A 57671-nucleotide genomic window follows, 5' to 3' on the forward strand; every position below is an offset into this window, starting at 1 on the left:
ATCATTCTTGATGGCGGCGAGCTTGTACACGCCTCCGAATGACGGACAGTCTTTGGACGTGATGAGGTTCGTCCCTACCCCCCAGGAATTGATGGCGGCACCCTGCATCTTCAGATCGTGGAGCAGATACTCGTCAAGGTCATTGGACGCAGTGATGGTAGCATCGGTAAACCCGGCTGCATCGAGCATCTTGCGGGCTTCCTTGGATAAGTAGGCAAGGTCGCCGCTGTCGAGGCGGATACCATACTTTTTAAAATGGACGCCCTTCTCCTTCATCTCTTGAAACACACGTATCGCGTTCGGTACGCCGGACTTGAGCGTATCATACGTATCCACGAGCAGGGTACAGTTATCCGGATACATCTCGGCATAGGTCCTGAACGCGGAATACTCGTCCTTAAAACTCATAATCCAGCTGTGTGCATGTGTCCCCATGACTGGCACGTCAAACAGCTGCCCTGCCAGTACGTTAGATGTTCCCACGCAGCCTCCTATCATGGCGGCTCTTGCTCCATACAGCCCTGCATCCGGTCCCTGGGCGCGGCGCAGGCCAAATTCCATAATACCGTCCCCGTTAGCAGCGAACACGATACGGGATGTCTTGGTCGCGATAAGAGACTGATGATTGATAATGTTCAGTATCGCCGTCTCCACAAGCTGCGCTTCCATAATAGGGGCGATGACCTTCAGAAGAGGCTCCTTCGGAAAGATGACAGTCCCTTCGGGAATCGCATAGATATCGCCGCTGAAATGAAATCCACTCAGGTAGTGGAGGAAATCTTCGCTGAAGATGCCCAGGCTCCTGAGATAGTCCACATCATCATATGTGAAGTTCAGATTCTTGATATAGTCAATCACCTGGTCAAGTCCGGCACATATAGAATAGCCGTTGTTACAAGGATTCTGGCGGAAAAACACGTCAAAAATCACAGTTTCGTTCTGTCCCTGTTCGTAATAACCCTGCATCATGGTCAACTCATATAGATCCGTCAGCAAGGTCAAATCTCTTCTGCTCATTTTCCTGTTAAAACTCCTTTTTTCTCGGGGCAGTCCGAACTGCCCTGTCTATATGAATACCCGGTATCGAATATTCTGTCTTATTATATCACCAGACACATGAAATGTAAAAGAGAAAAGTAATCAACCAGAGGCTTAGACAAGCCCCTGGTTCTTATTGATCGTCTCCTGTATGATATTCTGGCAGTACTGCCCGAGATGCTTCTTCGTCTCTTTGTCCAGTTCGTTCGGATAGACAGGCCTGCCGTATTCCAGCACGACGTGCGTCTTTTTGATGCGCGGAAACTGCTGCTCAAAGATGGCATGCGTATTGTTCAGGCACATCGGTATGATGGCGCATCCGGTCTTTTCTGCAATCTTGAAGGAGCCGTCATGGAACGGCAGCATGCTCAGCTCATCCCCGTCGTTGCGCGTCCCCTCGGGAAAGATGCAGATAGAGATGCCTTCCTTCACATACTCTATCGCCTTCAGGATTGTCTTAAGCCCCTCTTTCGGCGTGCTTCTGTCGAGAAACAGACAGTACAGCCGTTTCATCCAGTCTCTGAGAAGCGGATAGCGCAGCATCTCCTTCTTTGCAATATATCCGGTAAGGCGCCGGCACCGCGAATACGTGATGAGTATATCGAAGTAGCTCCTGTGGTTGCCGATATAAAGTACCGGCTCATCCGGAACATTTTCCTCGCCTATGACGGTGACTTCCACGCCGGAGATGCGGAGCATCAGGCGGAAGACCCACTGTACGAGACGCAGGGAGCTTACATCTGCAGTCCTGCGTCTGAACTTACGGATAACCCATTCCACACCGAGTACAGGAATACCCAGCACGAGATACAGCATCAACACGATTGCAACACATATAAATCTTATCATCAGTATAACCTCTCTGTCTTGTTATTTAATATCTTCCATATAATATAGCCATGTCTTTCAGCTCTTTTGCAAGCGGCGCGCTTAAAATCCCTTTTTTAAAGCGCCAGTTCCAGTTGCCCGCGGCGACTCCCGGTATGTTCATCCTGGCCTCCTTCCCGTATGACAGGACATCCTGCATCGGTACGACCGCACAGGCGGCGATGCTGCCGAAGCAGAGACGTATGAATTCCTTGTTGACCTTCGTGCCGTCCGAATTCGTATACCGCCTGACCTTTTCCTGGCAGGCAGGATCAAGCGTCTCATACCATCCAAGCGTCGTGTCATTGTCGTGCGTCCCGGTATAGCAGACGCAGTGAGGCGTCGTAAACTGGTGGGGGAGGAATGCGTTTTCATGCGTGCCCTCGAACGCGAACTGAAGCACTTTCATGCCTGGAAAGTGGAAGTCATTCCGCAGCGCCTCGACTTCAGGCGTGATGACACCAAGGTCTTCCGCTATAATCGGCAATCCCTCACCAAGGGCATCTTCTATGGCATGGAACAGTTCCCGGCCGGGAGCTTTGACCCACTCGCCATGTACGGCTGTCTCTTCTCCGTACGGAACAGACCAGTATGCCTCAAAACCACGGAAGTGGTCGATACGCAGGATATCGAGCAGTGTAAGCTGATGGCGTATCCGGGAAATCCACCACGCAAAGCCCTCCTCCTCGTGGGCCGCCCAGTGATAGAGCGGATTCCCCCAGAGCTGTCCTGTCTCGGAAAAATAATCCGGCGGTACGCCTGCAACTTTGACGGGATATCCCTTTGAATCGAGCTGGAACAGATGCTGGTTCGCCCACACGTCCGCACTGTCCATAGAGACGAAGATAGGGATATCCCCGATAATCTGTATGTCGTGCCTGTTTGCATAAGCTTTCAGCTCCTTCCATTCCTCAAAAAACAGGAACTGGAGGAATCTGTAGAACCCGCTGTCTTTTTCATACGTCTGCTGAAGCTGTGCTTTGTATTCCGCTGACGGATATCTGCAGTCATCTTCCCACTCGAGCCAGCTTACGCCTCCGTGCGCATCCTTGCACGCCATAAAGAGCGCATAATCGTCCAGCCAGTCCGCGTTCTGTCCGCAGAATGCCTCGTATGCCGAAATGAGTTCCCGGTGGGCCTCCCGATAGGCAGTAGTGAGGAAGCGGCGGTAAGCATTCTGAAAGATACGCTGCTTCCAGGGAATGATGACGCCGTAGTCGACGTGTTCGTCATCGCGGACGGGACAGTGCAATATCTCATAGCCTTGTACAAGGTCCAGTTCTTTTAAATGGGCTGGACTGATAAGGAGGGGCTGACCTGCAAAGGCGGAGAAGCTCTGGTAAGGGGAGTCGCCGTAACCGGTATGGGTGAGCGGAAGCATCTGCCAGATATGCTGTCCCGCGCGCTCTAAAAAGTCTACGAATTCATAGGCCTCTGCCCCCAAGTCTCCGATACCGTACGGGGACGGCAGGGAAGTCGGGTGCAGCAGAATGCCCGAGATTCTTTTCTGTTCAATCATATGGGTACGCCTGCTTTCTATAGAGATTAAGTAGTTTTATGACAAATATGCGTCTATTATACTACAAAATTGGAATTTTTCATAGCTTTGCTGTGTATGATGTTAAAGAGAATGTAGCTTTGAGGAATCTGATGAAAAGATTATGCTCCTATGTGCTTCTTCTGGCCTGCGCATTCCTTCTGACAGCATGTTCCGTCACAAAGACGGACAAAGACAAGATACGTGACATCGACTTTACCGTAGTCGATACGGAAGCTGTTCCGGAAGAGCTGGCCGCACAGATAGAAGAGGCGAAGGCGGAACCATTCAGGCTTACTTACGGGGATAATGGATATCTGTACATTGCCCGTGGATATGGGACAAAAGATACAAGCGGGTACAGTGTGGAGGTGCCGGAATGTTATGAGACGTCCAATGCAGTCTGCATGAAAAGCAGTCTTTTGGGTCCGGACAAAACGGAAGAGGTGCAGAAAAAACCGACTTATCCGTATGTAGTTATAAAAATGGAATACAGCGACAAAAACGTAGAATTTGATTAAGGAGGAATGAAGGATGGAATATATGAAAAAACAGGTACAGACTTACCGGACGGGGAAAGTCATTACCGACCAGTTTTACATTGACGATGATTATAATGTACCGGACGTAAAAAGTGACGTGATGCGTATCATACTCGGAGAGGGAATGCTGGATGTGGAAGACATGAAGGTAGTGGAAAACTACATCCGCGTAACCGGAAAGATGAATTTCAAGGTGCTGTACGTGACCGAGGAGGGAGAAGCAAGGCTGTCGTCCCTGGAGGGACGGATTCCGTTTGAGGAGATGATATACACGGAACAGATGCCGGAAGGGATGCCGTTCATCAAGGCCTCTAATATCGATCTGACGGTGACAGCCATCCACTCCAGGAAGCTGAACCTGAAAGCGCTCGTGGAGCTTCAGGTGTCCTCAGAAGGCATGGACGACCTGGAAGTGACAACAGATATCTTAAGCGATGCTCCGCTGTATAAGCGATATGCGGAAAAGCAGATGCTGCGGATGCTCACCTCGAAGAAAGATACATACCGCATCAAAGAGGAAGTCGCCATCAGCGGGACAAAGGAAAATGTCGGAACGCTGCTCTGGACAGATGTCGCGAGCCGCAAGCTCGATACGAGGCTCGGCACGGACGAGATGCTTATACAGGGAGAGCTGATGCTGTTCTGCTTCTATGAATCTCTGGAGGGCAAGACAGACTGGATTGAACAAGTCATTCCTTATGAAGGACGTATAGAATGTTACGGTGCACAGGATAATATGTATCATCAGATATATCCGGAGCTAGCGGATGTCAATATAGATGTGCGCATGGATGAAGATGGTGAGATGCGCCTGCTCGGCGTGGAGGCCACGCTGGAAATCCGGCTCATCGTGTATGAAGAGGAGAATGAGGATGTGCTGGAAGACGTATATTCGCTGGACCAGACTTGCATCCCGAGAATAACAGAAGAAACATTTGAAAAGCTGCTCATGCAGAATCATTCAAAATGTAAAGTGATAGAACAGCTCTCTCTTCCGGAGATTAAGGACAGCATGCTGCAGGTGTGCCACAGCAGCGGAAAGATTCAGCTGGAACGGACCGAGGTCGTGGACGGCGGCATACAGATTGAAGGTGTGCTCCATATCAGTTTCCTCTATGTAAAAGCAGACGATGTCGTCCCGTTTGACACGTGGCAGGGTATGGTTCCCTTCTCCTATCTGCTGGAGAGCAATGAAACGAGCAGTGACATGACCTATGACCTGACGTATGCCGTTGAGCAGCTTTCCATCGGCCTGCTCGGCAGCGACGAGATAGAAATCAAGGCAGTGCTTGCCTTCAACAGCTTCCTGAAACAGCCGGTACGGATATCCAACATAGAAGAAGTAGACTTTGAACCTGTCGATATGGAGGAGATGGAGCGTCGGCCTGGTATCGTGGGATATATCGTGCGGGACGGAGATATGCTCTGGGATCTTGCGAAACGATACAGCACGACGGTAGAAGGGATCATGGAAGTGAACGGTCTGGAATCAGAGCAGGTGAAACCCGGGGATAAGATATTGATTTTTAAGGAAAATATGAGTATACTATGAGTACACTGTATACAAGATACAACGATCTGAGGATAATGTAAACGTTAACTTACGAGGAGATAAAATATGGATAAACTGGAGTTGAAAGCACTGGCTAAGATAAACCTGGGCCTGGACGTACTCGGAAGGCGGAGCAACGGATACCACGATGTACGCATGGTGATGCAGACGGTGTACTTGTATGACCAGGTCATAATGGAGAAGAAGAAGGAGCCGGGCATCGAAGTGGAGACGAACCTGTATTTCCTTCCGGTCAATGAGAATAATCTCGCTTACAAGGCAGCAAAGCTGCTTATGGATGAATTTCACATAAAAGAGGGAATCAAGATTACGCTTAAGAAGCATATTCCGGTGGCGGCAGGTATGGCAGGCGGAAGTTCCAATGCAGCGGCAGTGCTCTATGGAATGAACCGCATGTTTGCCCTGAAGCTGCCGGAGAAAGCTTTGATGGAACGGGGGTTGACGCTTGGGGCGGACGTGCCGTACTGCATCATGCGGGGAACCGTGCTTGCAGAGGGCATCGGCGAGATTCTCACTCCTTTAAGCCCCATGCCGAAGTGCCATATATTGATAGCGAAGCCGCCCATCAGCGTATCGACCAAGTTCGTGTACGATGAGCTGGACTCCCGCGAGATAACAGCGCACCCGGATATAGACGGAATCATAGAGGGTCTGGATGGACAAGACCTGGCACGCACGGCCGGATGCCTTGGAAACGTGCTGGAGGAAGTCACGGTCCGGGAATACCCTGTAATCGAACAGATCAAGAATGTCATGAAAGGACAGGGGGCATTGAACGCCATCATGAGCGGAAGCGGCCCGACCGTATTCGGCATATTTGAGGAAAAGAGCAGGGCGAGGGAGGCAGGCAGAAAGATAAAGGAAACGGGATTAACGAAGCAGGTGTATGTTACGAACGTGCATAATGCAAGGAGGAAATGAGCATGGAACCAAACTTTCAAGTCAATATGAACGAATATCTCCCGCTCCGGGACGTCGTATTTAATACGCTCCGTCAGGCGATTCTGCGGGGAGAGCTGAAACCCGGGGAGAGGCTGATGGAGATCCAGCTCGCCAATAAGCTTGGTGTCAGCCGTACACCTATACGTGAAGCAATCCGTAAGCTGGAGCTGGAAGGACTTGTGCTCATGATTCCGCGAAAAGGGGCAGAGGTGGCAGAGATAACGGAGAAGAGCCTGCGGGATGTGCTGGAAGTCAGGAAAGCGCTGGAGGAGCTGGCGGTACAGCTCTGCTGTGACAAGATTACGAAGGATGAGATCAGGGAGCTTGAAAAGGCTGCGGAAGATTTTAAGACCGCCATAAGAAGAGGCGGCCTTACAGAGATAGCCGAGGCGGATGTAAAGTTCCACGATGTCATCTATATGGCAACGGACAACCAGAAGCTCATCCAGCTGCTGAACAACCTGCGTGAGCAGATGTACCGATACAGGATGGAATATCTGAAAAGTGATGAAGTATATCCGCAGCTCATCTCTGAGCATAAAGACATTATCCGACATGTCGCCGGCAAAGAAAAGGACAAAGCTACCGAAGTCGTCAGCAAGCATATAGATAACCAGGTCGAGGGCGTCATCGATACGCTCCGCCTGAAAAAATCATAAATTTAACGCCTGCTTTTGTATAAGCGCCGTGAAATGTGTACAGACTTCTTATAACATCCGAGGGGATTGTGAATAAGGAGGTACATAGAATGCGGGAAGAAATCAAAAAGAGATATAGAAAGAAGCAGCTCATCTGTGTTATACTTGGTATCTGTATAGCACTTATCCTGACGGGGAGTATCGTCAGCCGCCGGATGAAAGTGGTCGACGCGAAAGTGCGGGAGACGCAGGAGAAACTGGCGGGAGAGGTGTTCCGCTTCCACGTGCTGGCGAACAGCGACAGCGAGGAGGATCAGGCGCTGAAGCTGAAAGTGCGGGACGCGGTACTGGCGTATATGAAAGCCGATATGAAAGGCGGGACGGCCGGCGAGCCGACCGCGGAGGATACGAAGAGATGGGCTCACAACCATCTGGAGGAAATTGAGGAGAAGGCGGAGGAGGTTATCCGTAAGGAAGGGTATTCCTACGGAGCAGAAGCGAATGTACAGTTCTGCCATTTTCCGGACAAGACTTACGGGGACATCACGTTTCCGGAAGGAGATTATGAGGCGCTGCGTATCGTGATCGGGCAAGGCAGAGGCCACAACTGGTGGTGCGTGCTCTATCCGAACTTATGCTTTATGAGCACGACGTGCGCGGTCGTAAGCGATGAGGGGAAAGAGGAGCTGAAAGAAGTGCTCACAGATGATGAATATGAAATGGTGACAGCCACTTCGGACTTTAAGATAAAATGGTTTTTCTTTGGAGGAGACGAGAAAGAGGACCGGTAGAGACATGGAGGCAGTTTCATGACTGAGTTTTTGGTAAGACGTTTTGTTAAGAATCATGAAGAGGTAGAGAAGGTGTCTGTCCGTACGGCCTATGGAGTGTTGGCGAGTGCGGTGGGCATCTTTTGCAATGTATTGTTATTTGTGGTCAAGGCGGCCGTGGGCTTCCTGCTCCACAGCATATCCGTAACCGCAGACGCTTTTAATAACCTCTCGGACGCGGGATCTTCCGTCATCGGGCTAGTGGGCGTCAAGATGGCAAGCAAACCGGCAGATAAAGACCATCCGTTCGGCCACGGAAGGATTGAATATATCGCGGCGCTGATTGTAGCGTTTCTCGTCCTGCAGGTCGGGTTTACCTTTTTCAAGGATGCCATCGGAAAGATACGTGAGCCGGAGATGATGAAGTTCAAGCTCATATCTGTTATCATACTCATACTGTCTGTCGGGGTGAAGCTCTGGATGGGCGTCTTTAACCGGAAGCTCGGACAGCGCATCAATTCGAAGGTCATGCTCGCAACGGCGGCAGACGCGCTCGGAGACGTGATAACAACGTCCGCCACGATCGCCTCTCTTCTGTTCTGGAAGGCAACCGGAATTAATATTGACGGCTTCGTAGGACTTGGCGTATCGCTAGTCGTCATGTGGGCGGGAATCGGCATTGCCAGAGATACGCTGGAGCCCCTTATCGGTGAACCCGTGGCGGCGGAAGAATATGTCAGGATATCGAGGTTCGTGGAGAAATATGACGGCATCGTCGGCAGCCATGACCTGATTGTACATAATTACGGGCCTGGGAGAAGCATGGCGTCCATCCATGCAGAAGTGCCGAACAATACGGATATAGAAGATTCGCATGAGATCATCGACAAGATAGAACGGGACGCGGCCAGGAAGCTTGGAATCTTTCTCGTGATACATATGGATCCTGTGGAGACGAAGGATGAGCAGGTGCTCGAGGCGAAGGAACATGTGGAAGAGGTGGTATCACGTCTGGATGGCAGGGCGAGCATCCACGACTTCCGCATGGTGGACGGCAGACACCAGATTAATCTTATCTTCGACCTCGTTGTTCCGAGAGAATACAGCAGGGAGCAGCAGAACAGCCTGAGCCACGCGGTCATGGAGGAACTTCAGAAGATAGATGAGAGATACCAGTGCGTCATTGCGGTTGAGATGAGCTTTGTGGCAAGTGCACGGAAAGGACAGGAAGAATAAGAGATGTATTCATTTGACAGCAGAGTCAGGTTCAGTGAGGTGGACCACACGAAGCAGATAACCTTGCCAGGGGTTATCAATTATTTTCAGGACTGCAGCACCTTCCATTCGGAGAGTCTCGGCCTCGGGGTCGATTACTTCGCAAAACACAAGCGGGCATGGGTGCTGAACGCGTGGCAGGTCGTAACAGAACGCTATCCTAAGCTTGGAGAGCACATCACGGTCAGCACGTGGGCGACGGAATTCAACGGATTATACGGGCTCCGAAACTTCCGTATGACGGACGGTAAGGGCAGGACCACGGCATATGCCAATTCTGTCTGGGTATATATGGATATGGCGAAAGGAAGGCCGGTGAAGCCGCCGACCGAGGAGATTGAGGCATACGGGGAAGAAGAGCCCCTGGCAATGGATTATGCACCGAGGAAGATTGCCCTTCCGGATACATGGGAAGAAAAGCCCCCCTTTCCGGTGAGAAAGTATCATATCGATACGAATGAGCACGTCAATAACTGCCAGTATGTGCAGATGGCGCTGGAGGTGCTCGGGAAAGAGCCGGATATACGACAGGTTAGGGTAGAATACAGGAAATCGGCTGTCTATCAGGATATTATCAGCCCGCGCGTGTCAGAGGAGGAAGGCCGGACAGTCGTGTCACTTGGAGATGCACAGGGGAAACCTTATGCAATAGTAGAACTAAAGGAGAACTTATGATGACATTAGAAAAGGGATTAGGAAAAAAACAGGTGCTGAGCGTGGTGAAGCTGGTGGACTTTGGGGTATATCTCGGAACGGAGGAAGAGAAAGTGCTGCTTCCGAAAAAGCAGGTTCCCGAAGGGACAAAAAAAGGAGACGAGATAGAAGTATTTCTCTATAAGGATTCTTCGGACAGGCTGATAGCCACGACGTCAGAGCCTGCACTGACACTCGGCGGGCTGGCCGTTCTGGCTGTAGCAGATACCGGACGGGTAGGAGCTTTCCTCGAGTGGGGGCTTGAGAAAGATCTGCTGCTGCCGTATAAGGAGCAGACGGCAAAGGTGGAGAAGGGGGACAAGGTGCTTGTGGCGCTGTATGTGGACAAGAGCCGGCGCCTCTGTGCGACGATGAAGGTGTATGACAGGCTGCTGACAGATTCACCTTATAAAAAAGATGACCATGTAAGCGGAACGGTCTATGAGTTCAGTGATAATTTTGGGGTGTTCGTGGCGGTAGATAACCGGTATTCCGCCCTGATACCAAAGAGAGAGGCATTTGGCAGCCTGAAAGTGGGAGATAAGGTACATGCGAGGGTCGTGAAAGTACATGCGGACGGAAAATTAGACTTAAGCATCAGGGAAAAGGCATTTATCCAGATGGACGCGGATGCCGCGGCAATTGTAAAACGGATGGAAGAATATGGGGGAGAGCTGCCGTTTACGGACAAGGCGGAGCCGGAACTCATCCAGAGAGAGTTCGGTTTGAGCAAAAATGCTTTTAAGCGTGCGGTAGGACGGCTGCTGAAAGAGGGCAAGGTAGAAATCAGAAATAGTTCCATCGTGCTCAAGTAATTATTACCAAAAACTGGTGTGAAAAATTGTGCACATTTTAAAAAGCGCCGAAAATCAACATTTGCCTTGATTTTGGCAGGGTTTTCGTATATATTGAGGGTGTAAAAAGAAAAGAGTAGAAAAGAAAAGGAGAGTAACAAGATGAAAGTTCAGAATATCACAAATATCGAAAAGTTTTTCGAAGTAGTAGACAGTTGCTCAGGTAAGGTAGAATTAGTAACAGGTGAAGGAGACAGACTTAATTTAAAATCTAAATTATCTCAGTATGTGTCTATGGCAAATATCTTCTCTAATGGAGAGATACCGGAGCTGGAAATCGTGGCACATGAAAAAGAAGATATCGACAAGCTCGTCGCATTCATGATTAACGGCTAAAGACAGGACTTATATACAGGCTGGCAGACAGCGCAGACGGCGGCAATATTCTCCTCGTAACGAGGAGAATATTGCTGCCGTCTTTTCTTATGCCGCAAAATTTGATATAGTTATCTTATCAGATACTTTAAGACGACATTCACAGAACAGGAGTAATTATGAGTTTTGCACATTTACATGTCCATACGGAGTACAGCCTCCTGGACGGTTCTAATAAGATCAAAGAGTGTATAGCCCGGGTAAAGGAGCTTGGCATGGACAGCGTGGCAATAACGGACCACGGCGTCATGTTCGGCGTTATAGACTTCTACCGCGCGGCAAAGGCGGCCGGAATAAAGCCGATACTAGGCTGTGAGGTGTATGTGGCGCCTGGTTCCCGGTTTGACAAGGAGGCAGGGGGCAGCGGCGAAGACAGGTATTACCATCTTGTGCTGCTGGCAGAAAATGACCTTGGATACCACAATCTGGTGAAGCTTGTGTCGAGAGGCTTCACGGAAGGCTACTATTACAAGCCCCGTGTGGATCTGGAACTGCTTCAGGAGTACCACGAGGGGATCATTGCGCTGAGTGCCTGCCTGGCGGGGGAAGTGCAGCGCAATATCATGAGGGGGATGTACAGCGAAGCAAAAGCGGCAGCGGAGCGCTACGAAGGGATATTCGGAGAAGGTAATTTCTTCCTGGAGCTGCAGGATCACGGCATGCAGGAACAGAAGATGGTAAACCAGTCGCTGCTCCGGCTTTCCCAGGAGACAGGTATCGAGCTTGTGGCTACGAACGACATCCACTATACATATGAGGACGACGTCAAGCCCCATGACATACTGCTCTGCCTCCAGACGGGAAAGAAGCTGGCGGATGAGGACCGTATGCGCTATGAAGGCGGCCAGTATTATATCAAGTCAGAGACGGAGATGCAGCAGCTGTTTCCATATGCGCTTCAGGCGCTGGAGAACACGCAGAGGATTGCAGACAGATGTAAGGTAGAGATAGAGTTTGGCGTGACGAAGCTTCCCAAATACGATGTGCCGGAAGGATACTCGTCCTGGGAATACCTGAGAAAGCTCTGCTTTGAAGGGCTTAAGCGCCATTACCCGGACGGGGAGGATGCACTGGCGGAGCGGCTCGAATATGAGCTGTCTGTCATACAGTCTATGGGATACGTGGATTATTTTCTCATCGTATGGGATTTTATCAAATATGCCAAAGACCACGACATTATCGTCGGCCCGGGCCGTGGATCTGCGGCGGGAAGCATCGTGTCATACTGTCTGGACATCACGAGCATAGACCCGATAAAGTATCAGCTTCTCTTTGAACGTTTCCTGAACCCGGAGCGTGTATCCATGCCCGATATCGATATTGACTTCTGCTTCGAGCGGAGGCAGGAGGTGATAGACTACGTGGTGGAGAAGTACGGCTCTGACCGGGTCGTACAGATCGTCACCTTCGGTACGCTGGCAGCCCGCGGCGTCATCCGGGATGTGGGGCGCGTGATGGACCTGCCGTATGCATTTGTGGACAATATCGCCAAGATGGTTCCGACAGAACTCAATATGACGCTGGAACGTGCGCTCAGTATGAATCCTGAGCTGAGGAGGGTGTATCAGGAGGACGGGCAGGTGCGGGAGCTCATCGACATGTCGAAGCGTCTGGAAGGGCTTCCCCGCCACACTTCCATGCATGCGGCCGGAGTTGTCATCAGCCAGAAGGCTGTGGATGAATATGTACCGCTGTCGCTTGGCTCCGACGGTTCTGTCACGACGCAGTTCACGATGACGACGCTGGAAGAGCTCGGCCTCCTGAAGATGGACTTTCTCGGGCTCCGGACATTGACTGTCATACAGAACGCGGCGCAGCTGGCCGGAGTGAGCAGGGGCGGGCCGCTTGATATGGACAGCATAGACTATGATGACAAGGATGTGCTGAGCTCTATCGGAACAGGACGTACAGACGGCATCTTCCAGCTGGAGAGCGGCGGGATGAAGAGCTTTATGAAGGAGCTGAAACCGCAGAGCCTGGAGGATATCATCGCGGGTATCTCCCTGTACCGTCCGGGACCGATGGACTTCATCCCCCAATATATAAAGGGAAAGAACAATGCACAGAGCATTACGTATGACTGCCCGCAGCTGGAACCGATTCTGGCACCCACATACGGATGTATCGTCTATCAGGAACAGGTCATGCAGATTGTGCGGGACCTTGCCGGGTACACGCTTGGGCGGAGCGACCTCCTGCGCCGCGCCATGTCTAAGAAAAAGGGAGACGTGATGAAGAAAGAGCGCCAGAACTTTGTGTATGGCAATGAAGAAGAAGGCGTTCCCGGATGCATCAAAAACGGTATAGATGAGAAGACGGCCAATAAGATATATGACGAGATGATCGATTTTGCGAAGTATGCGTTCAACAAGTCCCATGCGGCTGCATACGCAGTTGTCTCTTATCAGACAGCGTGGCTTAAATATTACTATCCGGTAGAATTTATGGCGGCACTTATGACCTCCTGCATCGACAATCCCGGAAAAGTGGCGGAGTATATCTATACGTGCCGGCAGCAGATGGGAATCGAGATCATGCCGCCGGACATCAACAAAGGGCTTGGGAACTTCACGGTTGAGGACGGCCGTATCCGTTACGGCCTGGCAGCCATCAAGAGCATAGGCCGGCCGGTCATCGACGCGATTATCAAAGAGCGGGGCACAGGCGGGCCGTTCAAGACGCTGAAGGACTTTATCGAGCGCATGTCCGGGAAGGAAGTCAACAAGAGGACGCTCGAGAACTTCATCAAATCAGGAGCTTTTGACAGTCTTGGCGGGACGAGGAAACAGTTTATGATAATCTATGTGCAGATTCTGGATCAGGTGAACCAGGAGCGGAAGTATTCCATGACCGGCCAGATGTCCTTATTCGATATGGTGGACGACGACCAGAAGGCGGAATTTGATATCCCGCTGCCGGACGTGGGAGAATACGAAAAGGAAAATCTGCTTTCTTTTGAAAAAGAGGTACTGGGAATCTACTTAAGCGGGCATCCTATGGAAGAGTATGAGGAGAAGTGGAAGAAAAGCATCACGTCGACGACGCTGGATTTCCAGCTCGATGAAGAGACCGGGAGGACGAAGGTGCATGACGGCGCGCGGGAAGTCGTAGGGGGAATTATCGCCGACAAGACGATAAAGTACACGAAGAACAACAAGACGATGGCATTCCTCACGCTGGAGGATCTGGCGGGAACGGTAGAGATCGTCGTATTTCCGAAGGATTACGAGAAGAACCAGCAATACCTCTCAGAGGAGAACAAGGTGTTTGTAAGAGGCAGGGTCTCAGAAGAAGACGAGGCGGCGAGCAAGCTCATCTGTGAGGCAATCATCCCGTTTGAACTGACGAAGAAGGAGCTGTGGCTCCAGTATGAAGGAAAAGCAGATTTCCTGGCACGGGAAGCGGAGCTGTATGACTTGATAAAGGAGTCTGACGGCGATGATCAGGTCGTCATATACTGTAAGGCCGAGAAGGCGGTAAAACGTCTTCCGAGAAGCAGGAATATCCATGTAGAGCCGGAGATTTTAAGCAGGTTGACGAATTACCTTGGAGAATCTTGTGTAAAAGTTATAGAAAAACCCATTGAAAACATTTCATAGATAAGGTAAAATGAACCACGAAGAAAAGATAGAATGAGAATGATCACAATACGATGGAGGAATTGAAATGGCAGACAAAGTGATTCGTACGATAGGTGTTTTGACAAGTGGCGGAGATGCCCCTGGAATGAATGCAGCTATCCGTGCAGTTGTCAGGACGGGATTAGGAAAAGACTTGAAAGTGAGAGGCATCAGAAGAGGATATCAGGGTCTTTTGAACGAAGAGATCATAGACCTGTCGGCCAGAGATGTATCCGATACCATCCAGCGCGGAGGCACTATCCTCCAGACGGCAAGATGTGAAGAGATGCGGACAGAAGAGGGACAGCAGAAGGCTGCCGCCATATGTAAGAAATACGGAATAGACGGTCTGGTAGTCATCGGCGGAGACGGCTCTTTTGCCGGAGCGCAGAAGCTGTCCAGACTGGGAATCAATACAATAGGGCTTCCGGGTACGATCGACCTGGATATTGCCTGTACGGAGTATACGATAGGGTTTGATACGGCGGTCAATACGGCGATGGAAGCGATAGACAAAGTAAGGGATACATCCACGTCCCATGAGAGATGTTCCATCATCGAAGTGATGGGAAGGGATGCAGGCTACCTCGCGCTCTGGTGCGGAATCGCAAACGGTGCGGAACGTATCCTCATGCCGGAGGAGCACGACTATAATGAGGAAGCCATTGTCGAAGACATACAGGAGTGCAGAAAGCGCGGCAAGAAGAACTATATCATTATCAACGCGGAGGGGATCGGCGATTCTATGAATATGGCAAAGAGAATCGAAGAGGCCACCGGCATGGAGACGAGGGCGACTGTCCTTGGCCACATGCAGCGGGGCGGAAGCCCGACATGTAAAGACAGGGTATATGCGTCTATCATGGGTGCTATGGCTGTAGACCTGCTTATCCAGGGCAAGTCCAACCGTGTCGTAGGTTACAGGCACGGAGAATATCTGGACTTTGACATCGACGAGGCACTCGGCATGAAGAAGGGTATTCCGACCTATCAGTATGAGATCGCGAGAGAGCTGGCACTTTAGGATATCGGTTTTCAGGACAGCAGAGACGTTCAGGATAGAGAGTTTTCTTTCACTGGATGTCTCTTTTTTCAAATAGTACAGTCAGACAGAGTACACGAACAGAGTGAAAAGAGGGATACAGATTGGTTATGAATAAAGACAGGACAGCGCCTGTAGGCGTGTTTGACTCAGGCGTGGGCGGGCTTACCGTGGCAAGGGAGATCATGCGCCAGCTGCCCGATGAAAATATCGTATATTTCGGCGATACGGCCAGAGTCCCATACGGCAGCAAGTCGAAGAATAATATTATCAGGTTCTCCCGCCAGATTCTCCGTTTTCTTGAGACGAAGGGCGTGAAAGCAATAGTCATAGCATGTAATACGGCGAGCGCCCTGGCGCTTGACGTGCTGAAGGAGGAATCTGACATTCCGGTTATCGGAGTCATCACGCCGGGAGCACGGGCGGCGGTTAAGGAGACCCGAAGCAAGAAGATAGGTGTCGTCGGGACGGAAGCTACTATCCGAAGCCATACATACTCCAAGGTCATCACGGAGATGGAGCCTGAGGCGTCGGTAATCGGCAAGCCGTGCCCGCTGTTCGTGCCGCTTGTGGAGGAAGGGTTTGCAAAGCACCATGTCACGGATGAGATTATCGAATACTACCTGGATGAGATGAAGCATTCGGATATAGACACGATGATACTCGGCTGTACCCATTATCCACTGCTGAGATCGCGCATCATGGAATACTTCGGAACAGATGTCCACATCGTAAATCCGGCCTATGAGACAGCGATGGATTTAAAAGCGCTCCTTGAAGGGCAGGGTATGGACAACGACTCGGGGAACCTTGCCAGATATGAATTCTATGTAAGCGACACGGCGGAAAAGTTCAAGCACTTTGCCAATTCCATACTGCCTTACAACGTAGAGACGATACAGCAAATCAATATAGAGGAATATTAGGTGAGATTATGACGAAAGATGTACTGTTAAGCATATCCGGCCTCCACTTTGACGCCGCGGGAGGAGAGTCGGACGAGAATGAACCGATAGAAGTGATCACTCCTGCATCTTACTATAACAAGAACGGCAAGCACTATGTCATATATGAGGAACCGGTGGAAGGCATGGCAGGCACGGTCAGGAACACGATCAAGATTACCGGAGACAGCGTGTTTGAGATTATCAAAAGCGGTCTGGCCAATGCCCACATGGTATTTGAAAAGGATAAGATCAATATGACCCAGTATGAGACACCTTACGGGGAGCTGCTCGTCGGCATCCACACGAGGAAGATAGAAGTGGATATCAGTGAAGCCAACATAGCGGTAGCCGTAAACTATGCGCTGGACATCAATGATGAGAAGGTGGCAGACTGTAATATTGACATGAACATAAAAGCATTGGAACGCTAGTCCCAATGCTTTTTATAATGTGCCGTCTTCTGATTCTTACTACCTGCCTGTAATCCGTTTAAAGAAGCCTTTTTTCTTCGGCGGTGTCTCAAGCGGCCCTCTCAGACCCTTTACACCTGTGATGTATATGCCGCTCACCGTAGCTTTCACTTCTTTTTTGACAGGGATGAGCGGAAATACCTGGGCATCGCACATCAGTGTCATGACCTTTGGCCCCACCTTGGCCTTTACGACAGGAACTTTGGACCGGCGGAGATACTTGGGGGTGCCCTCCACAACGATTGGAGGGAAACCTGCGTCCTTAAGGCGCATCTTACCCTTGTCGATGATAAGCATAGACACGGTCTGCGCCACCGCGTCAAGCTGTTCCTGCTGGGCAGCCTGTTTCTTTTCCGCTCTTTTGCCGAGAAAATATAATACAACACATGCTATAATTAATACAATTAAGATAACGAGCAGTACGATAGTTAATGTACTCATGGGGACCTCCTACAAATAGACTTTTTCACGATGTACATTGTATCATTCTTTTTGTTTAAGTGCAAGAGATTTGACATTTTAGGGTTACTTTTCTCGGCGGATGACGTTATAATAGAACACATATATTATGAGGGAGTGAAGTTATGTTACAGAATATAGCGCAAGGGGTGGGAACGACTTACTGGTGGATTCTCGACCATCTGCTGTTTATCAATATTATATTTTCCCTGCTGATCATCTTTTTTCAGCGCAGGAATCCGACCACTGTCTGGGCGTGGCTGCTCCTGCTCTACTTTGTGCCTATCCTTGGTTTCATACTGTATCTCGTTCTGGGACAGAATTTCCGCAAGGAGCGGATGTTCAAGATGAAGGAGATCGAAGGGGAGATCAAGTACGCCGTCCGGCGGCAGGAGGAGTCCATATACCGCAGGAAGCTGAGGCTGCGCGATCCGGAGCTTGAACGGTTCAAAAGCCTGATCTTGTACAACCTGAACGAAGGGGAAGCGGTGCTGACGGACAATAACGATATCCGCATCTACACAGATGGCAAAGAGAAGTTCCAGGCGCTCATGACGGAGATGGAACATGCCAGGAACTATATCCATCTGCAATACTATATCATACGCAACGATGAGCTGTGGCAGGAAATCGAGGAGGTGCTTGTCCGCAAGGCCAGGCAGGGCGTGGAAGTGAGGGTGCTTTTTGACAGCATGGGCTGCAGAAGCATGCACAACGCAGACTGGGTCAGGCTCGAGAAAGCCGGCATCGAGGTGGCGGAGTTCTTTCCGGCAGTACTCGGCAAGCTTCAGCTGCGCGTCAACTACCGTAATCACAGGAAGATTGTCGTAATCGACGGCCGGATCGGCTTCGTGGGCGGATTCAATATCGGGCGGGAATATCTTGGGCTGGACAAGAAGTTCGGCTACTGGAGAGACACGCATATCTGTATCGAAGGCTCGGCAGTCACTTCGCTGGCGGTGAGATTCGTGCTTGACTGGAACTATGCGGCAAGGGAAAATCTCTTCCTGGAGGACCGCCTCTTTGAGATACCGACATACATCCGCAATGGCCGCGACCCGGTCCAGATCATATCGAGCGGCCCGGACTCGAGGAGCCAGGAGATACGGAACAACTATCTGCGGCTCATCCATATGGCGAGAAAAAGCATCTATATCCAGACGCCCTATTTTATACCGGATGAGGATATCAGGGATGCGCTCGTCATCGCGGCCAAGTCGGGCATCGACGTGCGTATCATGATTCCTTGCAAGCCGGACCACCCGTTCGTGTACTGGGCCACCTATTCGTACGCGGGAGAGATGATTGAGGCAGGAGCAAGATGCTACACGTATGATAATGGGTTCCTACACACGAAGTGCCTCTGCGTGGACGGACTTGTAAGCTGCATCGGAACGGCCAATATGGATATCCGAAGCTTTTCCCTTAACTTCGAGGTAAACGCGGTGATCTACAGCGCCAGAACGACGGAGAAGCTTATGGAGGCTTTCGTCAACGACATACCTAAGAGTACCCTCATAACGAGAAAAGGCTACGAGCGCCGCGGGCTCGTCGTCCGTGTCAAGGAGCAGTTCTGCCGTCTCCTCTCTCCGGTATTATAACGGCGCCTCTTTAAAAAGTGAAATAAGTGTGAAAAAGGTTTCAAATTCAAAGGGAATGTGCTATAACTAATAGTGTGTGTTTCGGACAGAAGGACATAAAAGATAAAGAATCGACGAGGTGTATTTATGAAAAAGAAGTTAACTGCCGTATTGGCATTGGTATGTGCCGGTTCCATGGCACTGGCAGGATGTGCAGGAAGCAATATGATCGATACCGATGCGGTGAAGGTGGAAGGATATAAAGGTATTGAGGTACCAGAGGTTGAGAAAGCTTCCAAAGTGACGGACAAGGACGTGGAGAGTACCATCCAGTCCACGCTCGAATCTAAGGCAACACAGAAAGAGATTACTGACCGGACGGTGGAAAACGGCGATACGGTTAATATAGATTTCGTGGGAAAGATTGACGGGGAGGCGTTCGACGGCGGAAGTGCAGAAGATTATCCGCTTACGATAGGCTCCGGCGTATTTATCGATGGGTTTGAGGAAAGCGTTATCGGGCATAACGTCGGAGAGACGTATGACTGGAACGGAAAGTTCCCGGACAATTACGGCAATGCAGAGCAGGCCGGAAAAGATGTCGTATTCACGATTACGGTAAATAAGATTACGCTGGACGAAGTTCCCGAACTGAACGACAAGTTTGTAAAATCCGTGTCCAAGAAGTCTAAGACTGTAAAGGAATATAAGAAAGAAGTAAAGAAACAGCTGGAAAAAGATGCTGAGGCTGCGTACAATGATAACCTGTCATCCGCAGTGTGGGAGGCAGTGCTAGACAAATCAAAGGTCAAGAAATATCCAAAGAAAGATGTCAAAGAGATAGAGGATAACCTCATTCAGCAGTATAAAGATGCCGCAGGGTATTATGACATGGAATATGAGGCGTTCATCCAGGAGCAGATGGGAGCTTCCGTAGAGGACTTTGAAGATCAGGTGAACAAAGCGGCAAAGTCAAGCGTGAAGCAGAGCCTTGTCACGAAAGCTATCGCGGATAAAGAGAACATCAAGCTGTCAGATGACGAATACAAGAAACAGCTCAAGAAGATGGCCGAGAATTACGGCTATGCGGATGCAAAAGCGCTGAAAGAAGCGGCACCAGAAGAAGATCTGAAAGAGATGGCGCTGAATAACCTCGTAAAAGACTGGCTTGCAAAGAACTGCGTGCAGGTGGCAAAGACAGAGTCAAAAGATTCAGAAGAATAAATAACCATCGGGTTATTAATCAGTAATATAATTATGAACGTGTAAGAAGAGCCGGAACCAGGCACAAGGATGTCATGTAAAAAAACATCCCCGTACCTGATTCCGGCTCTTTTTAGTAACAGCGGCTTTCGCATCGGAGCATCTGCTGCGCACCTCCCCTCCGGCGTCCACAACTTAACTGACATGGAAAACGCAGCTTTTTGACCGACCGGTCTCTTTCGCCTTATACAGGGCGGTATCGCTCTCTTTGATTAAGTCGTCAATCTTCTTCAGCGGATCGGTCGTGTATGCGATACCGATGCTTGCGGACAGGACTTTGAAGCAGCTATTTGTATTAAAAGCGTCCTGCAGCCCGGCAATGAGCGTATCCGCCTGTCGGATGAGCTCTTCTTCCGTCACCGGGTCTGTCCTGGCAACGAGAAATTCATCGCCGCCAAGCCTGGCAATGAGCGTACCAGGGAAACACTTCTTCAATGTCGCAGCCACCATGATGAGCGCTTCATCGCCGATCTGGTGCCCGTAAGTGTCGTTTACCATTTTAAAGTAATCTAAATCTATGTAAAGTATAGATATCTGTTCATAATTATGGTTTTCAGAGAAGCACTCATAGAAGTAGCGCCGGTTGCACAGTCCTGTCAGAAAGTCTGTATTTGAATTATTGTTCAGTTGTTCTTTGAGCAGAGACTCTTCGGTTATGTCGCGGTAGATCGTCAGTTCACCGACGATGCTCTCAAAGATATCATAAATCGGCTCATGTGTGATTTCGATGATCCGGTCCGAACCATTACACGGCAGATGAATCTCTTCCGTATCATTTTTTTGTATAGTTTCAAGACCCTTGAACATCGTATCGTACCATTCGCAGTAAGGCCTGCCGACTGCCTTCTCCCTGCTGATATTGAAATATTCCTCAAATTTCAGGTTGACGTCTACGATGATGTCATCCCCGTCTTTTACGAGTATAGCAAAGGGCATGCTGTTCAGCAGTATCTCCATCTCTGTGCTCATATTTTCCAGGACGGTGACATCATGCCCGATTCCTACCGTTCCCATGATATTCCCATCCCTGTCAAATAAGGGCGATTTGTAAGTGCGGAACTGGCGCATGCCGCTTCTGCTTTTGACAAGCTCGTTAAACTGGCACGTTTTACGTTCCCTGCGTACTATCGCCTCTGTCGCTTCACAGTCGTCCACTTCTACATCCCATATCGTGCAGTGGTCTTTGCCGGTCACGTCTCTGCGCTCTTTTCCGACAGTGTGGCAGAACACATTATTTACCTTGACGTGTATGCCGCTGTTGTCTTTAAACCAGACGAGATCTGGCATGCTGTCTATGAGCACGTCCAGATATGTGCCGGAGAGCCACAGGTCCTCTTCCAGCCTTATCCTGTCCATTAAGCGGCGGATGCGCTTCTTCAGGTAGCCTGCGCTTACAGGGCGGGCCAGCAATTCATCAGCAGCCATGTCCATATCCTGGCAGACGTCATCAGCAGGGCTGTGGATATAGAACAGATAAGAGCCTGCTTTCATTTCTTTTTTGATAGATGCCAACTTTTCCACAGGAATATCACAAATGATAATATCGCTGTCCTGCCAACCAGTCTGCATAGATGTTGTTGTATAAACGATGTAAGTAACAGGCCCTTCTTCCATGACAGATTGAATCAGAGGTTCTAAGTCAGTATGTTCAGAGAAAATAGTTATTTTACGTTCTTCTTGATACATATTAAGACCTCTCCTTTTCTGAGTCCCAATGAATCCGGGCTCTAGCCGTTCCCGTATTTTTCTTCAAATTCTTCCGGCGTGACAGGCCTTGAGATATAATACCCCTGGATGCTGTCAGCATGCATGCTGCGTACCGTGTCCAGCTCATCAGCATACTCCACGCCTTCTACACAGACAGAGATTCCGATGCTGTGGCACAGATTGATTACCGCCTGTATGAAGGAACGGTTGAAAAAATGTTCTTTATCGTTGATCAAGGAGATAAACATACGGTCAATCTTGACGATATCCGCCAATGTCTGTGAAAGCATTCCAAGAGAAGAATAGCCCGTCCCGAAATCATCCATGGCGATACATATGTCAATATCCTGCAGGCGCTGGAACGTAGTTTTCAAGGTCGGCATATCGGTCACAAAATAGCTTTCCGTCATCTCGAGTACGATGTGTCTGGCAGGAAGGTCATATTTTTTCAGCAGCTCCTCTACATAAGATACAAAGTCATCTTCAATTATCTGCACGTAGGATACATTGATATTCATGACAAAGTCAGGCCATCTGGCAATCCATTTCCTGCACGTGCAGAAAGCCTTATCAAGTACCCATTTGCCGACAGTTACGATATTTCCGCTGGATTCCAGGAGTGGTATGAATTCCGCCGGCCCTACTTTTTCCACCTTAGGCGAATGCCAGCGCAGCAGGGCTTCCGCTCCTTTCAGCCTAAGCTCCTCTGACCGGACGAGCGGCTGATACACGACAGAAAAACCTTCCATGCCGTTCATCACGCACCGCTGCAGCTCATTCGTCAGCTCCATAATGTACAGGTTGGACTGAAGAAGGCCCGGAGTAAACGCGGTGCACATGTTCTTGCCCTTCTTCTTGGATGCTTCCAGTGCGCTCATGGCGCATTTGATGAGGTCAAGGTAGTTGTCCGCATCCGTGCCGAGCATGGCTATGCCGGCTGAGATCGTGCAGTAGTAGGAGATGCCGTCAATCTCGTGTTCTTTATTGGCATAGATATGTATCTTGGAATATAAGCTATACATGTCCTCGAGCGTGGCCTCCGGACAGAAGACAGCGCCTTCGTCTCCGTCGAACCGGAAGATTTCTGCCTTATGCGGTATCATATGCTGGATATCCTGAGCAATCTTGCGAAGTACGGAATCGCCGAAGGTATGGTTTTTTAAATTGTTGATCCGCTTGAAATCATCAATCCCAAGCAAAAGGAACCCTCCGGCGGTATTGCCAAGGTTCAGATATGCTTCGATATGGTTCTTGCATTCTTCCTGGGTGAAGAGCCCGGTCGTCCGGTCCATCTTTCCCTTGCTGCCGACCGGAGTGACGACTCCTGCGAACATGGTGGGTTTGCCGCTTTCATCCCTGGACAGCAGGCCGCGGCAGCAGACCCAGATATATTCGTTCTTCTTGTTCAAAATCTGGTATTCTACATTGTGCATATCAGTATACCCTGACAGCATCTCATCGATAGAGTCATAATAACGCTTCTTGTCCTTCTCGTGTATAAGCTCACCCCAAAGAGGTATGAGCCCCGGCACGAGCCGCCCGGGCAGGTCAAAATCACGAACCATGTTCTCGGACACAAGAGCGGTATCCGTCGACATATCCACGATATAGATATAATCTTCGGTACTTTTGACGATGGCATTATAGAAAGCATCTGTATCTATATGAAATGAATCAGGTATGCGTTCATGATGTTTCATAGGTCCCTCCCTTTACACGAACAATCTTTAAATTCATTGTAGAATACCGGGTATGTTAAATCAACTAAAAGTAGAAAAAATATACTGTTTGTGTAAAATATGGAAGCTATTCGTCGAATACTTCTATCTCCAGGTCTCCCTGGTACTTCCGCTCCATCTGGTGCCGGGCCTTCCGGTGCTCCACCGTGTCAAAGATGATAGAGAAATCATAATCCTCAGGATACAGCTGGGAAGCAGCAACCTTCAGCTTCAGGCGTTTTTTGTTAATGACAAGCTTCTCTTTCTGTACCTGTACGAGTACGTTACTGCGGCTGTCCGACGGCTGGATGACGATGCCAATCTTATTGTCCGGCAGAACGGTTACACTGTCACCTCTCGTGAAGCTGCCTTCCTGTACTGCCACGGGCTTCATATGATCAACAGGCTTCAAGTGCGGGGCAGATATCCTGCGAAATGGTTCGGATGCCCCATGGTCCTTAAGTTCGGCGATGATATGTTCCGCACGCGGACCGTAAGCTTCTTTGGCCGCAGCGGCCAGCATGGCTTCGGGCACACCGAGCCGCTTGGCGATATACAGTGCGCAGCTGTCGCCGGATTCACCGATGGTGAGGCGGTAGAGCGGTTTTAATGTTTCCTTGTCGAATTCCATACGGGCATTGGCGATATCGGGGTGGTGACCCGCGTATTCCTTAACCTCCGGATAGTGGGTCGTCACAAAGAACAAGGCGCCGCTTTTGCGCAGCTCTTCCAGGATAGAGATGGCAATCCCCATGCCCTCGGCAGGATCCGTGCCGGAACCGAGCTCATCCATGACGACAAGGCTGTCCTTTGTCACTCTTTTTAAGATATCCAGCACATTTTTGATATGCGCCGAGAAGGTGGACAGATTGTCTGCGATATTCTGCCCGTCCCCGATGTCGCACAGAATCTGGTTATTCATTGCAACGTCGGCAGACGTACATGGGACATGGAGGCCTGCGCATGCCATGGCGCTTACGAGGGCAACGGTCTTAAGGGCGACCGTCTTCCCTCCGGTGTTCGGTCCGGTTATGACAATGCCGTTTGTGCCGCGGCCGGCCTCGAAGTCGAGCGGCACGCACGTCTCCTTTTCCAGCATCGGATGCCGTGCGCCAGTGATGGAGATATAACGGTCAAGGTTGATGGCCGGTTCTGACGCATCCATATCAAGGCTTAGCTTTGCCTTGGCAAATACAAAGTCGAGGACGGCGATGACACGTACGTCTTCTTTTAAAGCCTCCTCATGCCGGGCAATCTGCTCGAGCAGCTCGTAGAGCACCCTGCGTTCCTCGGAATCTTCCTGGATTTTCAACACTTCCAGATCTTCCCGGAGGGAAGCGACAGACTCAGGTTCAATGAACAGGGTTGCACCGGAAGATGATTTATCTACGACACTGCCGGCTACTTTCGCACGGCATTCCTTACGGACCGGAATACAGAGCCGCCCATTTCGCTGGACGATAAAAGAATCGCTGGCGCAGGCGCCGGCAGCTTTCAGCGCGCGGGAGGCCTTCTCGCTGATCTTCTCTTCTGCGTGCTGGATCTGCCGCCTGATATCCTTCAGATATCCGGAGGCATAGTCGTCCACACGTCCTGCACGGATACAGCGTTCTATATTCTCCTTCAGTTCCTCGGGAAGATACAGGTTGTCATTGTAGAAAGCAATCCGTATGTGTTGTTCCTCTCCTTTTTTCAGATAGAGCTTCAGACGGCGCACAGCATTGAGGAAAAGTCCCATCTCCTCGAGCTGTTCAGGCAGGAGCAGCTCTCCAATCACCGCCTTTTCTATAAACGCTTCGATGTGTTCCATAGCAGGAAGAGGCGGCAGTCCAAGCAGCTCAACCATATCACGTGCCTGTGTCGTCTCACGCATGTTTTTGCGCAGCTCTGACTCAGACAGGAAGGGGTGGAGGGAACGTATCCGTTCTTTGGCACGGGCGGTAAGGGCACAGTCTGCCAGTTTTCCTGTGATTTCATAATATCCGATGGTTTCTAATGATTTATTGTACATGTGAATATTCCTTTCTGTTATTAAAATAAAAGACCACAGAAGCGCATCCGCCCTCTTCAAGGCATACGGCTTCTGTGGTCCGGGAAACAGACAGGCGGAGGAAATAAAAAACACAGCCCTTACAAGCTGTGCATTCCATAGCATCCGTTCACTGTCTATATAAACATGAAAGCGTATGAATGTGTATCGTAAGGCGGATATACCGGTTGTTTCGGGCGCACCGGTATAAAGAGTACAATAGCCCAAAAGCCAGGGTACTCCGACAACGTATTTATTTCGCTGTATATCCCTTCACTGACACAATTAACATACACTACCTCATTCATTGATTATTCTATGATATAACGGGTTCATTATAACATATGGGATAAAGTTGTCAACCGGAAAAGTGGTTTTACATAATATTGGCATGCAATTACAGAAGATTGGGGTATAGCAAGTCATACTCGTTCGCCCCCCTGCATAGATTGTAAAAACAAATTGTGCAGGGGTTATTTATATGAAAGATTATATTCAGGAACGAGCAGTAGAGATTGCGTACTATATCATTGAGCACCAGGCCACGGTGCGGCAGACGGCAAAGCAGTTTGGCGTTAGCAAATCCACCATACATAAGGATGTGACAGAGCGCCTTCTGCAGATCAATCCGGCTCTGGCCAACCAGGCGCGCAAGGTGCTGGACATGAACAAGTCTGAGCGCCATATCCGCGGCGGGATGGCTACGCGTGAAAAGTATCTGCATAGCCGCCACGATGAGGGACAATGCGTTCATAGTGAAAGTATGGTATAATACATACATATACTGAAACGGGCTTGTATACGAATGAAGGAGATACGGAATTGAGAAGAACAGGAACGTCTGCATCTGTAATTCTGATCTGTCTGCTTGTGGTGGCTCTTGCGGCAGGCAGTATTACGGGATGTAAAAAGGAAGAAAAAGCAGAAACGAAGGAGAAGGCAGAGCTTGTCCTCTGGCATTACTGGGACCTTCCGCATCAAAGGAGAACGCTGGAAGCGCTTGTAGACGACTATAATCAATCCCAGGATGACGTCCGGGTTAAGACAAGGTATATACCTGACGCGGACTTCAAGAAAGAGCTTGCGCTAAGTATGGCGGACGGTAATACGCCGGACATCGCGCTCGTTGATTCCGTCGATTTCCAGTTTTTTAATTCTATGCAGCCGTTCGTGGATCTGACGGATGACATAGAAGAGCTCGGGCAGTATCTGCCGGCGGCGGTGGAGCCGTGTACGGCAGAGGGGCGCACGCTCGGGCTTCCTGCGGGACTTAACTGTACCGCACTGTTTTATAACGCAGATATGTTTGAAGCAGCAGGCCTGTCCGTTCCCGGAACCTGGGAAGCATTCTACGATGCAGCACGTCTGCTTACGACGGATGATATCTGCGGATACGCCCAGATTGCACTCAAGGGTGAGGAGAGTCTGTACGCATTCCTTCCGATTCTATGGTCTATGGGAGGAGATGTGGATGCGATAGATTCTCCGGAGAGCAGACAGGCTTTTGAACTTCTTAGGAAGATGGCCCGCAGCGGTTATCTCGGCAAAGAGAGCATCAGCCTGACCGGATCAGATCTGGCAGGGCAGTTCGCGGACGGAAAGGTGGCAATGATGTTCAACAGCATCATGATGGCTGATCATATACGCGAACGGAATCCAGAGCTGGATTTTGGGATGACATATCTTCCGTCGGACGGTGAGAGAGTATCTGCGGTTGGCGGAGAGATTTTCGGCGTGATGGAGGGGGATAATGAAAAGGCTTCTGTTGCGTTTTTAAGATATATAAGTGAGGTGGACAGGCTTTCCTCCTATATAGACGGGCTGGGGCTTCTGGCACCAAGGAAGGATGTCATGGACAGGCAGTTCGCCGGCGACGCGCTTCTGCGCGGGGGTGCCGATATCTTCAAGACAGCCAGGATGCGGGAAATCAGTCCGGAATGGCCCCGCGTATCCGCCGTCATTGCAGAGGCCATCGATGAGGCCATCGCTGGCGGCAAGAGCGTAGAAACGATATTGGATGAAACGAGCGGCGCCATCCGGGGTATCAGGGAGGGTGCGCGATGAAGAGAGAGAGAACGCTGCGCCAGAAGCTGACCCCGTTCTTCTTCCTGGCGGTAGCCATACCAATCATCATATTTGCCTGCCTGTCGATGTACAGGCTGGAACGGAGCATACGGGCAAGCCTGGACAGGCAGATAGCCGGCAACATGAATAAGGCGGACCAGTGTCTGGACATGGTGCTCGACAAATACGGCACGCTGCTCTATGACCTGTGTACGGATGATGAAGTAATCTCCCTTGTGGAGGAAATCAACCGGAACCAGGACGGGCTGGAGGTAAACAGCAATTATCTGCGGCGTGAACTGAGCCATATCTGCAACCGCAACAGAGGTATCGAGGGCATTACGGTCATCACGGCAGAGGGAAGGACGATCTATTATGACCATCTGTCTGCCTCGTCTGCAGGCAGTTCGTGGGCGTCGGAGGTCACAGCCCCCGCTGTCACGGAAGGGCCGGTGTACGAAGGGATAACGGAGCCGGTCACTTCAGGTAAGGAGAGCGTTTATATGCTGCGCATAGCACGGCGGCTCGTGGATTACGAGGATATCCACAAAGAAGTCGGAACGGTCGTCATGAGCATGAATGAGGATCTGCTCACAGAAGCGCTGGATGCGTGGGACATTGCGGAAAACTATCTTGTACACGACAATCTTATCATCAGCGCACCAGACAATAATGACATCGGAAAAACTATAGATGAGATCAAGAAGGAAGAATATGAATATACGTCAGTGGTAAATGAAAGGACCGGTTTTACGATATACAATCGGCAGTCGCTGAAGGCATACCATGACACGTTTTATGAGCAGGGAATCTTCTGGCTGCTCATAACCGCGGCGGCGGTCGGCATCGTATTCGTACTCGTCTATGTGCTTACGAGGCCGTACCTGAAAGAGATCGACACGATTGCAGATGCCATGAATGAGGTGGAACAGGGCAATTTCAGAACAGAGGTGGCGGTCAATGATAAGATGCCGGTTGAGATACGTAAAATCTGCAACGGCTTTAATGAGATGGTAAAGCACATCGAGATGCTGATTGAGCAGGTGAAAGCGGCAATTCTGGAACAGAAGAATGCGGAGCTGTCCGCACTGGAGGCCCAGATTGATCCACATTTCCTCTATAATACGCTGGACACCATCAACTGGAAGGCGATTGAAAGAGGCGAATTTGAAATCAGCGAGATGGTTGGCGCGCTGGCGGATATCCTGAGGTACACGGTAAAAAATGCCGGTGGCGAGACGTCTATGGAGCAGGAGCTGTACTGGCTGCGCCAGTATATCATACTGCAGAGCGCCAAGGCAGGCAAAGAGATACTCGTCCGGCTGGATGTACCGGACAGCCTGAGAGGATGCCGCATACATAAGCTGCTGCTGCAGCCTTTTGTGGAAAATGCCATCAAGCACGGAATGAAGCGCAAAGAAGGGGAGTGCAGGATTGACATCTCCATGCACGGTACGGAACATCAGATACACATCATTATAACGGACAATGGAACCGGAATGGACACTTCCACGCTTGCAAGGCTCAACTCACAAGAATTTGAAAACGATACGGAATATGCCAGCAACCATCTTGGAATCACGAACGTCAGAAAGCGGCTCAGGCTATATTACGGGGAGCAGGCAGATGTCTATTTTGAAAGCAGGCCTGGCTCCTATACGAAGGTACATCTGTTTATTCCGGCGGTACCCGCCGGGGAAGGAGGAACACGGGCATGAGAATTGTAGTGGTAGAAGACGAGGCGCCAATCAGGAACGGCATGAGCAGGCTGCTGGAGAAGATTAATCCCGAATATGAGCTTGCGGGTACGGCAGAAAACGGATTGCAGGGGCTGGAGCTGATTGAGCGGGTAAAACCTGATCTCGTCATCATGGATATACATATGCCGGATATGGACGGGCTTACGATGCTTGCCAAAGTCCGGGAAAAGGGGATGAACTGCAAAGCCATGGTCTTGTCTGCATATTCTGACTTCTCTTATGCCAAGATAGCGATTGAGCTTGGAATTGAGAACTACCTGCTTAAGCCGATCAAGATACCGGAGCTGAAGCGGGCGCTGGAACAGGTGGAGAAAACGCTCATAGAGCAGCAGAGCAAGGAGGAGTTCTTCACGCTGGAAAATATATTTTACCGCAGCGCGACGGGGCAGTTTAAATCTGACAGACAGACGGATATCACATTGGAAGAACACTTCCGTATCGCACCGGATGAGGAGATTACGATTCTGCTCGTCAAGCTCGGCGGCTGCTACGCCGTCTACCATGATACGGTCCGGTCGCTGCTGGAAGAGACGGGAATCCATAAGGGGACGTTCTCTTCCTGCCTGCTGGAATTTGAGGAGAGAGAAAGCGTCATCATGCTCCTCTATAAGCTGGAGGACAGGGAGGAGCTGCGGCAGTATTTTCAAAAAGCTGTCATGCCCATGCTCTGCGGACAGGTTAAGGGCAGCATCACTGCTGTCTGGCAGTCATGCGAAGGTCTGGCGGAAGTGAATCCGACACTGACGAAGATGAGGGAAGCCCTGGAATGGAATCTCGTCTTTGGGCGGGAAACGCTCATAAGCGAAATGCGGATAGGCCAGACGGAACCTGTGCCGGTCAAGTATCCGATGGACATAGAGACACAGGCCAGACAGGCGGTCGTCTCTAACAACAAGGTGGAGTTTGACGCCTGCACGAAGCGGCTCAGAGAATACTTCCTAGCGGCCATCCACTTTCCAAAAGAGATAAAGGAAGCCTGTACCCGTTACTGTATGGCAGTGTACCATACCGCCAAGGAGGCGGGCAAGGTGTCGGAGGACATATCGACCCAGGACATCATGAACAGGATTACTCACGCTTATACGTGGGAACAGATAGGTGAGGCATACCGCCAGTTCTTTGAAGGGCTCAGGTTCCACCGGGAAGAGGAGGCCACAAGCCTTATGGTGCAGCGTGCGGCGCAGCTCATACAGGAATACTATAACCAGGGGATTACGCTGGAAGAGATTGCACGTAAGCTGTGCGTTTCGGAGGAATACTTAAGCGCCCAGTTTAAAAAAGAGACGGGCAGGACATTTACAGAGACAATCCGCGGATTCCGGATAGAAAAAGTGAAAGAGCTGCTTCTTCAAACACCCCTGAAGCTGAACCAGATAGCAGACCTGGCCGGCTATACGGATCCAAAATATATGAGCAAGGTATTCAAAGAAGAGGTAGGAGTGACGCCTGCGGAATACCGAAAGCTGAATAATTAAGGAAGAAAAATGTCGAAATCTGGACAAATCCTGCTAAAAATTTCCACCTTTTTGAAAAATTTCCCCCTTTTTAATGAAACAATATATGGTAACATGGCAATAATAAAATAGAACATATGGACTAGATATTGAAAAGCTTATTGAACATTCACCGTTCTGTGAGCATAGATTAAAAAGGTAAGGAGAGATTATTATGAGTAGAAAGACAGTGGTATTTGAAAGACCTGACGATGTCTTAGACTTTGTTAACAAGGTGGGCAAGTATCCTTTTGACATGGATATGAAGCGCGGCAGATTCATCGTAGATGCAAAGTCTATCTTAGGACTTATGAATCTCGGACTAAAGAATAAGATTGAGCTGCAAGTGTATCATGACAGCTGTGACGAGCTGTGGCATGACATCGAAAAATACATCGCAGCGTAATATAGCACTTGAAGGAGGAAACCCCTCGGCGTATAATATATAGTTACCGGACTGTAAATGTCTGGTAAGTATATATCTGTCCGGCAGTTTATGCCAGACAGGATGTACGGTGAGGAGTTTTTTTATTATGGAACATAAAGTAAAGACAGACAGGAGCGGATATCTTTTTGACAACAAGACGCTTCTGGCATTGATTCTTCCGCTTATCGTCGAGCAGCTTCTGGCAGTGCTCGTCGGCATGGCGGATTCTATTATGATTGCAAGCGTGGGCGAACCGGCCGTGTCGGGCGTATCTCTCGTAGACCAGATAATGGTGCTGCTCATCAACCTCTTCGGAGCACTGGCGACGGGCGGGGCGGTCGTAGCCGGACAGTACCTTGGACAGAAAAATGAAAAGCAGGCGTGCAAGGCAGCGACACAGCTTGTATGGTTCATCACGATCAGCGCGGTCGCCATAACGATAGTCGTGTACGCGTGCAAATATGTCATACTGCACGGCGTCTTCGGAAAGATTGAGCAGGACGTCATGGGCCATGCCAATACATATCTGATGATCGTGACCGCGTCCATTCCGTTCATGGCGCTGTACAACGGCGGGGCAGCTATCTTCCGGGCCATGGGCAATTCCAAGGTGTCTATGCAGGTCTCCATCGTGATGAACATAATCAATGTAACGGGAAATGCCGTGCTGATCTACGGCTTCCACAGGGGGACGGAAGGTGTTGCCATCCCGACGCTCGTGTCCCGTATCGTGGCGGCGGTGCTCATCATGGCGCTGCTTGTGAATAAGAAGAGGACGCTGCACGTTGAAAAGACGCTGCGTTACCGTCCCGACTGGCGGCTCGTCAAGAAGATATTAAGCATCGGCATCCCTAACGGGCTTGAGAACAGCATGTTCCAGCTCGGCAAGATACTCGTGCTGAGCCTCGTATCGACGTTCGGCACATATGCTATTGCTGCCAACGCGGTATCCAATGCCGTGGCGCTGTTCCAGATACTTCCGGGCATGGCGATGACACTTGCGGCTACGACGGTCATCGCGCGCTGCGTAGGTGCAGGCGACTATGAACAGGTCCGCTATTATAATAAGAAGCTCATACTGATTACCCATGTCTGCATGGTGGTGACAGTGGGGGCCATTTTCCTCATACTTCCATTCATTTTGAAAGCATACCATCTGTCAGACATAACGGCGGGAGTCACGAGGCAGATTTTGTATTTCCACGGAATCAGCGCTATCTTCATATGGCCTGTATCTTTCATTCTGCCCGCTACGTTCCGGGCATCGGGGGATGCAAAGGCCTGTATGTACATTTCCATCCTGTCCATGTGGATATTCCGTATCATATTCAGCTATATTCTCGGCAAATACCTGGGACTTGGCGTATTCGGCATCTGGGTGGCGATGGTCATCGACTGGATATTCCGCGCGGTCTGCTTTGTCATACGGTACATCCGGGGGAGCTGGAAGAAAAAAGCAATCGTATAATCGCCTAAAGTTACAGGTTACCCTTGTAAATGCAAGGGTGCTCGTATATAATTGAAAAATAGTTTAGACATAGGAGGAACTTCTTGTGAAGAGAGAATTGGTAATCGTGATAGATTTCGGCGGCCAGTACAACCAGCTTGTAGCCCGCCGCGTCAGAGAGTGCAATGTATATTGTGAAATCTATTCTTATAAAACAGACATTGAGAAGATTAAGGAACTGGATCCGATGGGCATCATCCTGACGGGCGGTCCGAACAGCTGCTATGAGGCGGACTCGCCGACTTACAGCAGAGAGCTGTTCGAGCTCGGGATACCAGTGCTCGGCCTCTGCTACGGCGCACAGCTCATGATGCATCTGCTTGGCGGCAGGGTAGAGAGGGCGGATGTCAGGGAGTACGGTAAGACGGAAGTTATGATAGATAAGCTGGAGTCAAAAATATTTGAGGAAGTCGTTTCCCCGACCATATGCTGGATGAGCCATTTTGACTCTATCTCGAAGGCCGCGCCCGGATTCGAGGTTACGGCCCATACGGCGGACTGTCCCGTGGCCGCGGCAGAGAACGGGGCGAAGAGGCTCTATGCTATCCAGTATCACCCGGAAGTACTCCACACGGCAGAAGGCACGAAGATGCTGTCCAATTTCGTACACGGCGTGTGCGGATGCGCCGGTGACTGGAGGATGGACTCTTTCGTGGAAGAGTCTATCAGGTCTATCCGTGAAAAAGTAGGGGACGGCAAGGTGCTCTGCGCCCTCTCCGGCGGCGTGGATTCCTCTGTGGCAGCAGTCATGCTCTCCAAGGCAATCGGAAGCCAGCTCACATGCGTGTTCGTAGATCACGGCCTGCTCCGGAAAAATGAAGGCGACGAGGTAGAAGAAGTCTTCGGGCCGGAGGGCAATTATGACCTCAACTTCGTGCGCGTCAATGCACAGCAGAGATTCTACGAAAAGCTTGCCGGCGTGACAGAGCCGGAAGAGAAACGGAAGATTATCGGTGAGGAATTCATCCGCGTGTTTGAGGAGGAGGCGAAGAAAATCGGAGCTGTGGATTTCCTCGTACAGGGGACGATATACCCGGATATAGTAGAAAGCGGCCTCGGCGGAGAATCCGCCGTCATCAAATCCCATCACAACGTGGGAGGCCTGCCGGATTATGTGGATTTTAAGGAGATTATCGAGCCGCTCAGAGATCTTTTCAAGGATGAGGTCCGCAAGGCCGGGCTGGAAATGGGGATACCGGAGTACCTCGTGTTCCGCCAGCCGTTCCCGGGGCCTGGACTTGGAGTCCGCATAGTGGGAGAAGTGACGGCCGAGAAGGTGAAGATGGTCCAGGATGCGGATGCAATCTACCGGGAAGAGATTCAGAACGCCGGACTTGATAAAGGAATCGGTCAGTATTTTGCCGCACTTACAAATATGAGGAGCGTCGGGGTCATGGGTGACGAGAGAACGTATGACTATGCGGTGGCCTTACGGGCGGTGAATACGGTCGACTTCATGACAGCGGAGGCTGCGGAGATACCGTGGAGCGTGCTGCAGAAGGTGACGAGCCGGATTGTGAATGAGGTGGCGCATGTGAACCGGGTGCTGTATGATTGCACTGGGAAGCCGCCGGGGACGATAGAGTTCGAGTAGAATGTATGTAACCCAGAAACGAACGATGAAATATAAAATTTAAAAACCTGAGATAAGAGTATAAAAAGAGAGGCATTGAACAGAGTCAATAAACGCTGTTCAGGCCTTTTTCTTATATCTGTACCGTTTTTATAGTGTAAGTATAAAGAATCAGACTTTGTAGATACGAGGAAATAAAGCTTGATTGTTATTAAACTGTAAAAGTTACCTACTAAAATTAATAAAGGGATGTATATCATGACAGACAGTGTTATGCTTCCCTTAAAAGAAGTAAATTACATATTTATATAAAAGCTAATAATTTTACGCTGGACAAGATAGAATAATCTTAGAATAATTGCGAACTGAGGTGTAAAATACTTGCTTGATGAAAAGTATATTGTTAATCGAATTGAGGAATTGTGTCTGAAGCATAATAATATGAGTATGTATGCTATTTCGAAGAAAACAGGTATAAGTGAATCTTCTTTATCAAATTTAATGAAGCGAAAAAGTGTACCAACTTTTACAACTTTAAGTAAAATTTGTGACGCTTTTGGTATAACGCTTTCGCAATTTTTTGCTGAGGGTGGAGTACGTTTAGATTTGACAGAAGAGCAAAAGGAAGTATTGAATACATGGGATTCATTATCAGAAAGGGAAAAAGAAAAAGTAGTTGATTATGTACAGGGGATAGTGGCGGCGAAGGAAGTAATCTAAGAATGGATTATTTTCTTTTTTGCATTATAGAAATATTATTTGGAGGAATTTCATGGAGTACCCGAAAATAAAAATTAGTTACAATACATCGGAAGACGACCTTGTAAATGAATTTTATCTGCCTTGTTTAAAATGGGCAGATGGATTTGAACGGGGAGTTGGCTATTTTACAACGGGATGGATTGAACATAATGCAGAAGGGATGGCTGAGTTTGTAAGCCATGGTGGTAAAGCAAAATGGATAACAAGTCCAATTGTAGATGCGAGGGATTTGGAAATAATTGAAAAAATAAATGATATAAAAAGAGAAGAATATATTGAGAAATTAGTTGATTTAGGCATAGAGAAATTAAAATATGAAATGGAAGAGAATACTAGGAATCTTTTTGCTTGGATGATTTATGATGAGGTTTTAGAGATGCGGTTTGCAGTCCCGATTAAACGATTAGAAGATGGGGACTTTCATGATAAATTTGGAAATTTTTATAATGGAGAAAAGGTTATATCTTATGTAGGTTCTATTAATGATAGTAAAAAAGGGTTTTCCAATTATGAGGGAATTATGGTTTTTCCATGTTGGAATGGGACTGACAGTTATTCTGACATGGTAAGAAAAAAATTTAAAAGGTTATGGGATAATGCTGACAAAAATATTTTGTGCTATAAAATGACTGAAGCAGTGAAAAAGAAAATATTCAAATTAAGGGATGATAAACGACCATATATTTTACCTCAAGCAAATGATAACAAATGGAGTCATCAAGATGAAGCTATGGATAGGTTTTTAGATTGCAAACATGGCATTCTAGAGATGGCGACAGGAACGGGAAAGACATATACGGCAATAAAAATTGCTAAGTATTTGCTTGAATCTAATACAATAGTAAGAATTGTAATTTGTACCTACGGCAATGATCTATTGGATCAGTGGCATAAAGAGACTCTGATAAGGTTAAAAGAATTTAAGATATTTAGATATTATGAAACAGGTTATAAGGAGCTGTCGAAATTTTTGCTTTGCAAACAATCGTGTATATTAATTTTGTCTTTAAATGCAGATAAGGTTTTAGAAACTGTAAAAGGCCTTACAAAGTACGGAAAAAATAATTATGATAAAACATTATGGGTTTTTGATGAGGTTCATAGATTGGGAGCCTTATCTTTGAGGAGAGAGTTGCAGAATAAAATAAAGCATTTCAAGTATCGATTGGGGTTGAGTGCAACACCACTTAGGGAATTTGACCATGATGGAAATCGATTTATTGAAGAGGAAATAGGGGAAGTTATATATGAATTTGGACTTCAAACAGCTATTCAAAGAGGTATTTTATGCGAGTTTGATTATCTTCCTTTAGAATATGAATTAACTGATTTGGAGAGAAAAAGAAAAAGAGATATTATTGCGTCATTCGAGGCTAAAAAAGCGAATGGAGAATGTTTTAGCGAGGAAGTAATGTATAGGGAACTATCTAGAGTGAATAAGTTATCGATTTCAAAACTTCCTTTATTTGAACGTTTGATAATAGATAGACCGGAGTTGTTAGATAAATGTATTATTTTTGTTGAGACTATGGAGTATGGGATAAGTGTACAAAATATTCTAACAAAATATATTTATAAGTATCATACGTATTATGCGGAAGATCAGAAAAAAGAATTACAGAAATTTGCAAAAGGAGAAATCAAATGCTTATTGACATGTAAAAAAATATCTGAGGGGATAGATATTAAAGCGGTAAAGAACATTTTTTTGTTTTCATCAGATAGGGGCAAATTAGTTACTACACAAAGGATAGGGCGTAGTTTAAGAGTCAATCCAAATGAACCTGATAAAAGAGCAAATGTTGTTGACTTTATCTGTGTGAATTTAAAAGATGAATTGCAAGAAGAGATTGAAGCGGATAGGGAAAGAAGAGAATGGTTGTCTAATCTTGCAAATACACGGAGGATAGAATAATGGAAATTTATAATGAATTGCAGATTGCTATTTCAGAAGTAGTCTCTGGATTAGATGAAAAGGAAAAATTCAAAAGACAATTTAATAAGTTGATTGAAAATTATTATGCTGATTCAGTTTCTGCATCAGAAATAGAAAATATTGTTTTAAATGCTGATTTTACGGAGGATGAAAGTGAGAATTAGAATACTAGGATGGAAATATGTTAATATACGAAAGTTTAAAGACGTTGAATTGGATTTGACAACTGATTGCAAAAAAATTTCATTAATCATGATGCGAAATGGAACGGGGAAAACAACAACAATTAATTTAATTAGAGCAGTTTTGAGTGGTAAGGCTGAAACATGGAATGCTCAGGAAGTCAGAGCATTTCGGCCTAAAAGCCACGAAGTTGAAAAAGGCGAGTTTCATTTGAAAATAGAATATGGGAATAAAAGATTTCATTACATTTTATCTCTAGATTACTTTATGGGTAAAGCGTACTTTCAAACTAGTTCTTTTGAAGAGCGTGGTGGTTTGGAGGATGGGCGAAAATTACCTGTTAATTTGCGTGGTGTACTGAATCAGGAAGAATTTGTTAATCGTTTTATATTTGATGGGGAGCAAGCAAAAAAAACATTAGGTGTAGGAAATCAAGAAGCAGAAAGAGCCATTGTTTATCTATATGAAGTGAATAAATTAGATAGGTTAATATCAGAAATAAATCATATGGTAAAAATTAGGCAAGAGAATTCGGATAAATCTTTTGAAAGAAGTATAAAAATTTATAAAGGGAAAATGGAGAAAGGTGAAAAGCTATATTGCAATTTGATTGAAACATTAGAAAAACATAAACAAGCTATAAATAAGTATGAGAAGAATTTGAAAAATTTAAATAATAAGTATGAGGATATAATTGCTGCAGATGTCAAATTAAAAGATGAACGTAACCGACTGTTGTCAGAGGAAAAGAAAATGAGGGAACAGTTACAAGTTCTTATGGGTGATATCTTGGAACAGAGCAAAAAACCTTATAATGTGAGTAGTATTTTAGATAATCGGTTAAAGTGGCTTGCAAAAAATATGCAAGTTTTAAAATTACCTAAAGCAACGGCACAAGAGTTTTTTAAAGAGTTAGCAGAAAGTCCTAGGTGTGTCTGTGGGCATTGCATAGGGAAAGAGGAGAAAGAAGCAATATTATCTAACGCCCAAAGGTATTTAGGACAAGAACAGTTTGGAGTGTTGAATGCAATAAAACATACATTAAGAAAGTATGAAAGTTCAGATATTATAAAAAGGAGACTGGATGAGCTTGAAAATCTTGTTGATCAGTTACATGAACTTGGGAATGATTTAGATCGAATTGAGCTTGAGGCTGTAAATAGAGGCGATGATGAAATATCACAAATAAAGGATGATATAGATGTCCTCCGAGGAGACATTCGGAGTCTCAAAAATAAATGCGAGCTTTTGGAAACTAAAGATTATAATATGTATCCAAACTTAAATGAAAATACAAATATAGAAAAAGCGAAAAAGTTCTGGGAAAATGCAAAAGAAAATTATTTGCGTGAAACAGATACATATGAATTTACTAAAAAAGCAGAATCCGTAAAACGGTACATATCTAGAATAAAAGAAAAAACTTTAGAAAAGTTAAAAAAGAATATTTTGCTGGAAGCAAATCGAAAAATTGAGCAAATTATCTCTAATGATTTTATTGAAATAGAGAAGATAGAGGGGCATTTGGTGTTGAAAGGCAGAGCGGCAGTTAGCGAGGGACAAACTTTGGCTGTTGCATATGCTTATATTGGTTCTCTATTTGAACATTCCCAAATAGAATTTCCTTTTGTAGTAGATTCTCCGGCCGCATCTATGGATTTGGAAGTGCGTAGAGAAGTAGCCAGTATTTTGCCAGAGTTATTTCAACAGTTAATTATTTTTGTAACATCTGGAGAGGTGGCTGGTTTTGGAGAAAGTTTTTATGGATTAGAAAGTGTACGCTATATAACAGTGGAAGAGAGTTCTGGAAGTATAAAATGTACAGAAGGCAAGGATTATTTTTCACAATTTCAAGTTGAGGAGGGGTAAAAAATGCCATTTAGAATGCCCAAAAAGACAGGACCGTTTTTCAATAATATTTTTGATAAAAAAGATAAAAGTGGAACCAAATTCAAATTACGTTTTGATGAATATTATTTTTCTCTTTTGGCTGGTTTGGTGTACGGCAAATATGATCAAAATGCAGAATTGGAGGATTCGGAATTTTTTGATGATTACCCGAATGAATATAGTGAGTGTAAGGAATTTATTGCAGGATTATTAATCGCAACTGAAATACAGTTGCAAGGAATAAGCGAAGATGATGCGGATGAAATGGAACGCCTAATGGTAGAATATATTGACTCAAGTTCAAAAACATTGCTTACATCTAAAGGTGAGCAACGATTGAATCAATATGCTGCAAGAGGGATTGATGTCCTGGAGGAACAAATGAGCGGAAGGCCCTTTGAACTAGATTCTTTTTTTAGAGAATACTTTATGATTTTTCAGAAAAATGAAGTTACGTAAAACTTACGAAGGAGAAGTACATGGAAAATAATAATATTTTTTCTTGGATGATTATTGATGATTTAACAGTACAAAAGGAAATAGACCAATCAGTTATTAAGTATAATCAAACTGGAATACCTATACAACTTCGTAAATATTGGGGAGTAGAAGCTTTGGGGCGAGGTTTTAAGAAAGAAATTGCTTTAAATTTCAATCACAAAGAGTATCTCTCGTATATACAAATGGAAAATAGCGAACGTATGAGGACAAAAATGTATTGGCCCTCTGAATTGACAAGACAAATTGCTGAAAGAAAATTTGCAAAATGGATTAATTTTCATTATGACACGGAGGCATGGAAGGTTGAACTTATTAATGATGAAAATAGTGAGGAAGAGATAAAGGAAGGCAATTTTGAGGTGGAAATTTGGGTTAAAGAGGGGAAGAAAATAGCTTATTTTACAAACCACTATGAGAGAAATGACAAATTGCGAAAAGAAGCCATTCGACATCACGGGTTAACATGTAGCTGTTGTAAAATGAACTTTGGAGAAAAATATGGAGAATGGGGTGAAGGATTTATTGAGATTCATCATGTGAAACCATTGAGTTCTCTAGATAAAGAGGAGATAGTGCAGGCAGATACAGATTTAGTTCCAGTATGCTCTAATTGTCATAGAATGATACATAGGAAAAAAGGGATAGTTTTATCTATAGAGGACTTAAAAAGTATAATTAATAAGAAAAAATAAATTATAGGAGCTTACATAAGATGAGAGCGTTTGTCGCAAAAGTAGAAGAAGTTTTTAGAATAAAGCGAGAAAATAAAGAAATAAGTGAAAATTTCGATGAAGATATAAATAATTATTTGATACCAGCATATCAAAGAGAGTATAAATGGACAGAAGAAATGGTTGAAACATTTCTAAACGATATTAAAAGTAATATGAAGTTTTTAGGATATATTATGTTGGAACGGAAAGGTGCTAATTATGAAATTGTAGATGGTCAGCAACGTTTAACAACTTTATTTTTGATATTTATTGCACTTTACAATAAACATCATAACGAGGGTGATATTAGTCTCAATGCGGACCAATTAAGCGTAGTAAAGTACATACGACGTGACAATAATTTTATATTAAAAAATGATTCCGTAGGTGAATTTGTAAAATCTAATAATTGCAAATATGAACTATGTATAGAAGAAAATGCGGACATATACAAGCAGAGGGAATCATTTGCCAATTTATATAATAAAATAGTTTCATTTATACATGAGTTAGATAGCGTTACAGATATAGAGGATTTTACTAAAAAATTAAAATATAGTACTTTATTGATATTCATAAATTCTGATGAAAATACGCCAATCGAAGAGGTTTATTTAGATATAAACGATAAAGCACAACAATTGGACGTAGAAGATATTTTTAAAGGTTATTGTTTTAAAAAATATGATTATGATAGGTATGACGAATTAAAAGATATATGGAAGGAATTAAAGATACTTTCAATTCAGTTTAAAGAGAAGTTTGGATATAACGGGATGGATCAATATCTGTATTTATATTTGCTGAGTAAACCTCCATTTAAAATATCGGAAAGACTTTTGGTAGATAAACAGCATTATTTACTTGATAAAAGTAAAACATTTATTGAATCGTTGCTAAATGACATGATTGGTTATGGAAATGATATTCTTGCTTTTAATGAAGAAATTAGTAATTGTGAATATCGGTTTGAGGATATCTGTTCAGAAGTAGTGGAAAATAAAGCTGATGATTATAAAGCTCTAAAGAAAATGTGTGCTAGAATATTAAGGTATAAGAAAAAGACAACTCATTTTGTGGCACAATATCATAAGTTACCATTTGTAATGTTATTACATTATTTGAAGAGTGCGAAAATACAGAAAATAAGCAGTGCATTTACCCTTAAACAGATTATTTCTGATTATTATGTATATAGCTTTACCTTTTTATGTAGAGGAAAAAAAGATAAAGAGGCAATGGACAAGACTTTGTTTGAATCATTATTTAATCAACCAACTATACCTATGGTTGTTACAACTACCAAGGAACTAAGAAAGAAAGGAATGGATAAGTTTAGAATAAAAACTAAATTTGATGAGGAATACTTTTTTGATTATTATAGTATATTGGATAATTATGACATTCAAACTAATTTTTTAAGCAATATATATTTTAAAAGCGAATGGGATATTGAAAAGTTTTATAATTTAGAACATTTAATTGTTCATGATAATAAAAATAAAAATGTAGATTGGATTGAGGAAGGCAGAGAAAAGCAGCTATTTTCCCTAAGAGAGGTCAATCTAATAAATGAATATAAACAAAAGATAGGCAATTATTTAGTTGTTGAACACAAACTAAATGAAAAGCTTAATAGTCAAGATGTTGTAACTAAAATTAAAATATTAAAAGAGTGGTTTGCGGATACTTCACTACCGAATCATATATCAGTTATTGTTGATGATATTGAAAGTTTGAACAGTTATAAAAAATTATGTGATTTAAAAGGTCAAAATAAAGAGATACAAGAAATAAAGGGAAGGTATGAAATATTTTTAGAAGAATATTTTGATAAAGAGCATCAGGAAAACTTATTAAGAAATATAGAAAGGAAAATGAGGGAAGTGTTTACGAACAACTGAAGTATAAGTAAGGTTTAAGGTATAAATATGAAAAACAAGCAGAGTGAAATCAAGGTAAAAAGTAATGCATTGACAATATATTTCTTGTATTAAAAATTCATCTGATATATAATATTAAATAATGCCTGCATATAGTTTCATTGCAGGCATTTTCAAATGAGAGGATTACAGATGATTACAAAAAAGGAAATACAAAATACCTATAAAATAATACAAAAAGTGTATCTAGAAGATGATATTCCATGGGTTATCGGATATTCGGGAGGTAAAGACAGCACGGCCACTTTGCAGTTAGTATGGTTGGCATTGAAGGAATTGCCATTAGAACAACGGAAACATAAAGTTATACATGTTATCAGTACAGATACGTTGGTAGAATCTCCGGTGATTGCAAAGTGGGTAGAAAATTCATTAGGATTTATAGAACGAGAATCCGAGAGACAGGATATGCCTTTTGTGAAGCATAGATTGACCCCCCAAGTTAATGATACTTTTTGGGTCAATTTATTGGGCCGTGGTTATCCATATCCAAGAGTTACGATGCGGTGGTGTACAGACCGCTTGAAAATAAAACCATCTAACAAATTTGTTCATGATGTAGTTTCTGCTTATGGAGAAGCAATTCTGCTACTGGGGACTCGCAAAGCTGAAAGTGCACATCGCGCACAAAATATGGATTACTATGAGAAAAAGAGGGTAAGAGATTATCTTAGCCCTAATGGCAGCATACAAAACGAGTTGGTATTTTCACCATTAGAGAATTGGTCTGATGATGATGTTTGGTATTTTTTATTACAGTATAAAAATCCTTGGGGGTATTCAAATAAAGATTTGATGAGTTTATACAGAGGTGCTTCTGCTGATGCGGAGTGCCCTATTGTCATGTCTGCGGATACGCCCAGCTGTGGGAAAAGCCGATTTGGGTGTTGGATGTGTACTATGGTTGAGAAAGATAAATCAATGGAAGCAATGATAATGAATGATTCACAAAAAGAATGGATGATGCCATTGCTTGAATTTCGGAATGAAATAGGGGATGCGGAACGGGATAGAGATAGAAGGGATTTTCGCAAAATAAAAGGCAATGTTTTTCTTTATAATGGGCGGCTTGTACATGGACCCTATAAAAAGGAAGTCAGGGAGCATTGGCTACGGAGATTGTTGGAAATACAAAAACAAATTAATGTAGAGGGTCCAGAAGAGTTTAAAGATTTAAAACTTATAACAGAAGCAGAATTAAATAAAATTCGCCAGATATGGTTGGAAGAAAAGCATGAATTTCAAGATACTCTTCCTGGAATTTATGAAGAAGTTACTGGTGAGAAGCTAAATTTAGAATACCACTATGGTAGTGCATATGGGAATGAGGAATGGAAACTTCTTGAGAGAGTTTGTAAGGATAATTATCCTGAGGAAGAATTAGCGTTTGAGCTTTCGTATCGTTTGGTGGATATAGAAAATAGATTTTCTACTTTGCAAAAAAGGAAAGGGATTTATAATAGCCTGGAAAATGAAATTACAAAGTGTTATTTTAAAAACGAAAAGGACGCGACAGAATTTGCATTACATAGAGTTAAAAGAAAGAAGGACATGGGGGTCTCATATAACCAGAAAGCGGAAAGTATAGAGGGTCTGACTGATACAGGAGACAGCGGAGGAGCTTAAAATGAAGTTAAAAAAGCTTATGTTAGAAAATATAGGAGCTTTTGTAAACAAAAATGAATTAGATTTTGAATGTGACAAACCGATCATTTTAATTGGGGGGATGAACGGACGCGGAAAAACTACAGTTTTGGAGGCTGTATTGTTGGCGCTTTATGGGAAGCGTTCTGGAAATTTAATAGGTAGTCACCAAAAATTTGATGGTTACTTGCGGAAAATTTCTAATACTAAAGGAAATAGGGATAAATGTGTTGTTGAATTGTCATTTTACGTGAAATTAGATAAAGTTGATATGGAGTATAGAGTAAAAAGATGTTGGAATATACAAACAAAGCATTTGAAGGTGGAAACTAAAGCGTGGAAGAATGGAATAGAAGATAAAGCATTATCTGAAAGTTGGGATATGCTTATTGAAGAAATTTTACCGCATGCAGTAGCACCTTTTTTCTTTTTTGATGGTGAGAAGATTTCAGAACTCGCATCTGCTGAAAATGAAGAGCAAATTAGTGACTCGATAAAATCACTTTTAGGGATTGACCTTATAGAAAAGCTTATTCATGATTTAGAAATTGTGGAATCAAAAAAATTGAAGGCTTTAAATGAAAGTGATTATACTATCGAACTTAAAGTGCAAGAAAATGCGATAAAAGAAAACAAACGCCAATTAGAGTTAAACAGTGAACAACTAAAGAAAATAAGAAAAGATAATAAGTATCTAAGAAAAGAATTGGAAGAATTAGAAGAAAAATATACAATGGCTGGAGGATATTTTTCCGTTCATAAGCAGGAAATTGAAAAGGAGTATGAAATAGTAAAGGAAAATTATAAGAATATTGAAACTGAATTGTTGGAGATTGCAGCGGGAGACTTACCACTAAAAATGGTAGAAGACTTTCTTGATGAAATATATAATAAAACAGAGCAGGAACAGCAACAACGTGAAATAGAGATATTACTAAAACGAATTCCTGAGTTTTACTTGGGTTACTGTAGTACGAAGTCAAATACCGCAGATATTAAAGATTTTCTGCACTATATTAATTTAAAGGCTAATAAAACTCCACTTATATATGGATTAGATGAGGAAGGAAGATACCAATTAAAAAACACTAAAAAAACAATTTGTAATGATAGTAAAAGAGCAAGGATGCTAATAGAGGAAAAGAAAAAGTTAAATAAAAGAATTGAAGAGCTGGAAAATTATTTATTAATAAAAACAGATGATGTTGAAGTAGAGACGTTATATAGCAGAATAAAAGAAAAAACAGCAGAAATAGCTATCCAAGATGATAAGATAAAAACATTGGAAAACGTGCTGAAGGAGTTAACTGCCAGAGCTGAAAGTTTAGAAAAAGGTAGAGTACGAATATTGGAAAAAGTTATAGAAGGACTTGAGGCTGCAGACGATGCAAAAAGAGTTATAGAGTATGTGCTGCAGCAAATCAATATTTTAAGTAAATATAAACTAGAACTTCAAAGTTTAAAGGTAGAGATACTTGCAACTAAAATGACAGAATGCTTTAAAAGGTTAATAGCAAAGGAGGGATTAATTAATTATATTTCTATAGATTCTGAAACTTTAGAGTTTTTGTATTATAATAACCAAAATGAAAAGGTAGATAAGATGATCCTATCAGCAGGGGAAAAACAGCTTTTAGTTATTGCTATGCTATGGGCATTGGGAATTTGTGCAAGAGCTAAGTTTCCATTAATAATTGACACTCCGCTGGCCCGTCTTGATTCGCAACATCGTGCTAGCTTAATTAATAATTATTTTCCATATGCAAGTGAACAAGTAATAATACTGTCAACAGATCAAGAGATAACTTCTTCTGAATATATGATGTTGAAAGAATACATAGGAAAAGAGTACATATTGCAGTATCATGAAGATACTATGAGTTCAACTGTGGAAGAGGGCTATTTTAGGAGGGATATAAAATGATTCTAAAGCAGATTAAGCTTTCTATTCGTGATAAAGATAAGTTATCTAGATTGAAAGGGAAGACGGGTATTCAAAACTGGAATGTTTTATGCAGATGGGCTTTGTGTTTTTCGTTAAATGAGCCATCAATTCCGGTTGATGTTGAGCAACCTTCAGATAGCAATCTCGAGATGTCATGGATTACATTTGGTGGCGAGAACTATAAGTTGTTTGAATCATTAATAAAAGCTAGATGTATTAAAGACAATTTACCCACTGATAATGCTACTCTATCTAAATATTTTAAACTGCATTTAAGCAGAGGAATTTCGTTTTTATCAGGCACCAACATGATTAAATCTTTGGATGATTTATTACTTCTTTCCATAGATAATAGGGAGGAGGGATTATAGTGGGACTATATTTGGATTATAATGCGACTACACCTATCGACAATAATGTTTTAGAGTATATGGTTGAGATATATACAAATAATTTCGGAAATGCAGATAGTAGGACGCACTCTTATGGTAGCAATGCGAAAAAGATAGTTGAAAGAGCGAGGGAACAAGTTGCTGCCTTGTTAGGTGCTAAGCGAAATGAGATTATTTTTACCAGCGGGTCTACTGAAAGCAATAATATAGCTATACTAGGAATAGAGCAGGAAGGGATTAGTAAAAATAAAAGACATATTATTACGACCGCTATAGAACACAAATCTATTTTGGGGCCTATAAGGAAGCTGGAGAAAAGGGGCTTTGAAGTTGATGTGATATATCCTCATTTGAATGGTAGGATTGATGCGGGACAAGTGTTGGATAAAGTTCGCGAAGATACCCTATTGGTGAGTGTTATGCATGTTAATAATGAAACTGGCACAATTCAACCGGTTGAAGAGTTAGGAAAACAATTAAAAGATAAAGAGGTATTGTTTCATGTAGATGCCTCTCAGAGTTGTGGAAAATTAGTTGATGAAATACAGCGGCTTCAATATGATCTATTATCAATATCTGCACATAAGATGTATGGGCCACAAGGTGTAGGGGCAATAGTAACCAGGATGAAAAATGGAAAGAGGCCATCTATAGAACCAATAATGTTCGGAGGGGGTCAAGAGCTGGGATTAAGGCCAGGGACACTTCCGGTGGCGCTAATTGCAGGATTTGGCATTGCATGTGACAACTGTTTGAAAAATCATATAAATTATAAATCGGGTTGTTTAAAAAACCTAAAGGGCCTGTTACAAATATTAAGTATAAATGGTATAAAATTTAGTGTTAAATTTTATATCTAATTTTCGATTATCCGCATAAACACTATACTTTCAAGTATTTTGAAGTATAGAAAAAACTCATTTTACCACGAATTTACCACGATTGAATGAGCCTTGATATGACCTATAAAATAACACCCAAAAGACATCATTACACCTAAATGGTGTCTTTTTAAAAAGCAGTCAATCCTAAAACTAACTGCTTTGTGTATATGGATATGAAATTGTAAACTAGAAGCTGTTTATTTTTCTTTTTAGGTTTTGGCGTTGGTAGTTCATCATACATCACATCAAATAACCCCGTCAGAAAATCTTTATTATCAACTTCTTCCACCAATAACATTTCTTTGGCGTTTTCGTATGGAATTTCATAAGTAACTGTCGGCATATAAGAAATTGCAGACTTTGTTGGTTTTACAAGTAACCTATCATCATATATACCGCCAACGATTTTTCCACGATAATAAATAATAAATTCTCCCATCATTGCACGATATGTTATTTCTTGTAATTCTGATAATTGTTCTAAAACAAATTGTAAATAATCTTTACTTGAAGCCATTTCCAACCCTCCAATCTTGAATTTTATTATTCCAATGCTTTCTTTAAGTCCAGAACAAATTGCTTTTGTTGTTTTTTCAAATAGGTTTTTACAAAAGGTTTCATAAACCACTTTTTAGGTATCACATTTTCTGTAAAGTCTATTTGTGTTTCATTCCCTTTGTCTATAAAAACACCAATCCAATGACCTTTCATGTTGCTATTCTCCATATCAAATTCCCAGCGTTTATATGGTTCTGCAACGGTAACGGTAAATGTAGTAGCATATCCATTTTTTGTGTATTCAATAAATTGTTTGTCATTTATTATTTCTGTTTTGCTCAAATCACTTCGCCATGAGTTATATTTATCAACAGCTAAAACAATGTTCCAAACTTTTTGAATATCATTACTAATAATTGTATTTATATTTGAAATTGCCACTTTTTCATTTCCCCTTTTCAAACTGGAATTTGTCTTACAACAATTTATATATGCATAAAAAGCAATATATTTATGAAAACACCCTAAATCCAAAATCTACTCAATTCATTTTTCCTTACATAAAATGTTCTCGTATATTTCACTTCCTCACCAAGTGTTTCCCCTATCAAAACTTCAAAATCATTGATATCAAATTCTGGAAAGAATGTATCTCCATCTTCAATATTTAAATCTACTTCTGTGATATACATTTTATCTACTATTTGCAAAGCTTCCTTAAATAGTCCATATCCACCAGATATGTATACATCTCGTCCTTTAGCCAATAATAATGCATCTTCTAATGATTTAACTGAAACTAAATTATCTCCTTGATACTCTGTTGTGGTGGAAACAACAATATTCATTCTATTAGGCAACGGATGACCGATTTCTTCATAAGACTTTCGCCCCATAATAACCACATTACCCGTTGTTAACTCTCTAAATTGCTTTTGTTCTCCCTTTATTTTCCATGGTATATTACCATTCTTGCCTATAACATTATTCTTTGACCTCGCAACAATCAAACCTATCATCTATTTCATCCTCCATAATATGATGTCGTACCTGTGATTCCATCAAGTGCACCACATCTTAACAAACTCAAAATTATCTCGAACTAACCAGCTCGACAAATTCAAGTTTGTCGCTTTCTTCATATCCACATTATATCATTTTCATATCTGCACCACAATAAAATTTTATGCACCGATAATCTTACTGAACAGCTCTAACAAACACCATTTCATCACTCCAATCTGAAATTTAGGTATGAAAAAAGCAGTCAATCCTAAGACTAACTGCTTTGTGTATAGAGATATGAAATTGTGAAATAGAATTTGCCTATTTCAAATCAAAAAGAGAATTTTCATAGTCCTTTACATAGTATCGTATATTTTTACGCCCCTTTTGAATAATGGTATGTCCCTCTGCTTCTAATTTTTCTTTCTGTGCTTCAATACCATTTGGATATTTAGCATTTAATTCTCCGTTTGCTTTTAATGTTCTCCAATAGGGTGTTTCATCTTCGGAACGCTGATAACTCGCCCACGCTACAATAGAAACAAATATACCCGCTGTAATCGGCTCTGTAAAATCTGCACCACTCAATTTTGCAAAGTGTTCTCGTATTTTTCCAACCGTAATCACTTTACCATACGGAACTTTTTTCATTACTTTGTCATAGTCAATCGGGGGAGCAAAATACATTTTGTTTCCACCATATTTCTCAATACTTTTCTGGTCTATGATAATTTGAAATTTTGGCATATCCTTACTATCATGCAACATAGCATTAAAATCTTTTTTATCTTCATTTGCCATTTGTGCCACCTCCTACTTTAAGGATAGTCTGTTTCTTATTTCCATGCAATGAGGCTGTTTGAAAATTATTAACACTTTCAAATTTGTCGCTTTCTTCATATCCATATTATAACAGTTCCATATATCCGCCACAATAAAAATCAGCATACCCTTAGCATTTATGGAACAAAAATGCACACTTTTTCTTTCTTCCTCTTGATTACCCCACAACAGAAAAGAAAAAGCCCTGTCAAGAGCCTTGCCACCATTGGTGGTGCTTTGCACTCTTTACTGGGCTTTTTGTTTGCTGTATCTTCCATGCAAGAGGAAATTAAAGACCTCTGTTCCATTTCGCCTTTAGATAATCTTCATAGTCTGCTTCATTGAAGTCTACTTGTGGAGAAGTGTCGGGAATGTTGTTTCTGTTGTCTATATCCGCAAGCTGACGAAATATCCAATCATCATAAGGGTCATGGTATTTATACTCTTTGGGCTGTTCTCTGTATCGGTCTAACCCTCGCATTTCCTTATGTACTTTTATCATGCGTTCCAGTTTTTGACGCTGTATCAACTGCTTGATTTCCATAAGTTCTTCCAACTCCGTAACCTCATTGGTAATGTAGTTATGGATATACTGTATGAGTTTATATGCCTTGTAAAATGTGCATTCTTTTTCATCATCGAAAAATTCATTTTCAGACAGGTAATCTAAGGAAACATTGAAGTCTTGTTCCCGTTTGATAATATCCATGATATAGGGCTCGGTGTGGTCAATATACTTCCATTCTCCCGACAATAATTCATTGGGTGTTACTCCCAGCACGTCCATTATCTTTTCCAGCGTATCAAAGGTAGGATAATTCACGCCACGTTCAATCTTGGAAAGGCTCTGCATATTGATACCGATTTTGTCCGCAAGTTCCTGTTGTTTCATTCCTCTATGCTTTCTTATGGTCTGTATGTTCTCTCCTAAGAAACTGATTTTCTTTTCGTAATGCTCCATGACTTAGTATAAACACTCCTTTCATTGCTTTTCTTGGTATTTATAAGCATATCATACTTAATATATATCTAAAAGTCAACAAAAACTTCTTGACAAGTAATTCTAATGGCGTTATTATCGTATCAGATAGAGTGATTAAGCACGCTAGGGTCAATCACACGCTTGAGTAAGCATAGAAAAGATGTATTTTCATTTTGATAGCATGAATAAGCATAGACTATCAGACCGAAAATAAGGTTTCTGACTGGGGCTGTTCCGTTTAGCCACGAGCCTTACAAGGCTCGTGAGCGTTAAGAACGGATCAGACACAGGAAGAAAGGGAACGCCTTTAGGCGTTCATAAAGGGCGTATATGTAACACCGCCCTGCGCATACATGTCATAGTACCTAGAAACTGTGATAAATAAAGGAAAAAACACGATTTTTACCCCGCAAAAAACGGGAAGTACGAAAGGAGTAATGCACTATAACTACACACAAAAATTTATCCGTTAAGATTGATTACATCAGTATTGTATTCGATACTGCAACCGCCGAAGATGTCATCATGCACATTTTAGGTTTACCGACTGATATTTTCAATGTCTATCCGGCAAGCATTAAATTCAAGACTTATCAAGCACGCTGGCAGATTGGAGATATTTATGTATCGGGGGACGCAAGAAAGACAGAGGACAACCCACAAGGGCTAGGCTGTTATCTTGTTATGACTGGCAGAGGTTGTGATGATATTTTCCGTATTCTCGACAGTAGGAATTATACCTTTGGAGATATGTTCAAACATTGTGAGCGAAGATATGGACTGGATAACTTCCATTTCACTAGACTGGATATTGCCATTGATGATAAGAACGAAAAGCCATTTTTTACCATAGAGCAGATAAAGAAGAAATGCGAAAAAGAGGAATTTATCTCGAATAGTGAGGGCTACCACTTTGACGAAAGCAAGTTTGATGATTTCGACACCGCAAAGACCGTTTATATCGGTGCTGGGAAATCGGGATTGTCCTACCGCTTTTATGACAAGGATAAGGAAGTCTGTTCAAAACATAATAAGACACTTGATGAAGTCGGCAGTTGGAAACGGACAGAAATGCAACTGCGTGATGATAAGGCTCATGCTTTTGCCATGACATTCAAGGACAGACCGCTGGAACTGGGAGAACTGGCTTTCGGGCTATTGGCAAACAACCTACGCTTTGTCGTACCAAACAGAAACGAAAGTAATAAGAGCAGGTGGAAAACTTGTCGGTTTTGGGAACGCTTTTTAGGGGCTGTGGAAGTCTTAAAACTGCAAGTACCAAAACAGCAAAATTCCCTTGAAGAAACACAGCAATGGCTCACAGAGGGTGGCGTGATTTCCGCTGTCAAAAGTTTTTACTTCTTGGAAGAACATGACGCATTAGGTGGACTGGAAAAAGTGGGAACTATGCTTGATAAGGCAAGATACAGTAATTCCCTTTCCAGTAAATTAACCGCCCATTTACAGAGGATAAACCGCACCGACCTTATCCCTTATATCCAATATGACACGAAACATGGGAAAGGGGGTATCTGATGAATAACAACGATATTCCCGTATGGGAAAAATACACCCTTACCATTGAAGAAGCGTCAAAATATTTCCGTATCGGAGAAAACAAGTTAAGACGATTGGCAGAGGAAAACAAGGACGCTGGCTGGCTCATTATGAATGGCAACCGCATACAGATTAAACGCCGACAGTTTGAACAGGTTATTGATAAATTGGACGCAATCTAATGCAAATGAGCCTTGTATGTGTTATGATGAACACAAGTCATATCAAGGCTCTTTCCAACAAGGAAAGGAGCAGACACCATGAAAGAAAAAAGACGGGATAACAAAGGTCGTATCCTGCATACTGGAGAGAGCCAACGAACAGACGGAAAATACTTATATAAATATGTGGACGCATTTGGAAACACAAAATATGTGTATGCTTGGAGATTGACACCCACAGACCCGACACCAAAGGGAAAACGGGAAAAACCCTCACTTCGTGAACTGGAACAGCAGATAAGACGGGATATTGAGGACGGTATCGACAGCACAGGCAAGAAAATGACGCTTTGCCAACTCTACGCCAAACAGAACGCACAGAGGGCAAATGTGAAGAAAAGCACACAGAAACAACGGGAACAACTTATGCGGTTATTGAAAGAGGACAAGTTAGGTGCTAGGAGCATTGATACAATCAAACCCTCTGACGCTAAAGAATGGGCGTTACGCATGAAAGAGAAAGGCTTTTCCTACAATACCATTAACAACCATAAACGCTCGTTAAAAGCGTCATTCTATATCGCCATACAAGACGATTGTGTAAGGAAAAACCCTTTTGATTTCAAGTTAAGTGAAGTCCTAGAAAATGATACCAAAGAGAAAGTCGCATTGACAGAGGAACAGGAACAAGCCCTACTGTCATTCATCAGGACGGACAACGTGTATCACAAGTATTATGATGATGTGCTGATACTGTTAAAAACAGGACTTCGTATTTCGGAACTATGCGGACTGACAATCATGGATGTTGATTTTATCCATGAGGTTGTGGTTATCGACCACCAGTTACTAAAGAGCAAGGAACAAGGCTATTATATTGAAACGCCTAAGACAAAAAGCGGAACAAGGCAAGTGCCATTAAGCAAAGAAACGATACAGGCATTTCAACGAATGATGAAGAAACGCCCAAAGGCAGAACCATTTGTGATAGACGGACGGGGCAACTTTCTATTTGTCAATCAGAAAGGCAAGCCCAAAGTTGCGATTGATTACAATATGCTTTTTGTCCGTATGGTAAAGAAATACAACAAGTACCATAGGGATAACCCTTTGCCACATATCACACCGCATACGCTACGCCATACATTCTGCACAAGGCTGGCAAGCAAGAACATGAACCCGAAAGATTTACAGTATATCATGGGGCATTCAAATATCAGTATCACAATGAACTGGTACGCTCATGCGTCCATAGATACCGCAAAATCAGAGGTTCAGCGTCTAATCGCATAGAAGTATTTACCACGATTTTAACCACGCTTGATAGCGAAAATATAAGAAGATAGACCTAGATATGTGAGGTTTACCACAAAAGCAAAATGCCCGTAGAGCCGATAAAATAAGGCTTTGCGGACATTTGAGAAGATATAAAAAGATAGTCAAAAAGACATATATAATTTTCTGTAATGGTGATATAAATTATTCTATGGGGAATACGCTTAATATCAGCTTTGATGGAATAGATTCAGAAGCTTTTATGTTAATGTCACAGGGGAGGATAGGTGTATCTAATGGTTCTGCTTGCACTTCCTCATATGAATATAAGCCTAGTTATGTTCTCCAGGCAATGGGATTGGAGAAAAAGATAATTGAAGAGGCGATTAGGATAAGTTGGGGAAAAGAGTTAATTGATTTTGAAGAGTTGAGTGATATAATCAAGTGGGTTAAAGCAGAGCAAAGTGCATAAAAAGCTCACATTCAAATTATAATATGAGGAACATATATAGTATATAGAAAATTTAGCAAGAAATTTAAATATGCAGTGTAAAATGAACATAGGAATGGGAGTGCTGTCTGATATGAATTTGGTTAGATATTGATTTTCACACTGAAGCTATCACGTACAACTTGTAGGAAAATAAAACTTGAGAAATTGAGAGCGCTATAATCTTATTACGTATCTGCAGAGGCGCAATCCAAGCGTACCGGGGATAGTTAATAAACTGGAGTCACCGGTGGAACGTCAGCTGGAGAAGGTAAAGAAGTATTAACAGTAGAAAAAGCAATCAGCTTCCAGATTGGGAAAAGTATTTCCCGTTGTTAAGTGAGATAGAGTATTGTTCTTATCAAAAGATGTGGAAGTATGAAAAGGTACATAAGGAGTTTGAAAAGCTTCAGAAAGAGCACGTCAATAACATGGAAGTAAGGATGAGATTATACCGCAAGGGGCTGGACAGACAGGAATTTACCAGTAGTCTGGAAGAGGTTATCCTTCCGGTTTATCAGGCGGCACAGCGTATGGGATTTCGGAATTGGGTATTGGAATGAAAAGGACAAGTATTGATTATTATGAAATGTATACAGAAAGATTCTTTGAGACAACAGTTTCGGCTGATATGCATGACGTGTATCAGCCGTTTCTTTCATTGGTAAAACCACGGGGGAGGATACTTGACCTTGGCTGTGGAAGCGGAAGGGACAGCAGATATTTTATCCGTCATGGGTATCAGGTCGAGGCGTTAGACGGTTCGCCGGCGCTGGCAAGGCTTGCCTCGGAATACATCGGACAGGAAGTAATCTGTGGCAGGATAGAAGAATTAGAGTATGACCAGGAATTCGACGGTATCTGGGCATGTGCCTCACTGGTACATATAGAAAAGAAAGATATGCCAGAGATTCTTAAAAAACTGAAAAGGGCGTTGAATCTAGAGGGCATTCTATATATATCACTGAAGTATGGCGAGGGCGAAGGAGTCAAAGACGGACGTTTTTTTAATTATTATGATGAAGCCCAACTGCGGGAAGTTTTTAATGGACTGAAGGATTTGAAGATTATTAAGCTGTTCAGAACAGAGGACGTAAGGCAAGAGCGGAAGCAGGAATTGTGGATAAATGTGCTTGCAAGGGCGGTATAGGTAAAATGAGATAATTCGGCATTGGAGTGCGGCAGACAAGGAAGCGCTACCGTATTTTGCAACAAGCCATCACTCAATGGCTGGCGCCTATTTATGAGCCAATGTTTTCGGAATATGATGTGATCTCGAAAACTTGATATTAGATGCTGCCCATGTACCTATAAATAGTGTTAAAAATAATATTTTTACTATTGTATAATACCTAAACATAAAAAGATGACAAAAAATGGTAAGAATGATAAAATAAAATTGTCAAATAAAGATTTGCGGATCGAAAAAGGTAGTATATTAAAGTGAGAAGCAGTGGATGGGTGAATCTCATCCGTGCTTTAACCCAAACCACAAGAGGATAACAATATGGTAGATTCCTATATTGCACATATTCGTAATGAAAATGACAAAGTTATTATTCAATCTGTTTCAGAACACAATTCAAATGTTTCGTTTCTATCAGAGAAAAACTGTTCTTTAGAGAATCTGTCTCCAATTACCGGATTAATTGGTAATTTTCACGATGCGGGGAAGTATCGCCCTGAAGTTCAAGAATACTTACAAAAGAATATTGACGGAGAAAAAACCCACCGGGGTGAAGTGAACCATTCGACGGCCGGCGGCTATCTAATGGAGCAATTTGCGGCAGGTTCTATGGAGGTGCAGATGATGGCGTTTCCGATATACTGTCACCATGGGATAGCCGATGCCTTGTCTGAAAACGGGAAAATGCTGGCTGATGAACGACTGAAGCAAAGGGAAAACGTACAGCAGGTTCCGGAAAGGTTTTATCAGTACAACGATAAAAATAAATTGGAAAATCAATTTTGTGAAAGCAGGAAAAGACTTGCTAAAATCTTGGGCGAGCTGCAAAAGTATGCGGAACATATAGATATCAAAGAAAGAAATCTCCACAAGAATTTTTTCGTCGGGATGTATGAGCGAATACTGTTATCGGTCTTGATAGATTCCGACTGGTCGGATACGGCCTGTTTTATGCAGAATGAAAGAATAGAAGATCGAATACAGGAGGTGCGCGGAAGAGAGGAAATATGGGCTGAATGCAGGGAATATTTTCTGTCTTACATGAGCAGCTTTCCGAAAGATTCAAAACTGAGTAAGATAAGAACGGAAATCTTGAGTCGCTGCATGACGCAAGGGGAGCAGGCGGGGAGTTTGTATCGCCTGACTGTCCCTACCGGTTCGGGTAAGACGTTGAGCTCCTTGGGATTTGCGCTGAATAATGCATTGGCGCATGGGAAGAAGCACATTATTTATGTCGCTCCGTTTACCAGCATCCTGGAGCAAAATGCGGAGGAGATCCGGAAAGCCGTGGGAAATCCGGAGATTGTGCTGGAGCATCACAGCAATGTTTTCCATGAACAGGAAGAAGACAGAAAGAAATATGATTTGTTGGCTGAGAACTGGGGAAGCCCGATTATTGTTACGACGGCGGTGCAGTTCTTGAACACGCTCTTTTCCGCATCGTCGAAAAATATACGGCGGATGAACAATATTTGTAACAGCGTGATTATTTTCGACGAAATACAGGCACTTCCGGTTAGAACGATTAAAATGTTTAATCTGGCGGTCAATTTTCTTTCCGGCTTTTGTGAATCTACCGTTGTCTTATGCTCGGCCACTCAGCCGCTTTTGGACAGGATTCCGGAGTGTAAGTTGAATTATCCAATGGATATTGTAAGATTAGATAAGATGCAGGAAGACTTGTTTTTGAGAACGGTAATTCATGATAAAACGAATTTGACCGGCTCGGGATTTTCAATGGAAGAGCTTGGAGAGCTCATTCTGAAAAGGGCGGAAGAAGAGGAACGGGTCTTAACGATTGTCAATACAAAAAGATGTGCGGAACAGACATACAAATATCTGAGGGAAAGATGCGAGGGTTCGGAGTATGTATTGTACCATCTCAGTACGAATATGTGTCCGCAAAACAGGCAGGATATGCTGAGTGAAATCAAAAAGAAGCTCAAAGAAACTGATGAAAAGATAATTTGCATTGCGACTCAGGTAATAGAAGCAGGAGTAGACATTTCTTTTCGCTGTGTTATTCGTTCCCTTGCGGGACTGGATAGCGTTGTTCAGGCGGCAGGCCGATGTAACCGTAATAAAGAAGGCGAGAGTGGAAATGTATATATTATAAAAATGTCAAAAGAGGCAGAAAAC

General features: G+C 44.2%; 51 protein-coding genes and 1 pseudogene (2 of these 52 only partly in view). 40 read left to right on the top strand and 12 right to left on the bottom strand.

What is annotated here, in order from left to right:
• The 3 genes from HMPREF0980_RS14645 to malQ form a co-directional block, all read right to left on the bottom strand.
• Nucleotides 1–1017, bottom strand: the 5' portion of a protein-coding gene (locus HMPREF0980_RS14645) for a nicotinate phosphoribosyltransferase (RefSeq protein WP_049729846.1). The gene continues 438 nt to the left of window position 1, outside the view; the window shows 1017 of its 1455 coding nt (coding positions 1–1017); it begins with the start codon at nucleotides 1015–1017; its stop codon lies beyond the left edge, outside the window.
• Nucleotides 1018–1152: 135 nt separating this feature from the next.
• The gene (locus tag HMPREF0980_RS14650; protein WP_049729847.1) at nucleotides 1153–1887 is read right to left on the bottom strand and encodes a lysophospholipid acyltransferase family protein; all 735 of its coding nucleotides are present in this window, start codon (nucleotides 1885–1887) and stop codon (nucleotides 1153–1155) included.
• Between the two features lie 25 nt (nucleotides 1888–1912).
• Nucleotides 1913–3424, bottom strand: coding sequence for a 4-alpha-glucanotransferase (gene malQ / locus HMPREF0980_RS14655; protein WP_049729848.1), 1512 nt, complete (start codon nucleotides 3422–3424; stop codon nucleotides 1913–1915).
• 131 nt (nucleotides 3425–3555) lie between these two features.
• On the opposite strand from malQ, the gene HMPREF0980_RS14660 reads away from it, so the two are divergent.
• From HMPREF0980_RS14660 to HMPREF0980_RS14720, 13 genes are all read left to right on the top strand, one after another.
• Nucleotides 3556–3963, top strand: a complete 408-nt coding sequence (locus HMPREF0980_RS14660) for a protease complex subunit PrcB family protein (protein WP_049730029.1) — start codon at nucleotides 3556–3558, stop codon at nucleotides 3961–3963.
• Nucleotides 3964–3976: 13 nt separating this feature from the next.
• Complete coding sequence (locus HMPREF0980_RS14665) at nucleotides 3977–5536, top strand: DUF3794 and LysM peptidoglycan-binding domain-containing protein (protein WP_049729849.1); 1560 nt, start codon at nucleotides 3977–3979, stop codon at nucleotides 5534–5536.
• 66 nt (nucleotides 5537–5602) lie between these two features.
• Entirely contained in the window at nucleotides 5603–6478 is an 876-nt protein-coding gene (ispE, locus tag HMPREF0980_RS14670; protein WP_049729850.1) for a 4-(cytidine 5'-diphospho)-2-C-methyl-D-erythritol kinase, read from the top strand.
• A gap of 2 nt (nucleotides 6479–6480) precedes the next feature.
• A complete protein-coding gene (locus tag HMPREF0980_RS14675; RefSeq protein ID WP_049729851.1) occupies nucleotides 6481–7158 on the top strand; it encodes a GntR family transcriptional regulator in 678 nt (225 codons plus the stop codon).
• Between the two features lie 89 nt (nucleotides 7159–7247).
• A complete protein-coding gene (gene spoIIR, locus HMPREF0980_RS14680; RefSeq protein WP_049729852.1) occupies nucleotides 7248–7928 on the top strand; it encodes a stage II sporulation protein R in 681 nt (226 codons plus the stop codon).
• An 18-nt stretch (nucleotides 7929–7946) separates the two neighbouring features.
• Nucleotides 7947–9143, top strand: coding sequence for a cation diffusion facilitator family transporter (locus HMPREF0980_RS14685; RefSeq protein ID WP_049729853.1), 1197 nt, complete (start codon nucleotides 7947–7949; stop codon nucleotides 9141–9143).
• 3 nt (nucleotides 9144–9146) lie between these two features.
• The gene (locus HMPREF0980_RS14690; RefSeq protein ID WP_049729854.1) at nucleotides 9147–9857 is read left to right on the top strand and encodes an acyl-[acyl-carrier-protein] thioesterase; all 711 of its coding nucleotides are present in this window, start codon (nucleotides 9147–9149) and stop codon (nucleotides 9855–9857) included.
• Complete coding sequence (locus HMPREF0980_RS14695) at nucleotides 9857–10690, top strand: CvfB family protein (protein WP_049729855.1); 834 nt, start codon at nucleotides 9857–9859, stop codon at nucleotides 10688–10690. The genes HMPREF0980_RS14690 and HMPREF0980_RS14695 overlap by 1 nt, the downstream gene beginning before the upstream one ends.
• A 141-nt stretch (nucleotides 10691–10831) precedes the next feature.
• Entirely contained in the window at nucleotides 10832–11065 is a 234-nt protein-coding gene (locus HMPREF0980_RS14700; protein ID WP_006444854.1) for a hypothetical protein, read from the top strand.
• 158 nt (nucleotides 11066–11223) lie between these two features.
• Nucleotides 11224–14703: a DNA polymerase III subunit alpha gene (locus HMPREF0980_RS14705; RefSeq protein ID WP_049729856.1), complete on the top strand. Its 3480-nt coding sequence runs from the start codon at nucleotides 11224–11226 to the stop codon at nucleotides 14701–14703.
• A 67-nt stretch (nucleotides 14704–14770) separates the two neighbouring features.
• Nucleotides 14771–15748, top strand: a complete 978-nt coding sequence (gene pfkA, locus HMPREF0980_RS14710; RefSeq protein ID WP_049729857.1) for a 6-phosphofructokinase — start codon at nucleotides 14771–14773, stop codon at nucleotides 15746–15748.
• Nucleotides 15749–15870: 122 nt separating this feature from the next.
• A complete protein-coding gene (murI, locus tag HMPREF0980_RS14715; protein WP_049729858.1) occupies nucleotides 15871–16692 on the top strand; it encodes a glutamate racemase in 822 nt (273 codons plus the stop codon).
• A gap of 8 nt (nucleotides 16693–16700) precedes the next feature.
• Entirely contained in the window at nucleotides 16701–17144 is a 444-nt protein-coding gene (locus tag HMPREF0980_RS14720; RefSeq protein ID WP_049729859.1) for a YwiB family protein, read from the top strand.
• Between the two features lie 39 nt (nucleotides 17145–17183).
• Here the strand turns inward: HMPREF0980_RS14720 and HMPREF0980_RS14725 are convergent, their stop codons facing one another.
• Nucleotides 17184–17624 (bottom strand): hypothetical protein, encoded by a 441-nt coding sequence (locus HMPREF0980_RS14725; protein WP_049729860.1) that lies wholly within the window; start codon nucleotides 17622–17624, stop codon nucleotides 17184–17186.
• A gap of 143 nt (nucleotides 17625–17767) precedes the next feature.
• On the opposite strand from HMPREF0980_RS14725, the gene cls reads away from it, so the two are divergent.
• Both cls and tig read left to right on the top strand, forming a co-directional pair.
• The gene (cls, locus tag HMPREF0980_RS14730; RefSeq protein WP_049729861.1) at nucleotides 17768–19243 is read left to right on the top strand and encodes a cardiolipin synthase; all 1476 of its coding nucleotides are present in this window, start codon (nucleotides 17768–17770) and stop codon (nucleotides 19241–19243) included.
• Nucleotides 19244–19369: 126 nt separating this feature from the next.
• Nucleotides 19370–20446 carry a trigger factor gene (gene tig, locus HMPREF0980_RS14735; protein ID WP_049729862.1) on the top strand — a complete coding sequence of 359 codons (1077 nt, stop codon included), beginning with the start codon at nucleotides 19370–19372 and terminating at the stop codon, nucleotides 20444–20446.
• Between the two features lie 174 nt (nucleotides 20447–20620).
• Here the strand turns inward: tig and HMPREF0980_RS14740 are convergent, their stop codons facing one another.
• The 3 genes from HMPREF0980_RS14740 to HMPREF0980_RS14750 all read right to left on the bottom strand — a co-directional run bounded on the left by HMPREF0980_RS14740 (nucleotide 20621) and on the right by HMPREF0980_RS14750 (nucleotide 25921).
• Entirely contained in the window at nucleotides 20621–22171 is a 1551-nt protein-coding gene (locus HMPREF0980_RS14740) for a sensor domain-containing diguanylate cyclase (protein ID WP_049729863.1), read from the bottom strand.
• Nucleotides 22172–22212: 41 nt separating this feature from the next.
• Nucleotides 22213–23892 carry a bifunctional diguanylate cyclase/phosphodiesterase gene (locus tag HMPREF0980_RS14745; protein WP_049729864.1) on the bottom strand — a complete coding sequence of 560 codons (1680 nt, stop codon included), beginning with the start codon at nucleotides 23890–23892 and terminating at the stop codon, nucleotides 22213–22215.
• 106 nt (nucleotides 23893–23998) lie between these two features.
• Nucleotides 23999–25921, bottom strand: a complete 1923-nt coding sequence (locus tag HMPREF0980_RS14750; protein WP_049730030.1) for an endonuclease MutS2 — start codon at nucleotides 25919–25921, stop codon at nucleotides 23999–24001.
• A gap of 499 nt (nucleotides 25922–26420) precedes the next feature.
• On the opposite strand from HMPREF0980_RS14750, the gene spoIIID reads away from it, so the two are divergent.
• The 18 genes from spoIIID to HMPREF0980_RS14840 all read left to right on the top strand — a co-directional run bounded on the left by spoIIID (nucleotide 26421) and on the right by HMPREF0980_RS14840 (nucleotide 47532).
• Nucleotides 26421–26711 (top strand): sporulation transcriptional regulator SpoIIID, encoded by a 291-nt coding sequence (gene spoIIID, locus HMPREF0980_RS14755; protein ID WP_006444879.1) that lies wholly within the window; start codon nucleotides 26421–26423, stop codon nucleotides 26709–26711.
• Between the two features lie 50 nt (nucleotides 26712–26761).
• Nucleotides 26762–28003 carry an ABC transporter substrate-binding protein gene (locus HMPREF0980_RS14760; protein WP_049729865.1) on the top strand — a complete coding sequence of 414 codons (1242 nt, stop codon included), beginning with the start codon at nucleotides 26762–26764 and terminating at the stop codon, nucleotides 28001–28003.
• Nucleotides 28000–29721 (top strand): sensor histidine kinase, encoded by a 1722-nt coding sequence (locus HMPREF0980_RS14765; protein WP_049729866.1) that lies wholly within the window; start codon nucleotides 28000–28002, stop codon nucleotides 29719–29721. Before HMPREF0980_RS14760 ends, HMPREF0980_RS14765 begins: the two co-directional genes overlap by 4 nt.
• Nucleotides 29718–31238, top strand: a complete 1521-nt coding sequence (locus tag HMPREF0980_RS14770; RefSeq protein ID WP_049729867.1) for a response regulator transcription factor — start codon at nucleotides 29718–29720, stop codon at nucleotides 31236–31238. The genes HMPREF0980_RS14765 and HMPREF0980_RS14770 overlap by 4 nt, the downstream gene beginning before the upstream one ends.
• A gap of 193 nt (nucleotides 31239–31431) precedes the next feature.
• Complete coding sequence (locus tag HMPREF0980_RS14775; protein WP_049729868.1) at nucleotides 31432–31662, top strand: HPr family phosphocarrier protein; 231 nt, start codon at nucleotides 31432–31434, stop codon at nucleotides 31660–31662.
• A gap of 127 nt (nucleotides 31663–31789) precedes the next feature.
• Entirely contained in the window at nucleotides 31790–33151 is a 1362-nt protein-coding gene (locus HMPREF0980_RS14780; RefSeq protein ID WP_049729869.1) for an MATE family efflux transporter, read from the top strand.
• Nucleotides 33152–33236: 85 nt separating this feature from the next.
• Entirely contained in the window at nucleotides 33237–34784 is a 1548-nt protein-coding gene (gene guaA / locus HMPREF0980_RS14785; protein ID WP_049729870.1) for a glutamine-hydrolyzing GMP synthase, read from the top strand.
• A 360-nt stretch (nucleotides 34785–35144) separates the two neighbouring features.
• Nucleotides 35145–35483, top strand: a complete 339-nt coding sequence (locus HMPREF0980_RS14790) for a helix-turn-helix domain-containing protein (protein ID WP_049729871.1) — start codon at nucleotides 35145–35147, stop codon at nucleotides 35481–35483.
• Nucleotides 35484–35535: 52 nt separating this feature from the next.
• Nucleotides 35536–37440, top strand: coding sequence for a DEAD/DEAH box helicase family protein (locus HMPREF0980_RS14795; protein ID WP_049729872.1), 1905 nt, complete (start codon nucleotides 35536–35538; stop codon nucleotides 37438–37440).
• On the top strand, nucleotides 37440–37625 hold the full coding sequence (locus tag HMPREF0980_RS14800) for a hypothetical protein (RefSeq protein WP_049729873.1): 186 nt from the start codon (nucleotides 37440–37442) through the stop codon (nucleotides 37623–37625). The genes HMPREF0980_RS14795 and HMPREF0980_RS14800 overlap by 1 nt, the downstream gene beginning before the upstream one ends.
• Complete coding sequence (locus tag HMPREF0980_RS14805) at nucleotides 37615–39513, top strand: ATP-binding protein (protein ID WP_049729874.1); 1899 nt, start codon at nucleotides 37615–37617, stop codon at nucleotides 39511–39513. The genes HMPREF0980_RS14800 and HMPREF0980_RS14805 overlap by 11 nt, the downstream gene beginning before the upstream one ends.
• 3 nt (nucleotides 39514–39516) lie before the next feature.
• Nucleotides 39517–39993, top strand: coding sequence for a hypothetical protein (locus tag HMPREF0980_RS14810; RefSeq protein ID WP_049729875.1), 477 nt, complete (start codon nucleotides 39517–39519; stop codon nucleotides 39991–39993).
• Between the two features lie 20 nt (nucleotides 39994–40013).
• Nucleotides 40014–40727, top strand: coding sequence for an HNH endonuclease (locus HMPREF0980_RS14815; protein WP_049729876.1), 714 nt, complete (start codon nucleotides 40014–40016; stop codon nucleotides 40725–40727).
• 20 nt (nucleotides 40728–40747) lie between these two features.
• Nucleotides 40748–42652, top strand: coding sequence for a DUF262 domain-containing protein (locus HMPREF0980_RS14820; protein WP_049729877.1), 1905 nt, complete (start codon nucleotides 40748–40750; stop codon nucleotides 42650–42652).
• A gap of 171 nt (nucleotides 42653–42823) precedes the next feature.
• The gene (gene dndC / locus HMPREF0980_RS14825) at nucleotides 42824–44317 is read left to right on the top strand and encodes a DNA phosphorothioation system sulfurtransferase DndC (protein WP_147629841.1); all 1494 of its coding nucleotides are present in this window, start codon (nucleotides 42824–42826) and stop codon (nucleotides 44315–44317) included.
• Nucleotide 44318: 1 nt separating this feature from the next.
• The gene (gene dndD, locus HMPREF0980_RS14830; RefSeq protein ID WP_049729879.1) at nucleotides 44319–46259 is read left to right on the top strand and encodes a DNA sulfur modification protein DndD; all 1941 of its coding nucleotides are present in this window, start codon (nucleotides 44319–44321) and stop codon (nucleotides 46257–46259) included.
• On the top strand, nucleotides 46256–46651 hold the full coding sequence (gene dndE / locus HMPREF0980_RS14835; protein WP_049729880.1) for a DNA sulfur modification protein DndE: 396 nt from the start codon (nucleotides 46256–46258) through the stop codon (nucleotides 46649–46651). Before dndD ends, dndE begins: the two co-directional genes overlap by 4 nt.
• Nucleotides 46651–47532, top strand: a complete 882-nt coding sequence (locus HMPREF0980_RS14840; protein ID WP_049729881.1) for an aminotransferase class V-fold PLP-dependent enzyme — start codon at nucleotides 46651–46653, stop codon at nucleotides 47530–47532. The genes dndE and HMPREF0980_RS14840 overlap by 1 nt, the downstream gene beginning before the upstream one ends.
• Nucleotides 47533–47758: 226 nt before the next feature.
• On the opposite strand, the pseudogene HMPREF0980_RS14845 reads toward HMPREF0980_RS14840, so the two are convergent.
• The 5 genes and pseudogenes from HMPREF0980_RS14845 to HMPREF0980_RS14870 form a co-directional block, all read right to left on the bottom strand.
• Nucleotides 47759–48073: pseudogene (locus HMPREF0980_RS14845) on the bottom strand (TfoX/Sxy family protein); the annotation flags it as partial.
• Nucleotides 48074–48099: 26 nt separating this feature from the next.
• Nucleotides 48100–48495 carry an SRPBCC family protein gene (locus HMPREF0980_RS14850; RefSeq protein WP_010775277.1) on the bottom strand — a complete coding sequence of 132 codons (396 nt, stop codon included), beginning with the start codon at nucleotides 48493–48495 and terminating at the stop codon, nucleotides 48100–48102.
• An 83-nt stretch (nucleotides 48496–48578) separates the two neighbouring features.
• A complete protein-coding gene (dfrF, locus tag HMPREF0980_RS14855) occupies nucleotides 48579–49073 on the bottom strand; it encodes a trimethoprim-resistant dihydrofolate reductase DfrF (RefSeq protein ID WP_002322211.1) in 495 nt (164 codons plus the stop codon).
• Between the two features lie 307 nt (nucleotides 49074–49380).
• On the bottom strand, nucleotides 49381–49860 hold the full coding sequence (locus tag HMPREF0980_RS14860) for an MGMT family protein (protein ID WP_002322212.1): 480 nt from the start codon (nucleotides 49858–49860) through the stop codon (nucleotides 49381–49383).
• A gap of 310 nt (nucleotides 49861–50170) precedes the next feature.
• Entirely contained in the window at nucleotides 50171–50842 is a 672-nt protein-coding gene (locus HMPREF0980_RS14870) for a helix-turn-helix domain-containing protein (protein ID WP_002322214.1), read from the bottom strand.
• A gap of 495 nt (nucleotides 50843–51337) precedes the next feature.
• Here HMPREF0980_RS14870 and HMPREF0980_RS14875 point away from each other — a divergent pair, with 495 nt between their 5' ends.
• The 7 genes from HMPREF0980_RS14875 to HMPREF0980_RS14905 all read left to right on the top strand — a co-directional run.
• Nucleotides 51338–52399, top strand: coding sequence for a replication initiation factor domain-containing protein (locus HMPREF0980_RS14875; RefSeq protein WP_279222308.1), 1062 nt, complete (start codon nucleotides 51338–51340; stop codon nucleotides 52397–52399).
• The gene (locus tag HMPREF0980_RS14880; RefSeq protein WP_002607397.1) at nucleotides 52399–52602 is read left to right on the top strand and encodes an excisionase; all 204 of its coding nucleotides are present in this window, start codon (nucleotides 52399–52401) and stop codon (nucleotides 52600–52602) included. Before HMPREF0980_RS14875 ends, HMPREF0980_RS14880 begins: the two co-directional genes overlap by 1 nt.
• A gap of 78 nt (nucleotides 52603–52680) precedes the next feature.
• Nucleotides 52681–53874 carry a site-specific integrase gene (locus HMPREF0980_RS14885; RefSeq protein ID WP_008818896.1) on the top strand — a complete coding sequence of 398 codons (1194 nt, stop codon included), beginning with the start codon at nucleotides 52681–52683 and terminating at the stop codon, nucleotides 53872–53874.
• Nucleotides 53875–53998: 124 nt separating this feature from the next.
• Nucleotides 53999–54328, top strand: a complete 330-nt coding sequence (locus HMPREF0980_RS14890) for a hypothetical protein (RefSeq protein WP_147629842.1) — start codon at nucleotides 53999–54001, stop codon at nucleotides 54326–54328.
• Between the two features lie 350 nt (nucleotides 54329–54678).
• Nucleotides 54679–54909 carry a hypothetical protein gene (locus HMPREF0980_RS14895; protein ID WP_147629843.1) on the top strand — a complete coding sequence of 77 codons (231 nt, stop codon included), beginning with the start codon at nucleotides 54679–54681 and terminating at the stop codon, nucleotides 54907–54909.
• Nucleotides 54906–55496 carry a class I SAM-dependent methyltransferase gene (locus HMPREF0980_RS14900; protein ID WP_049729884.1) on the top strand — a complete coding sequence of 197 codons (591 nt, stop codon included), beginning with the start codon at nucleotides 54906–54908 and terminating at the stop codon, nucleotides 55494–55496. Before HMPREF0980_RS14895 ends, HMPREF0980_RS14900 begins: the two co-directional genes overlap by 4 nt.
• Nucleotides 55497–55853: 357 nt before the next feature.
• On the top strand, nucleotides 55854–57671 hold the 5' portion of the coding sequence (locus HMPREF0980_RS14905; protein ID WP_049729885.1) for a CRISPR-associated helicase/endonuclease Cas3. 594 nt of this gene lie beyond the right edge of the window; 1818 of the gene's 2412 nt are visible here — the first part of the coding sequence; it begins with the start codon at nucleotides 55854–55856; its stop codon lies off the right edge, out of view.

This window comes from Dorea sp. D27, from assembly GCF_001185345.1.
Lineage (GTDB): Bacteria > Bacillota > Clostridia > Lachnospirales > Lachnospiraceae > Extibacter.

What these genes read in the sequence shown, in the direction of transcription:
- HMPREF0980_RS14780 (WP_049729869.1), top strand. Translation starts at nt 31,790, where the DNA reads ATGGAACATAAAGTAAAGACAGACAGGAGCGGATATCTTTTTGACAAC.
- HMPREF0980_RS14775 (WP_049729868.1), top strand. Translation starts at nt 31,432, where the DNA reads ATGAGTAGAAAGACAGTGGTATTTGAAAGACCTGACGATGTCTTAGAC.
- HMPREF0980_RS14870 (WP_002322214.1), bottom strand. Translation starts at nt 50,842, where the DNA reads ATGGAGCATTACGAAAAGAAAATCAGTTTCTTAGGAGAGAACATACAG.
- HMPREF0980_RS14800 (WP_049729873.1), top strand. Translation starts at nt 37,440, where the DNA reads ATGGAAATTTATAATGAATTGCAGATTGCTATTTCAGAAGTAGTCTCT.
- HMPREF0980_RS14815 (WP_049729876.1), top strand. Translation starts at nt 40,014, where the DNA reads ATGGAAAATAATAATATTTTTTCTTGGATGATTATTGATGATTTAACA.
- HMPREF0980_RS14820 (WP_049729877.1), top strand. Translation starts at nt 40,748, where the DNA reads ATGAGAGCGTTTGTCGCAAAAGTAGAAGAAGTTTTTAGAATAAAGCGA.
- HMPREF0980_RS14750 (WP_049730030.1), bottom strand. Translation starts at nt 25,921, where the DNA reads ATGTACAATAAATCATTAGAAACCATCGGATATTATGAAATCACAGGA.
- malQ (WP_049729848.1), bottom strand. Translation starts at nt 3,424, where the DNA reads ATGATTGAACAGAAAAGAATCTCGGGCATTCTGCTGCACCCGACTTCC.
- HMPREF0980_RS14700 (WP_006444854.1), top strand. Translation starts at nt 10,832, where the DNA reads ATGAAAGTTCAGAATATCACAAATATCGAAAAGTTTTTCGAAGTAGTA.
- HMPREF0980_RS14675 (WP_049729851.1), top strand. Translation starts at nt 6,481, where the DNA reads ATGGAACCAAACTTTCAAGTCAATATGAACGAATATCTCCCGCTCCGG.
- HMPREF0980_RS14705 (WP_049729856.1), top strand. Translation starts at nt 11,224, where the DNA reads ATGAGTTTTGCACATTTACATGTCCATACGGAGTACAGCCTCCTGGAC.
- HMPREF0980_RS14880 (WP_002607397.1), top strand. Translation starts at nt 52,399, where the DNA reads ATGAATAACAACGATATTCCCGTATGGGAAAAATACACCCTTACCATT.
- HMPREF0980_RS14765 (WP_049729866.1), top strand. Translation starts at nt 28,000, where the DNA reads ATGAAGAGAGAGAGAACGCTGCGCCAGAAGCTGACCCCGTTCTTCTTC.
- HMPREF0980_RS14685 (WP_049729853.1), top strand. Translation starts at nt 7,947, where the DNA reads ATGACTGAGTTTTTGGTAAGACGTTTTGTTAAGAATCATGAAGAGGTA.
- HMPREF0980_RS14690 (WP_049729854.1), top strand. Translation starts at nt 9,147, where the DNA reads ATGTATTCATTTGACAGCAGAGTCAGGTTCAGTGAGGTGGACCACACG.
- spoIIID (WP_006444879.1), top strand. Translation starts at nt 26,421, where the DNA reads ATGAAAGATTATATTCAGGAACGAGCAGTAGAGATTGCGTACTATATC.
- dfrF (WP_002322211.1), bottom strand. Translation starts at nt 49,073, where the DNA reads ATGATAGGTTTGATTGTTGCGAGGTCAAAGAATAATGTTATAGGCAAG.
- HMPREF0980_RS14885 (WP_008818896.1), top strand. Translation starts at nt 52,681, where the DNA reads ATGAAAGAAAAAAGACGGGATAACAAAGGTCGTATCCTGCATACTGGA.
- HMPREF0980_RS14745 (WP_049729864.1), bottom strand. Translation starts at nt 23,892, where the DNA reads ATGAAACATCATGAACGCATACCTGATTCATTTCATATAGATACAGAT.
- cls (WP_049729861.1), top strand. Translation starts at nt 17,768, where the DNA reads ATGTTACAGAATATAGCGCAAGGGGTGGGAACGACTTACTGGTGGATT.
- tig (WP_049729862.1), top strand. Translation starts at nt 19,370, where the DNA reads ATGAAAAAGAAGTTAACTGCCGTATTGGCATTGGTATGTGCCGGTTCC.
- dndD (WP_049729879.1), top strand. Translation starts at nt 44,319, where the DNA reads ATGAAGTTAAAAAAGCTTATGTTAGAAAATATAGGAGCTTTTGTAAAC.
- HMPREF0980_RS14720 (WP_049729859.1), top strand. Translation starts at nt 16,701, where the DNA reads ATGACGAAAGATGTACTGTTAAGCATATCCGGCCTCCACTTTGACGCC.
- HMPREF0980_RS14770 (WP_049729867.1), top strand. Translation starts at nt 29,718, where the DNA reads ATGAGAATTGTAGTGGTAGAAGACGAGGCGCCAATCAGGAACGGCATG.
- HMPREF0980_RS14660 (WP_049730029.1), top strand. Translation starts at nt 3,556, where the DNA reads ATGAAAAGATTATGCTCCTATGTGCTTCTTCTGGCCTGCGCATTCCTT.
- HMPREF0980_RS14725 (WP_049729860.1), bottom strand. Translation starts at nt 17,624, where the DNA reads ATGAGTACATTAACTATCGTACTGCTCGTTATCTTAATTGTATTAATT.
- HMPREF0980_RS14740 (WP_049729863.1), bottom strand. Translation starts at nt 22,171, where the DNA reads ATGTATCAAGAAGAACGTAAAATAACTATTTTCTCTGAACATACTGAC.
- HMPREF0980_RS14860 (WP_002322212.1), bottom strand. Translation starts at nt 49,860, where the DNA reads ATGGCAAATGAAGATAAAAAAGATTTTAATGCTATGTTGCATGATAGT.
- HMPREF0980_RS14810 (WP_049729875.1), top strand. Translation starts at nt 39,517, where the DNA reads ATGCCATTTAGAATGCCCAAAAAGACAGGACCGTTTTTCAATAATATT.
- dndC (WP_147629841.1), top strand. Translation starts at nt 42,824, where the DNA reads ATGATTACAAAAAAGGAAATACAAAATACCTATAAAATAATACAAAAA.
- dndE (WP_049729880.1), top strand. Translation starts at nt 46,256, where the DNA reads ATGATTCTAAAGCAGATTAAGCTTTCTATTCGTGATAAAGATAAGTTA.
- HMPREF0980_RS14650 (WP_049729847.1), bottom strand. Translation starts at nt 1,887, where the DNA reads ATGATAAGATTTATATGTGTTGCAATCGTGTTGATGCTGTATCTCGTG.
- HMPREF0980_RS14665 (WP_049729849.1), top strand. Translation starts at nt 3,977, where the DNA reads ATGGAATATATGAAAAAACAGGTACAGACTTACCGGACGGGGAAAGTC.
- HMPREF0980_RS14695 (WP_049729855.1), top strand. Translation starts at nt 9,857, where the DNA reads ATGACATTAGAAAAGGGATTAGGAAAAAAACAGGTGCTGAGCGTGGTG.
- pfkA (WP_049729857.1), top strand. Translation starts at nt 14,771, where the DNA reads ATGGCAGACAAAGTGATTCGTACGATAGGTGTTTTGACAAGTGGCGGA.
- ispE (WP_049729850.1), top strand. Translation starts at nt 5,603, where the DNA reads ATGGATAAACTGGAGTTGAAAGCACTGGCTAAGATAAACCTGGGCCTG.
- spoIIR (WP_049729852.1), top strand. Translation starts at nt 7,248, where the DNA reads ATGCGGGAAGAAATCAAAAAGAGATATAGAAAGAAGCAGCTCATCTGT.
- HMPREF0980_RS14900 (WP_049729884.1), top strand. Translation starts at nt 54,906, where the DNA reads ATGAAAAGGACAAGTATTGATTATTATGAAATGTATACAGAAAGATTC.
- HMPREF0980_RS14795 (WP_049729872.1), top strand. Translation starts at nt 35,536, where the DNA reads ATGGAGTACCCGAAAATAAAAATTAGTTACAATACATCGGAAGACGAC.